This is a genomic window from Microbulbifer variabilis (assembly GCF_052468405.1).
Window position 1 is genome coordinate 4,846,325 of sequence record NZ_CP174343.1, and the last position, 57,081, is coordinate 4,903,405.

Sequence of the window (57,081 nt, forward strand, 5' to 3'; positions counted from 1 at the left end):
TCGGACTCTGGGAACTGGCAGAACGGGATACCGATGACAATCTGCTACATGGAGATATCCTGCTGGAAGAGAGTGAGGGTTGCCTGGTGCGATCAGAGAGCCGTTTGGTAAGCCTGTTGGGAGTGAAGGATCTGATAGTTGTAGACACTGATGATGCTTTGCTGATCGCTGAAAAACAGCGGGTTCAGGAGGTTAAGAAGCTGGTTAACAGTCTCAAGCGCTCTGGCCGCAGCGAGGCCCAGCGCCATCGCAAAGTCTATCGTCCCTGGGGCTATTACGACTCTATTGATGCCGGACCGCGCTTCCAGGTCAAGCGTATTGTAGTTAAGCCGGGACAGCAGTTGTCCTTGCAGATGCACCACCACCGCGCCGAGCATTGGATCGTAGTGCGGGGTACCGCCAAGGTAACTCGTGGTGAAGAAGAGCTGTTGATCACAGAAAATCAGTCCACTTATATCCCCTTGGGGGTGGTGCACAGATTGGAAAACCCTGGAACCATTCCCCTGGAATTAATTGAAGTCCAATCCGGCAGTTATCTTGGAGAAGACGATATAGTCCGCTTTGATGATGACTATGGTCGCGGTTAGAAAAGCCCGAAAGTTGTACGCCTTCCACTACAGCCTGGCGGCTGCTCGCTGTACAATGCGCGCCCAATTTAACGCTGTTCCGGGAACTGCATGAATTCCACTGAGCGCCGGGCCCTGGGCGGGCTGGCTTCCCTTTATGTCTTTCGCATGCTCGGCCTGTTTATGGTATTGCCGGTTCTCACAATTTACGGTGAGGGTTATCGCGATAGCACACCGATGCTATTGGGATTGGCGATGGGTGCCTATGGGCTGAGCCAGGCACTGTTACAGATTCCTTTGGGCCTTCTGTCCGACCGCTGGGGACGTAAGCCGGTTATTTATACTGGCCTCGCAGTTTTTGCCTTAGGCAGTGTTATTGCCGCGCAGACAGACTCTGTTTATGGCCTGATTGTGGGTAGGATTCTACAGGGATGTGGAGCGATTGCCGCAGCAGTGATGGCGCTGGTTGCTGATCTCACCCGGGATGAGAAGCGAGGCATTGCCATGGCTATCATAGGGGCCTCTATAGGGGTGGCATTTATGCTGGCGGTAATATTGGGCCCTGCTCTCGCGGGAGCAGGGGGACTCCCGGTTATCTTCTGGGTGACAGCAGGGCTGGCAATTCTGGGGATGTTGCTGGTCTGGCGAGTGGTGCCCACTCCCCAGGTGGCAAGGCGCCCAGCGGTTTTCAGCGGTGGTTTTCGTAAGGTTTTGGTTAGTGGCCTTACCTGGAGATTGGTTTCAGGAGCGTTTTTTTCTCATCTCTTATTAACAGCTATGTTTGTCGCCCTTCCATTGGTGTTGGTCGACAGGCTTGGCTGGCCGGCGGGAGAGCATTGGAAACTATATGGCCCGCTGATGCTGGGTACTTTTATCCTGATGCTGCCTCTGATGCGGGCGGCAGAGCGCAGCGATAGAGTGGGGCTCGCTTTGAATTTTGCCTGTGTTGCCCTGGTGGGGGGGAGCGCGGCATTGCTGCCTATAAATGGCCCCGTAGCTGTTGTGCTACTGCTAGGTATTTTCTTTACTGGTTTTAACCTGCTTGAAGCTCTGTTGCCAGCCCAGCTGACTCGCAAAGCACCTGAGAATGCCCGTGGCGCAGCTTCAGGGCTCTATGCCACACTGCAGTTTTTCGGCACTTTTGTAGGCGGTAGTCTGGGGGGATACCTTTTTGGCCTTGGGGGTGCCAGTGCCGTAGCATGGCTCGGTTTTTCCGTTCTGTCTGTTTGGATTCTGCTTTGGTGGTTGTTGCGGGAGCGGGAGGCAAAAGCTCGAGAGGGTAGTGCTTACTAACTGGTAGTGTCTGTTGTATGCTGCTGGATAAAAATACACTGGTCGCCAATCTGGGCGGTCGCGCATTGTTGGTGTGAGTCACCTCACATCTTAAATATTGAATGATTATTGCCTGGGTAGGACCTGGGTCGAAGAGAGGAGAGGGCCATGGCCAGGGGGATCAACAAAGTAATTCTGATTGGTAATTTGGGTAATGATCCAGAGACCAAATATATGCCGAGTGGCGGTGCGGTCACTAATGTGAGCTTGGCAACCAGTGAGAGCTGGAAGGACAAGCAGACCGGTCAGCAGCAGGAGCGCACTGAGTGGCACCGGGTGGTATTCTTTAACCGCCTGGCCGAGATTGCCGGTGAGTACCTGCGCAAAGGCTCTAAGGTGTACATTGAGGGCTCTCTGCGCACCCGCAAATGGCAAGATAAGAATACTGGTCAGGACCGTTACACTACCGAGATTGTTGCCAGTGAAATGCAGATGCTCGACGGCCGTGGGGAGCAAGGAGGTTTCGGACAGGGTATGGGTGGTGCCGGAATGGGTGCTGCTGGCATGAGCGGCCAATCTATGGGCGGTAGCCAGGGTGGCTACGAGCAACAACAGAGTGGTTTCCAGGGCGGTTATCAGCAGGGAGGTCAGGATTCCTTTGCTCAGGGGCGCACGGCGCCATCACCAATGGCACCGTCCAGCAAACCGCAGCCGCAGCCTAACCAGGGGCCAGCGGGTGGTTTCGATAACAGCTTTGACGACGATATTCCCTTCTAAGCCCATCCAGTGTCTGATCTACATACCGGTTATAAGCCGGACACGGTAGCGGTCATTACTGCTGGTAACGATATCGACAGCGCTCTGCAGAAACGCCTGCAGCGCGCTGGCTTTCGTGTTCAACAGCTTTTACCCGCAGAGCTCGACCAGCTGCGACCAAGCTCGATTGTTATCAATGCCTCGGCCTGCGCAGACAGCCAGGGCATGCCAGAGTCTCTGCAGGTGGCTAAGCAGCTCGCGAGAGGACTCTGTCAACATGTTATTCACCTTTCCTCTTATCAGGTATTCGCTGGAGGTGAACAGCGGAGATATGATGAGGATGAAGTGGCGGATCCACAGGCTCGAAGTGGTCGCCAGTGGTTGGCTTGTGAGCGTGCCCTGAGTGGATTAGAAAACCTGACTATCCTGCGATTTGGCTGGATGGTGGATAGCAACCTGGAAGCCCTGCTTGCGCGGGTATTACGGGGCTTTATAACTGGTGAACCGCTCGAACTGGATGGTATCAATAACGGTAATCCGGTTACTGTTCTCGATTTGTCTCGTGTGACGGTAGCGATAGCACAACAGCTAGCCAGTGGTGCCTTTGCTCCAGGGGTTTATCATTACGGAAGTTCAGACAGCTGCACCGCTATAGAGTTTGCGTTAGAGGTTGTGGAGCGGGCACAGTCATTTCACGATGAAGAGCGGTTTGTGCAACTCAGTGCATTAGAGGATTCTGGTCAAAAGGATCGCAGTGTTGTGCTGGCCTGTGGAAAATTGAGGGATGTGTTTGGCATTCAGCAGCACAGCTGGCGCCAGGGGCTCACCCGACAGGTAGAGCTTTGGTTAGAACGTTTGGGTGCAGAAAAGTCTGGTTAGGTTTCTATCAGCAAAGATAAAAAAGGCGCCTATATGGCGCCTTTTTTTGTTTAGATCTTGTCGAATACTAGGCAGGCGTTAGTACCACCAAATCCAAAACTATTAGACATGGCCCGCTTGATCTCACTGTCGCGAACTTCGGTCACCAGATCCATACCCACAGCTGCAGGGTCCAGATTCTCTACATTGGCAGATGCAGCGATAAAGTTGTTTTGCATCATCAGTAGACTGTAAATCGCCTCTTGTACGCCAGCGGCGCCGAGGGAGTGGCCTGTAAGGGACTTGGTAGAGGCAAATGCTGGAACTGTGTCACCAAAGACTTCACGCATAGCCTTCAATTCAGCCACGTCTCCAACTGGGGTTGAGGTGCCGTGGGTATTAATGTAATCCACGTTACCTCTCAGTCCTTTGCCGTCCATTCCCGCTAACGCTTGTTGCATACAGCGGGTTGCACCCTCACCACTGGGGGCGACCATATCGTAACCATCAGAGGTTGCGCCGTAGCCGGTCAGCTCGGCATAGATGGTGGCTCCACGGGCTACAGCGTGCTCCATTTCTTCCAATATCAGGCAGCCGCCGCCACCGGCGATAACGAAGCCATCCCGGTCGGCATCGTAGGGACGTGAGGCCTTCGTTGGGGTATCGTTATATTTGCTCGATAGGGCGCCCATTGCATCAAAAAGGTGAGTCAAACTCCAGGCTAGCTCCTCACCACCACCTGCAAAGACAATGTCCTGCTTACCCATCTGGATCAGCTCGGCTCCATTCCCTATACAGTGCGCACTGGTGGCACAAGCGGAAGAAATGCTGTAGTTCACTCCCTTGATCTTGAATGGGGTGGCTAAACAAGCGGAAACGGTACTGTTCATTACCTGAGGCACCCGGTAGGCGCCCACGCGCCTTACGCCCTTTTCCTTGAGGGTATGGGCCGCATCAATAATTTGCTGGGTGGATGTGCCGCCTGAGCCCATCACAATACCTGTGCGCGGGTTGGATATCTGATCCTCCTGCAGGCCTGACATATCAATGGCCTCTTGCATGGCTATATATGCGTAGGCGGCTGCATCACCCATAAAGCGGAGCTGCTTTCTATCGATATGTTCCTTGAAGTCGATATCGACCTGGCCCGCTACCTGGCTGCGCAGGCCGAGCTCCCGGTACTCCTCCTGAAAGCGGATTCCGCTGCGTCCTTCTCTCAACGAGGCGGTGACTTCTTTTGTATTGGTGCCGATACAGGATGTAATACCCATTCCGGTAATGACTACCCGACGCATAGTGGTCTCCAGCATAGCTTGTCGGTAGAGGACTACATGATTTCTACCGACAATGGTTTACGGTGTGTTTAAAAATTATCGGTACGGGTAAATAAGCCTACGCGAAGATCCTTAGCTGTGTAAATTTCACGGCCGTCTACAGCAACGGTACCATCGCCAATTCCCATAACAAGCCTGCGCTCAACAATACGGCTCATCTGGATGTGATAGGTGACTTTCTTGCTGGTGGGCAAAATCTGACCGGTAAATTTGACCTCGCCACAGCCGAGTGCGCGACCGCGCCCGGGGTTACCTTTCCAGGCCAAAAAGTAGCCGAGTAGCTGCCACATTGCATCTAACCCGAGACAACCGGGCATTACCGGATCGCCTGGAAAGTGACAATCGAAAAACCAAAGGTCGGGGTGAATGTCCAGTTCCGCAATCAGTTCTCCCTTACCGAAGGCTCCGCCTTCCTTTGAGATATGTGTGATGCGATCCAGCATCAGCATATTGGGAGCGGGCAGTTGTGCATTGCCAGGGCCAAACATCTCGCCCCGGGAGCAGGTCAGTAGCTCCTCTCTGCTATAGGTGCTTTTTTGAACAAAATTACTCATTTTTTCCCCGTTGGTGGGTGGTTACGCAATCCATACTGGGCGTTTTTGTAAGAGCGGGCATTCTAAGGGCTCTGTGTCGCTTGTCTAGTCGGTCAGGGCTGTTTTTGTGACTGGCGCTGGAATTGCTTTCACAATCTTAGAGCATTCAGTAGTAGATTTTATGGTCCAATAAGGGATTTTAGCGTCATTATCTGTAAGTGAATGACCCTAACAACTATGATAAGTTGCCGGCCAAGCACTGGGTGCGCTCGTTTCAAAATTATGGGGGAGCATAATGCTCAAGAAATGTTTATTCCCGGTTGCCGGTTACGGCACCCGCTTCTTACCTGCTACGAAAGCCATGCCCAAAGAGATGCTGCCTCTGGTGAATAAGCCACTGGTGCAGTATGGCGTAGAGGAAGCGATAGAAGCCGGGCTGACGGAAATCGGCTTTGTCACTGGTCGGGGCAAGCGCGCCATCGAAGATCATTTCGACACCAATTTTGAGTTGGAACACCAGATAGCGGGTACTGGTAAGGAACGATACCTTGATTCCGTTCGCAAAGTCATTGATAGCGCCAGTTTTTCCTATACGCGCCAGGGAGAAATGCGCGGTTTGGGGGACGCAATTCTTCAGGGGCGCCGCTTGGTAGGGGACGAACCATTCGCTGTAGTGCTGGCAGATGACCTGTGCCTGAATGAGGAGTTAGGCGTACTTGCGCAGATGGTGCAGTTATACAAGCAGTTTCGCTGCAGTATTGTTGCTGTCGAAGAGGTGCCTACTGAACATATCCACAAATTTGGTGTGATTGCGGGCAATGAGATCAAGCCCGGTTTGTACCAGGTTACCGATATGGTGGAAAAGCCGACGGCCGAAGAGGCGCCAAGCAATAATGCGATTATTGGTCGCTATATTCTGACTCCAGATATCTTTGACCTGATACGCGATACTCCTCCCGGCAAGAATGGAGAGGTACAGATTACCGATGCGCTGCTAGCCCAGGCCCGTCAGGGCTGCGTTTTGGCCTACGCATTTAAGGGGCGCCGATTTGATTGTGGTTCGGTTGAAGGCTTTATCGAAGCTACGAACCATGTCTATGAGAATGTTTACCTGCCCAAGCAGGCTGCCCAGGAGAAGAAGTAAGTGGCTGAGCTTACCTGTTTTAAGGCCTATGATTTACGCGGTCGTGTGCCGGAAGAGTTAAATCCAGATGTTGCGTATCGTGTGGGGCGTGCTTTTGCCCAATTCCTCGGAGCGCGACGGGTTGTAGTTGGGCATGATATTCGTTTGACCAGCCCTGAACTGACCGATGCTCTGGCGAATGGTTTACGCGATGCCGGTGCTGACGTATTTCATATTGGCGAGTGTGGCACTGAAGAAGTTTATTTTGCCACTTCCCATGGGGATTTTGATGGCGGCATCTGTGTAACCGCGAGTCATAACCCTATGGATTACAATGGTATGAAATTTGTCCGTGCAGGAAGTAGTCCAATTAGTGGCGATACTGGTCTGTTGGATATCAAGCGATTGGCAGAGCAAAATAACTTTGCCTCAGCACCAAGGCGAGGTGATCTATATCGCTTTGAACACCGTGTCGATTTTGTAAAACATTTGCTGTCTTATATCGATAGCACGGCTTTGAAGCCACTCAAGCTAGTGGTAAATGCTGGTAATGGCGGCGCTGGTGCAGTGGTTGATGCCTTGGCACCGCATCTGCCATTTGAATTTGTACGAGTACACCATCAGCCGGATGGTAACTTCCCCAATGGTATTCCCAATCCAATTTTGCCGGAAAACCGTGCAGCGACTGCGGAAGCTGTGAGAGAGTGTGGTGCCGATTTCGGGATTGCCTGGGATGGCGATTTCGACCGCTGTTTCTTCTTCGATGAAAAAGGTGAATTTATCGAAGGTTATTATGTGGTAGGCCTGCTTGCAGAGGCATTTTTGCTCAAAAATGATGGTGCGAAAATTGTTCATGATCCACGCCTGCTGTGGAATACCGAGGACATTGTCCATGCCGCTGGCGGGGAGCCCGTGCAGAGCAAGACCGGTCATGCATTTATCAAAGAGCGCATGCGTAAAGAAGACGCTATCTATGGCGGTGAAATGAGTGCGCACCACTATTTCCGTGACTTTGCTTACTGTGACAGCGGTATGATCCCCTGGCTTTTAGTGGCAGAGCTGGTAAGTCGCAGTGGTAAATCTTTGTCTCAGTTGGTGAGTGAGCGTATGGCTGCTTTCCCCTGTTCTGGGGAAATTAATTCTAAGGTGAAGGATGCCGCTGAATTACTAAAAATGGCCGAAGCAAAGTATGCTCCGGGAGCTGAGAGCGTTGAGCATGTAGATGGCTTGAGTGTGGCTTATCCCGATTGGCGCTTTAACTTGCGTATGTCCAATACCGAGCCCGTAGTACGCTTAAATGTTGAGTCCCGTGGGAATGAGGCGCTAATGCGTGAAAAAACTCAAGAGCTTCTTGATTTAATTCGCGCTTGAAAAAGATAGAGTAAATACAGTAGTTAAAATTTAAGAGACCTGTTTAAGGTCAGTCAAAAATTTGGCTGGCCTTCCCTGCCTAAATTAATAATATAATTACTAGTAAATAAAATTTCATATTTTAATCTGTTGTCCCGTAAGTCTAAAGCGGGCGGATATTTCTGGTAATAGAGTTTTGCATGGTATTTAAATATTGTGCATAAATTTTCCACCGTTCATGGACGCATGCAACAATTGCTGTCGCATAGACCAAATATTCATACTGATGCCTGTTCAATTTGAACCGTCCAAATGACCTTCTGACTTTACCAAAAAACCAAAGCTTCCTTTGTTGATTACAACTGTATCCAGTATTTTTTTGCAGCTATAGGGTCCTTAGTATACATAGAGGAATATTGTGTATTTGCAAAATTAAAAATTCCAGCTTATTGCTGCAAGGATTGTTGTCATGCAGGAATTTGTAATCCACTACGTATGATGAAGTTAATTCACCTCTAGTGATCACAAGGTTATTTTGTGGGAATATTTCAGGTGCTAATCTAAATTGATATAGGGCAGTGGATGGCCTCATAATTTTTCTTCTGGGTATTTTCCATTGGAGGAAACTTTGAAGCTGTTTTCCTTCAAACTGATGGTGCTAAAGTTTCGTTTGGTATTTATGGGCCAAAAATAATAAATGCCTAAATCTTTGATATGGCTAAGTTTTTGGTCCTGCTTATTTAATTTTTCGGATAAGTAGTGCAATAGCTTGGCTACAAATGGCGGTGTTGCATTTATAGGGAAGTAACCTGGCTCGATTTTTGTAAAACTGTGATTAAGAGTTATAGAGGCTGCAATTTGGAGGATGACTCTTTAATTCGCAACGTATTGTTACAAATATTGCCCACCTTGTAAGTGAGGGGAGTGCACTCAGGTATGGGGAGTACTTATGTTCCTGGAGGCGTATTTGAGTGATAGGGCCACTAACTAATATAGTTGGTGGCCCGGCTGCTGTGGCTAAAAGTGCTATACGCTTCTCTCTACGGCAAAGCTGGCCAGTTGTTGCAGAGCCAGCTTTTGTTCGCAGTTGGGTAGGAACTCCAGCTGCTCTTTAGCGTTGTTAACAGCGGCACGTGCACGCTCCATGGTGTAGTCCAGGGCGCCGCAGGCTTCAATCGCGTCGACTATCTCGGATAGTTTTTCCGCGCTGCGTTGCTCTATCGCTTCTTTTACCAATTGGGCCTGATCTTTGCTGCCATTGGCCATGGTGTAGATTAGTGGCAGGGTTGGTTTGCCCTCCGCCAGGTCGTCACCTACATTTTTCCCAAGTTCTTCTGGGTTGCCACGATAGTCGAGAGCATCATCCACAAGTTGGAAGGCAAGGCCCAAGTGGCGGCCATAGAGTTTCAGGGCCGTTTGTTCCCCGTTGGTGCAGTTAGCCATTACGGCGGCAGTTTCACAGGCGGCTTCAAACAGGGCGCCGGTCTTCTTGTGGATAACCGTAAAGTAATTGTCCTCGCCCACCGCGGGATCACCAGCATTTACCAGCTGCTGAACCTCACCCTCAGCAATAGTATTGGTGGTGTCGGAGAGGATTGCCATGATATCCATATCCCTGAGGGCTACCATCATCTGGAAGGCGCGGGAATAGAGGAAGTCCCCCACTAGCACGCTAGGAGCATTGCCCCATTTTGCGTTAGCTGTGAGGCGGCCACGACGCATGTCGGATGTGTCCACCACATCATCGTGCAGTAATGTGGCGGTATGGATGAACTCGATGATAGTCGCGAGGTCAATGTGGCTCTCCCCCTTATAACCACAGGCACGTGCACAGAGAAGCACCAGAAGAGGGCGCAAGCGCTTGCCGCCGGCTTCGACCAGATAGTGCCCTATGTTTTCCACCAGAGGAACGTCCGAGTGCAGTTGATCGAGAATGCGCTGGTTGACCGCGGCAAAGTCTTCGGCGGCGACCCGGTGAAAAGGCAGCATGTGAGAGTTCCTTATACGACTAGACTGGCGCCCCCCGGGGCCCGGGCAGCAAAGGGGCGCTATTGTATCAACCCGACGAATTGATTAGAATCTGCGCCCCGTCAATTGCGGGCTTCATGTGGCTATTCAGCTGCTTTGGGGTCGTTTGGCGAATATAGATGTTAAACAACACGGCGCAAGCTCCCGAAATGCGGAGCAGTGACTCAATAGTCCTCCCGCTGCTTCGTGTCGTCCATATCGGAGCATAGAAATATGTACGCTGTTTTTGAGAGCGGTGGTAAGCAACACCGTGTAGAAGAGGGCGAAGTTCTTCGCCTGGAAAAGCTGGAAGTAGCTACCGGCGAAACCATTGATTTCGACAAAGTGCTGATGGTCGTTAATGGCGACAAGATTAACATCGGCGCTCCCGTTGTAGATGGCGCTAAAGTATCGGCTGAAGTAGTGAGCCACGGCCGCGGCGAGAAGGTGAAAATCATCAAATTCCGTCGTCGCAAGCACTCCATGAAGCGCCAAGGCCACCGTCAGTGGTATACCGAAGTCAAAATCACTGGCATTAAGGCATAACAGAGGAGTAACGACTCATGGCACATAAGAAAGCTGGCGGTAGTACGCGAAATGGTCGCGATTCCGAGAGTAAACGCCTGGGCGTGAAGCGCTTTGGCGGCCAGTCTGTAGCAGCAGGCAATATCATCGTTCGTCAGCGTGGCACCAAATTCCACGCAGGTATTAACGTTGGTATGGGCAAAGACCACACCCTGTTCGCCACTGCGGACGGCGTTGTGAAGTTTGAAGTTAAGGGTCCCAACAACCGCAAGTTTGTTTCTATCGAAACTGCTTAAGCGGTCATTAGCCCAAGCTTCATAAAAAGCCCCGCTATTGCGGGGCTTTTTTGTTGGAAAAGTCGCAGAAAAGCGGCGACGGGAAGTTAGGGTGGCAGGTGCCCACAGGGGGCGGCTTGTCGGCTGGTATGATGATAGGGGTGCGCGGATGCGCGTACCGGATAAGGCAACCGCTATAGCGGTGGAGAGATTATGAAGTTTGTCGATGAGGCGCCCATCGTTGTCCAGGCAGGTAAAGGCGGTAACGGTTGCTTGAGCTTCCGTCGGGAGAAGTTTGTAGAAAAAGGAGGCCCGGATGGCGGCGATGGCGGCGATGGCGGTTCCGTTTACCTGGAAGCCGATGATTCCCTCAATACCCTGGTAGATTACCGCTATCAACCTCGCTATGCAGCTGAAAGTGGACAGCCGGGCCGCGGGCGCAACTGTACGGGGGCCAAGGGAGAAGACCTGGTGCTGAAAGTCCCCGTGGGAACCACTGTGATTGATGTGGATAGTGGCGAAGCGGTCGGCGACATGACTGAGGCCGGCGAGCGCCTTCTGGTTGCCCAGGGCGGCTTTCACGGTCTGGGTAATACTCGCTTTAAGTCCAGTACCAACCGCGCTCCCAGGCAGACAACAAATGGTACTGAGGGGGAGGTGCGCAGTCTCAAGCTGGAGCTGAAGGTTCTCGCCGATGTCGGCATGCTTGGACTCCCCAATGCGGGTAAATCCACCTTTATTCGTGCAGTTTCCGCAGCCAAGCCCAAAGTGGCCAACTATCCCTTTACTACCCTGGTACCTAACCTCGGTGTGGTACAGGTGCAGAAGCACCGAAGCTTCGTGATTGCCGATATTCCCGGCCTGATTGAGGGGGCAGCAGAGGGGGCGGGTCTTGGGATTCGCTTCCTCAAGCACTTGACCCGCTGTCGTGTGCTGTTGCACTTGGTGGATTTGGCACCATTTGATGGTTCTGATCCGGTGGAAAATGCCCGAGCTATTGAGCATGAGCTCTCCAGCTTCAGTAAGACACTGGCTGGACGTGAACGCTGGTTAGTACTGAACAAAACTGACTTGGTACCGACGATAGAACTGGAGGAGCGTTGCCAGGCAATTGTAGATGCGCTGGGTTGGACCGGTCCTGTTTTCCGTGTGGCAGCAATCCGCAAAGAGGGCACTGATATCCTCAGTGGTCGTCTAATGGATTACCTCGAGGAGCGTCAGGAAGATGAGGACCGTGACCCTGAGTTGGCGCAGGCAGAACTGGAGTCTCAGCGCCAGATGCAGCGTGAGGCCCGTGAGCGTATTGAGGAGTTGCGTGAGAGCCATAGGGCTAAGCGCAAGGCAGCCAGGGAGCATGTGGATGATGATGAGGATTGGGATGACGATGAACACGATGTCGATATTGAGTATCGCCCCTGAGTTATCTCATTTGGCAAAATCCCTCCTGAGCTGCCCCAGGTTCTAATTATTGTGGGCTTCTGAATAATTAAAATGGTTTAAATGACCCTTAGGGGCGATATCCAGGGGGGAGCATGGGCTCTAAATCAGATTCCCGTCGTGAGCTGGCGAATAGCCAGCGCTGGGTTGTCAAGATTGGTAGTGCCCTTTTGACCGATAACGGTCGAGGTGTCAATAGCGTGGCTATCTCTGCTTGGGTTGAGCAGATAGCCGAACTGCGACAGCGTGGTATTGAGGTGGTACTTGTATCTTCTGGCGCCGTCGCTGCAGGTATGGATCGTTTAGGTTGGGGGCGAAGACCGGAGTCTATTCATCAGTTGCAGGCCGCTGCGGCGGTGGGGCAAAGCCATTTGGTGCAGGTTTATGAGCAGGCTTTTGGGCGCTTTGATTTACGCAGTGCACAGATTCTGCTGGACCATGATGACCTTTCCAACCGTACCCGCTACCTCAATGCACGTAGCACCCTGAAAACCCTGCTTTCTTTGGGTGCCGTGCCCATTGTCAACGAAAACGATACGGTGGTCACCGATGAGATTCGTTTTGGTGATAACGATACGCTTGCTGCACTAGTCGCCAATCTAGTGGAGGCTGATACGCTGCTGATTCTGACGGATGCGGATGGGCTGTTTACTGAGGACCCCCGTGATAATCCCCAGGCGGAATTAATCGAGAAGGCCTCTGCCCTGGATCCTAGCTTGCTGGCTATGGCGGGGGGTTCGCGCAGTGGGCTTGGGCGCGGTGGCATGACTACCAAGGTGCGCGCTGCGCAATTGGCGGCTCGCTCCGGTGCCTGTACCGTGATAGCTGGTGGGGCACAGGAAAAAGTAATCATGCGTACATGGGCAGGGGAGTCTCTGGGTACCCTATTGTTGCCAGACGCTGATCCTTTAACAGCTCGCAAACGCTGGCTCGCCGGCCAACTGCAGGTGCGCGGTACCCTGGTGCTCGACAGCGGGGCGGAAAAAGCTCTTTGTGAGAGTGGCGGCAGCTTACTGGCGGTGGGGGTGACTGAAGTGGAAGGGCGTTTCCAGCGGGGGGATCTGGTTTCCTGTCGCAGTGGTGAAGGGCGGGAAGTTGCCCGCGGGCTGGTCAATTACGATAGCAGTGAGAGTGCCAGGATTCTTGGTCGCGCATCGGAGAAGTTTGTTGAGTTGCTCGGTTACCGCGATGATGATGAGTTAATTCACCGGGATAATCTGATCTTGCTTTAGAGTTAAATGACAGATACAAAAAAGCCCCACAATGCGGGGCTTTTTTGTATCTGTTGCCTAAAGAATTAGGCTGCCAGAGCTTTAACCTGTGCGTTCAGGCGGCTCTTATGGCGAGCGGCTTTATTCTTGTGAATAATGCCTTTGTCTGCCATGCGGTCGATAACAGGTACCGCTTCTGCATATGCAGTTTTTGCTTTTTCAGCGTCGCCTGCATCGATGGCCGCAACTACCTTCTTGATGTAGGTGCGCACCATGGAGCGCAGACTGGCGTTATGCATGCGGCGCTTGTCGTTTTGGCGCGCGCGTTTCTTCGCTTGAGGTGAGTTGGCCACCGGTTGCTCCTGTCTGGAATCTGTAAATCTGTAACTAACAGGCCCTGGGGCCCGATCGGGACGCGACATTATCCCCACAGTTGGTTGTTTGTCAACCATAGCCGGTTGCGTCTTGTGGATATGGCTAGAAACTCTGGTATGTGTCAGCGGTTTGGTAGCTTAAGGCTGAACTCTACGCCGCTGTTATCGGTGCGGTTGCGAGCCTGCAAGCGACCGCAATGATAGTCAGCGATTAGCTTGGCGATATGTAATCCGAGACCAAGGTGGCCTGCATTATCACCATCCTTGCGCACAGACACGAGGGAATCGAATAGTTTGTGCGCATAGCCGCTGGGTAGCAGTGGGCCATCATTGCTCACCGTGATCAGATAACTGTCATCATATGTGTGAGCGGACAAGTGGATATCACTGCCTTCCGGGGCGAAGCTACAGGCATTGTCTACCAGTTTGTCCAGTAGTTGCGCAAGTAACTCCGGGGCGCCGTGACAGTGTAACTCTCCCGGGGGCTTATCCAGCGTGAAGTGGTGTTTAGGGTGAGCATCGCCATAACACTGGACCATAACTTCAAGGAGGTCGGCGAGATCAAACGTTTCGCGCTCAGCTTGATGGATACTGGCCTCGAGGTTGCTCGCGGCAGAGAGGCTGTTGAGGATGCTGGAAAGGCGTTCACTGCCGTCTAATGCGCGCTCAGCGTAGCGGCGGCTGTGGGAATCCAGTTCGCCAGCAGTAAGGTTATCCAGGGAAGAGCGAACTACAGCCAGGGGTGTGCGCAGCTCATGTGAGAGCTTGCTGGCTAATGTGCGCAGGTACTGATGATATTGGTCCAGTTCACCGAGCAGGCTGGCAAAGGCGCGATTTAGGGCGCCCAGCTCATCGCTGGCCTTTGAATGAGGGAAGTTACCGCGCAACTTGCCGCTTGCGTCTACGGCGTGGCGTGCGGCGCGGTTCAGTTTGCGTATACGCCAGGATAGCCAGCTGGCATAGCCAAGTAGAAACATCAATGCAGTGGCTGCGGCAGCACAGCTAATCAGCCAAAGCCGGTGGGCAGCGCCCTCTGTCATGGACTGTATGGCTTCGCCGGATTGAAGCACCAATACCCGACCTAGCATTGGCCGCTCGATTACTTCGTCGGCTCGAGTGACAACCGGGACGCTGACAACACCAATGCGTGACTGTAGGGGACCGCCAAACCACTGCTCTTCGGTATCGCGGTTAGGTGCATGACTCAATGGCAACCTATCCACAGGTAGTGGCGGTAAAGTTTCCCGCGCCAATAACTTGCGGTAAATCCAGCTGCGCAACCAGGGAGTGGTGGTTACCTTCTCGGAGGGCTCTGGCTGCAGCTGCCCGCTGCTTGCGAGAAGGAATCCTTCGTTATCCACTACGGCTAGGCGCAGACTCGGGCGGGCAAAATGATCCAGCTCGGCCTGTAGTTGAGGCAGGGGGGCTGTCAGGCGACCGGGCTGTCCATCGGAGGGCAATGTGCTGGAACTGCGAACAGGCGCTACACCGTCACTGCGGTTGCGATCCAGGATGCGAATTGAAAGGCCTCCCTGAGTTAGATCGTAGGGAAGGGTTAATTCGAGCTGGTAGCCATCAGGAGAGGAGGTCCAGCGTCCGCGCAGGCGCAGCTCACGTTCGTATCGCCCCTCTCTTGGATTATGCCACATGGCGCTTGTGGTGCCCCGGCTTGCCACTGGCAATATGTAATGCCGGCCACCAGTGAATAGTTCGACAGTATCACCACCGGCCAGCAGGCCGGTTCGGGGGTCGCGGTAAGCCGGCGTGGAGTCACTGACAGTCAGAAGCATGAAAACCTGTTCGCTATATTGCCCGAAGGTTACCTGTGCCAGCGGGTTAAGCTTTTCGTCGAGTAGCTCTCTGGGTTTCAGGCCCAAGGGGCGCCAGTCATCGCCATAGCCATCGACCATAGGGGGCTGTGAAAGCGGGTTTAGGTAGAGTTGAGCGCCAGGAGGGCGAGCGTGGCGCAGGGGATCAGGGGCAATCAACTGCGGTGCACTGGCTAAACGGGCGGCAATTGCCGCGGCGGTCGCTTCTAGTGCCTGTAACTGTCCCTGCGCCAGGGCCGCATCCACTTGGCGCAGATACTGGCAGCCGGCCCATGGAAGGGCCAGGGCGACAAGGCTGACAAGCAGGAGTTGGCGGCGAAGCTTCATGGGCGGTGCTCTTTAAATCTTATGCGCCGAGGCCAAAATTATTAAAGTTGCCAGCGATAACCCATACCGTAGGCAGTGCCAATGGAGTTGAACTCTCCGTCCAGGGTCTGGAACTTGCGGCGAATACGCTTCACATGAGACGTGATGGTGTTGTCATCCAGAACCACTCGCGCAGCTTCCATAAGTTGGTTGCGCGACTTGACGTGCCCGGGTCTCTTAGCCAGTGCATGGACTATCCAGAATTCAGTAACGGTCAGGTCTACTGGCTGTCCATCCCAGTGGCAGTGAAGCCTGGATATATCCAGATCCAATTTACCTTGGGTCAGGCTCTCCCCTTGATCACCTTGGTCTCGCAGAACACTCACCCGGCGTAGCAGCGCGTTGATGCGTGCCTGCATGTGCGGCAGAGAAATATCCTTGGTCAGGTAATCGTCGGCCCCGAGGCGCAGGCCGGAGATAATATCCAGCTCCGAATCTCTGGCTGTAAGGAACAGGATTGGCAGGCTAGGTGCCATGGCTCGTAACTCGCGGCACAGTTCGAACCCACCCTCCACTTCGCTGCCTAGGCCGACATCGATCACAGCGAGGTCCGGCAAACGCTGGCGAAAGGCATCCATAGCCTCAGCTCTCGCACTATAGAGATCGACCCGATAACCGCTGCGGCGCAGAGCGTCGCGATAATTTTCGGCGATAACGCGTTCGTCTTCGACAATGGCGATAGTTGCACTCATGGCTGATTCCGGCTGCTTCCTTTTTATGGTTGAGAATCATGCACGAAATTGCGGGTTATTGGCAAAAAGGCGGGCGCAGATCGCCCGCAAGCACAACAGGGTTTCTTTGGAGGGGGGGCAGGTGAGCGTATTTGTAATCCGCCCACCTGATACCAGTGCATTTTATATCTTGACTTACGATAGCGGATTTACAGTCCGCCAGGGCCCGCCGATGCAGGTTCAGAAACTGCCGGCAACAGATTCCGGCATAGAGAAACGGATGTCTACCCGGCGTTCCATCGCATAGGCATCTACATCGCCGCGAGTCGCCTGGGAATAAGTGGAGCCCATAGCGCGGCGATTTATACGGGAGGCGTCGATACCCAGAGATACCAGAGCCTGTTCCACACTCAGGGCGCGCTGGTCTGACAGCACGTTGTTGTAGCCATCACTACCCCGAGGGTCGGCATGGCCCTCCAGTTGAATTTGCAGGTGCGGGTGGCGCTTGAGGAAATCGGCCATGGCACCCAATTGTTGGAGTTGGCCCTCCTGAAGCTCGTCTTCTCCGGTGGTAAACAGCATTTGGAATTGGAGGGAATCCAGTGCCAGTTGGCTGGCATCGTTCGCGGACAGTCGAGCCGCATCCAATTGCTGTGCCAGGTTGCTGAGCCCTGCACGGCTCTCTGTCAGTTGTGTTGCCAGCATATCTGCCTCGTCTGCTTGCTTGATCTGCTCGCCGAGCCAAGCCCCGCCGAGTGCTCCAGCGATAAATCCAATCGGTCCACCAACGGCTGCGCCGGCAACCGCTGCTGAAGTAAAGACCGTGGCCTGTTTGGCCGGGGTCAGATTTGATTCATTGTGTTCCTTTGCCTGGGCACCGGAAGCGATCAGGGAAGTCAGGGCTGCTACCAATAACGCTTTTTTCATTGCTTTTCTCCTTGGGGGCTTTTTTTCTTACTCGTTGGGGGCGGGGTGTTCCCGGCCCGTTTGAGTGTTATTAAAAAGCCTCATGAAGGCGCTGGCGTGGCGCTGCAGTGGCAAACTGCAGAGCAAATATGGCGAAATGTGGCAGGTGGCCAAGTGGCCAGTTACAGCAGGCGACGGTAGCGCCGGTCGCGAGGTGAATCCACTCGAACTCGGACTCGCCGGGGACGGGGACCGCGCATCACTGCTATATAGAGCACAATCGCCAGTGCCAGAGCAATAATTAAAGCGTTAATGGTCATCCTTTATCTCCCCGCGCCACCTGATCCGTGGGACGCGTGACTAGCTCATTGCTAGTATAGGCTCGCAGGCACTATGTCGTAGGGCCGCGGACTCCTCCTGATCTTCCAAAGTTACTGTTGAATTGCGGTAGACTTGCCGTCCAAATGATCCTACCTATTGCCAGGAGTTGAAGTTTTGTCCCAGCAGCCCCCTGTTCAGCAGCAACCCGTTGAAAAATCTGGCGCCTCGCGACTGCTGCGTGGTAGCTCAGTGGTTGGCGCTGCGACAATGCTGTCACGGATTGCCGGTCTGGCGCGGGATATGGCTCTGGCCCGCTTTGCTGGGGCGGGAGATGCCGCCGATGCCTTCTTTGTCGCTTTCAAAATTCCCAACTTCTTTCGTCGCCTGTTTGCTGAGGGGGCATTTGCCCAGGCGTTTGTGCCAGTACTAGCTGAATACCGCCAAAAAGGGGGAGTAGCGGCGGCAAGGGAGCTGAACGATAGGGTTGCCGGTGCTCTGGGTGGAGTGCTGCTGCTAGTGACCCTGTTTGGGGTGCTGTTCGCGCCAATAGTGACGGGTATTTTTGCTTTTGGTTGGTGGTGGGACGGCAGTGAACGGGAGAAGTTCGATCTAGCTGCAGATATGTTACAGATTACTTTTCCCTACCTGATGCTGATTTCCCTCGCCGGATTTACCGGCGCAATCCTGAATACCTTTGACCGTTTTGCGATTCCAGCACTGACTCCGGTAATGTTGAATTTGGTATTGATCGGGGCTGCGACGGTGGCCACTTCCTGGTTTGATCCGCAAATCTTGGCGCTTGCCTGGGGGGTGTTTGTGGCTGGAGTTGTGCAACTACTGTTCCAGTTGCCTTTCTTGGCCCGAGAGGGTTTGCTGCCAAGACCCAAATGGGATTGGAGTCATCCCGGGGTGCGCAAGGTCCTGCGTCTAATGGCTCCGGCCATATTTGGGGTTTCGGTTACCCAGATCAGTTTGGTTTTGGATACACTGCTCGCGTCATTCCTTCCCAGCGGCAGTGTATCCTGGTTGTACTTTTCTGACCGCCTTACAGAATTGCCTCTGGGAGTATTTGGGGTTGCCGTGGCCACGGTGATACTGCCGAATCTCTCGCGTCAGCACAGTGATGGGGACCCTCGCCGTTTTCGACACACCCTCGACTGGGCATTACGCAGCGTCACTCTGATCTCCCTGCCTGCGGCAGTGGCCCTGATTGTACTGGCTGAGCCCTTGCTGACCACGCTGTTCCAATACGGAGAGATGCAACCGCGAGATATGCAGATGGCGGCTTGGTCCCTGCGCGCCTATGCCATGGGGCTCTTGGCCTTTATGTTGATCAAAGTTTTGGCACCCGGCTACTTTGCACGCCAGGATACTTATACTCCAGTTCGTTTTGGGTTAATTGCGATTTCGGCCAAGATGGTTTTGAGCCTCTTATTTGTCATTCCGCTGAATCACTATTTCAAGCTGGGTCATATGGGGCTGGCCCTTGCCACTGCCTGCCAGGCGGCTATTAATGCTTGGCTATTGTACAAGGGGCTGCGCAGGGATGACGTCTATACCCCTGAAGCCGGTTGGGTGGGTTATTTGTTGCGCCTTGTAGTAGCGAATCTGCTCATGGTGGCAGTATTGCTCGGGGTGCTGCATTTCTGGAGCGGTTGGAGTGAGTGGGGTTGGTTTACTAGGGCTTGGCGTATGGGCCTGTTGGTTGCGGCTGGAGGCCTGACTTACCTCCTGGTGCTGCTTGCATCGGGCTTGCGCCCGCGCCATTTCCGCGCGACGAGTTAAGGTCTTCAGGCGTAGATGTCTTTGTCCGGCGGTAAATATGAGCGACCACTGGCCGCCCAGTGGGAATCCGCTATACTGTGCGGCTCGATTTTGTGAGGATGGGAAGATCGTTTTGGCCCAGGAGCGCGAACTAATCCGCGGGTTGCACAACCTGCGCCCCCGCCACCGGGGAAGCGTGGCGACGATCGGCTCGTTCGACGGTGTGCATCTCGGTCACCAGGCAATAATTTCGCAGTTAGGGCAGCGTGCGCTGGAACAAGGTCTGCCCTCAGTGGCGATTATTTTCGAGCCTCAACCCCACGAATTTTTTTCTAGCGATAAAGCCCCCGCGCGACTGATGCGTTTCAAGGAAAAAGTGCTGGCGCTATTCGAGGCTGGTGTCGACCGAGTTCTGTGTCTTCAGTTTAATGAAACCCTGCGCAACCTCAGCGCCGAGGCATTTGTCCGGCGTATACTGCTCGACGGACTGGACATTCGCCACCTGGTAGTTGGCGATGATTTCCGTTTTGGCTGCGATCGCAGTGGCGATTATGTTCTGTTACAAAAAATGGGGGAGCAGCACGGGTTTACCGTTGAAGATACGGCAACCTTGGAAATACGTGGGGCCCGGGTTAGCAGCACCCGCATCCGTGAGGCCCTGCAGCGGGGGGATTTTGAGCTGGCACAGGCACTACTGGGCAAACCCTACCGGATTACCGGCCGGGTTGCCCCAGGTCGCGCCCTGGGACGTCAGTTGGGCGCGCCTACAGCCAATGTCCGCTTGCGCCGCTACCGCTCCCCATTGGTGGGAGTTTATACGGTTCGTACCACTGCCACTGACGGTAGAGATATGGCTTGTGGATATGCGGAACTGGATGGCGTAGCGAACGTAGGCTTCCGCCCGACAGTCGAAGGTGAAGGTGCCAGGCCGCTACTGGAGGTTAACCTGTTCGACTTTAGTGGCGATCTATATGGTCGTGAATTGGCGGTAGAGTTCTGCCATAAATTGCGCGATGAGGAAAAATTTGCCTCTCTGGATATCCTCAAGGCCCGCATTGCCGAGGATATTGATAATGCCAAGTGTTGGTTCGAGCAAAACCCCCGAAAAACTGACAAGAAATAATTTATTTTCTACTAGAGCTGAAGTAGACACCCAATGACTGATTATAAAGCGACCCTGAATTTGCCTGAGACCGACTTTCCCATGCGTGGCAACCTGCCGCAGCGTGAGCCGGCAATTCTGAAAAAATGGCAGGACAATAAGCTCTATGAAAAAATTCGCGAGGCACGTGCCGGGCGTGAACAGTTTATTCTGCACGATGGCCCTCCCTATGCGAATGGTGACATCCATATTGGTCACTCAGTCAACAAAATTCTCAAAGACATTATTATCAAGTCGAAAACCTTGAGTGGTTTTGATGCTCCCTATGTTCCGGGGTGGGATTGTCACGGCCTGCCGATCGAGCACAGGGTAGAGAAAAAAATTGGTAAGGCCGGCACCAAGGTAGACTTTAAGACTTTCCGCCAAAAGTGCCGCGAGTACGCTGCCAAACAGGTGGAAGGGCAGAGGAAAGATTTCATTCGCCTGGGGGTGTTCGGCGAGTGGGATAACCCCTACCGCACTATGGATTTTCAATTTGAGGGCGATATTATCCGCGCCCTCGGACGTGTGGTGAAGAACGGCCATCTGGCACGCGGCTTCAAACCTGTCTACTGGAGTGTTGTGGGTGGCTCAGCCCTGGCAGAAGCGGAAGTGGAATACCAGGATAAAACTTCCTACTCCATTGATGTTTGCTACCCAGTGAGTGAAGAGGCCGCCCTGGCTATTGCGGACGCCGCCGGTGGCCATGCCGGTGACGGTCCATTATCTGTGGTTATCTGGACAACGACACCTTGGACCCTGCCTTCGAGCCAGGCTGTTTCTGTGAATGGTGAGCTGGAATACGTGGTTGTTCAGACTGGCGATCGCCGTCTGCTGGTTGCTGAAGCCCTTCAGGAAACTGTACTGAGCCGTGCCGGTTTGAAGGGTGAGGTGGTTGGTCGTATCCGCGGTGCGGCTCTGGAGCACTTGAAAGTACATCACCCCTTTTACGATAAGTTACTGCCGATCGTCCTTGGTGATCATGTTACAACGGATGCCGGTACCGGCTGTGTACACACGGCACCGGATCACGGGCCGGACGACTTCCAGGTGGGTAAGCGCTATGGTATCGAGACTCTCAATTACATCGATAATAACGGTGTATATCGCGATAGTGTGCCGTTGTTTGCCGGTGAGCATGTCTACAAGGTTGACGATAAAATTGTCGCCCTTCTAAAGGAGCGTGGTGTACTACTACACCAGGATAAATTGGAGCACAGCTATCCGCACTGTTGGCGTACCAAGACCCCACTGATCTACCGCGCGACGCCCCAGTGGTTTATCAGTATGCAGCAAAACGATCTACTGGAGCAGGCACAAAAAGCGGCTGATGACGTGCAGTGGATACCCGGTTGGGGTAAAGCCCGTATAGACGCCATGCTGGACGGTAGCCCGGATTGGTGTATTTCCCGCCAGCGCACCTGGGGTGTGCCGATCGCGTTGTTTGTGAATAAAGAAACCCATGAGCTGCACCCAGATACCCCAGCACTAATGGACAAAGTCGCTGAGAAGGTAGATGTGGCAGGTATGGATGTCTGGTTTGACCTGGATCCCAGTGAACTGCTGGGTGATGACGCCGATCAATATGAGAAAGTGACAGACACTCTCGATGTGTGGTTCGATTCAGGTGTAACTCACTACGCTGTTTTGGAGCGCCGTGAAGGACTGCGTTTCCCTGCTGATCTGTATCTGGAGGGCTCTGACCAGCATCGCGGATGGTTCCAGTCCTCCCTCAAGACCTCTATCGCGATCAACGATTGCGCCCCCTACAAGCAGGTGTTGACTCATGGTTTCACCGTGGATGCCCAGGGACGCAAAATGTCAAAATCTATTGGCAATACCGTTGCGCCCCTGGATGTGATTAACAAGCTGGGTGCTGATGTTCTACGACTGTGGGTGTCGGCCACGGATTTTAGTGGTGAAATGGCTGTCTCCGATGAGATTTTAAAACGCACAGCTGATTCCTATCGCCGTTTGCGCAATACGGCGCGCTTTTTCCTATCCAATCTGGCAGGTTTTGATCCGGCAAAAGATTTACTCCCTGAGGATGAGCTATTGGCTCTGGACCGCTGGGCTCTCGACAAGGCAGCGCGCCTGCAGGATGAGATCCTGGTTGCCTATGACAACTACCAGTTCCACCAGATTTATCAGAAGTTGCATAACTTCTGCGTAGTGGATATGGGCGGTTTCTATCTGGATATCATCAAGGATCGCCAGTACACCACCAAGGAAGACAGTGCCGCGCGCCGCTCTGCTCAAACAGCCCTTTATCATATTGTGCAGGCTTTTGTACGTTGGATAGCCCCTATCCTTAGCTTTACTGCAGAAGAGCTTTGGCAATTCATTCCTGGTGCCAATGCCGATAGCGTATTTATCGAAGAGTGGTACCCATTGCCTAAACTGCCGGCTGAGGCAGGTAAGGGGGCGGATTATTGGGCTGCTATTGCCGAGGTAAAAACAGCGGTTAACAAGGTGCTGGAGGAACAGCGTGGGGCTGGCGCCATAGGTGGGTCCCTGCAGGCAGCGGTGACCCTCTATGCGAGTGATGACCTGCGCGAGAAATTACTGGAGTTGGAGAATGAGCTGCGTTTTGTGCTGATTTGTTCCTCTACTTCGGTTCAGCCTCTCAGTGATGCGGCCGGTGCTGAAGCCACCGAAATGGAGGGTTTAAAGGTTAGCGTAAGTAAGGTTGATCACCCCAAGTGTGCGCGCTGCTGGCATTACCGTGCTGATGTGGGCGGAAACAGTGATTACCCGGATATTTGTGGGCGCTGCGTGGAAAACGTAGCTGGCGAAGGTGAGGTGAGGCACTATGCCTAAGTCCAATCTTCTTCTAGGGCACCCCTGGCGTTGGTATTGGCTGGCGCTGGTGGTGGTGGCTCTGGATGTGGTTACTAAAGTATGGGCTGTGGATATGTTTATGCACGGCCCGGCGATGCAGATAATCCCGGGCTTACTGCAATTTACCTATGCAGAAAACTACGGTGCAGCTTTCAGTTTATTGGCTGACGCTGGAGGTTGGCAACGCTGGTTCTTTGGCATTATCGCTTTGGGCTTTAGTGTTGTGGTTACTATCTGGTTATGGCGACTGCCCTCTAGGAAACGTTGGGAACCCTGTGCCCTGGCGCTGATCCTTGGCGGTGCTCTGGGTAATTTGTGGGACCGTATTTTATTGGGCTATGTGCGAGACTTTATTTCCGTTTATTACGGCAACTGGCACTTCCCAGTATTTAATGTAGCGGATATGGGTATCAGTATCGGCGCGGCCATGCTGGTTATCGAGCTGCTTTTTTTTGCGGAAAAAGACAGCGATAAAGCAAAAAATAATGCGGAAATTTAATAAACTATGAGCAATAGCGTTATCGGCGAACATAGCCGGGTAACCCTACATTTCAGCCTGAAGCTGGATGATGGCACCGAAGTGGACTCTACGTTTAAAGGCGATCCTGCTTCCTTTAGCGTTGGGGATGGCAGTCTTCTACCGGGTTTTGAGAAAGCCCTATTTGGCCTCAAGGAAGGCGATGAAGCTGAAATTGAGATTCCACCCGAGTTAGGGTTTGGCCAGCGTAACCCCGCGAATATGCAAAAGGTGCGTCGTGATAGCTTTTCCCCAGATATTGAGCTTGAAGCGGGTTTGGTTGTGTCTTTTGACAATGGCAGTGGTGAACTCCCCGGCGTTATTCGTGAGATTGGTGAAGACGAAGTGACAGTTGATTTTAATCATCCACTGGCAGGACAGACCCTTAATTTCCACGTGAAAATTATTGCGGTGGACTCAATCCAATAAATATTGGGCCGGGTTTCACGCTGAGCTGATTATCTAGAGAGTATTGAAGTAAAGATGCAAATCCGACTGGCTAATCCCCGCGGTTTCTGTGCCGGAGTCGATCGTGCGATAGATATCGTCAATCGAGCCCTGGATGTTTTTGGTGCGCCCATTTATGTTCGCCATGAAGTCGTACATAACAAGTTTGTGGTTGAAAGCCTGCGCGAGCGCGGTGCCGTGTTTGTGGATGAGCTGTCGGAAGTACCGGACGATGTTATCGTTATCTTCAGTGCCCATGGAGTATCCAAAGCGGTGCAGGGGGAAGCGGAAAGCCGTGGACTTCGCGTCTTTGACGCCACCTGCCCACTGGTTACTAAGGTGCATATTGAAGTCAGCAAGTTCAGCAGTGACGGTGCTGAGTGCATATTGATTGGCCATGCCGGACACCCGGAAGTTGAGGGCACCATGGGCCAGTATGATAATACGACCGGGGGTGCAATTTATTTGGTCGAAGATGAAGAGGATGTGGCCAGATTGCAGGTTAAAGATGAAAACAATCTTACCTATGTTACCCAAACAACACTCTCGATGGACGATACCGCAAGAGTAATTAACGCCCTGAGACTACGCTTCCCCAACATTCGTGGCCCACGTAAAGACGATATTTGCTATGCAACACAGAACCGCCAGGATGCAGTCAAACAACTGGCTCTGGAAAGTGACTTGGTGCTGGTGGTAGGAAGTCCCAACAGTTCTAATTCTAATCGCTTGCGTGAATTGGCTGAGCGATGTGGTGCTACTGCTAAGTTGATTGATGGAGCGGCAGATGTCGATGCCAATTGGCTTGTTGGTAAGCAATCCATTGGTATTACTGCCGGCGCCTCCGCTCCAGAGGTATTGGTACAAGAAGTGATCACGAGGCTGCAAGAACTTGGGGCTAATCTGCCCGAAGAGATGGATGGGTGCGAAGAGAACATCCGTTTTTCCCTTCCCAAAGAGCTGCGTTAATACGCAGCTCTTCCATTTCTCAGCCCTCTTGTTTTTAACTGCCCGCCCGTCGCTTTAGTGAAGCCGCCTGTCGGCAACTGACCAAACCCTCGACCCCATCGCTCAAAGCATAATGATAAATTGATATACATACGTTATAGATAGCGTTTAGCGATATTGATATCTGGCCGTCTAGCTTCTAAGCACCCCGTAAGGTAATACATGCCTAGAGTGGTGTAGCCGTGTGTAGTCGATGCGGTTTGTCTTTATTAATTGAAGCGAGCTACTGGTATTGAAATTATCGATTCTACTGGGCCACAAGCCTGTTTTTAAAGGTAAAGCAGCATGAATAATTCTGAAGGAATGCAGGGTTTCACCCTGATTGAGCTGATGGTTGTAGTTACTGTGCTAGGCATAATTGTCGCCGTTGGAGTTCCGTCCTTTAGCACGCTTATAGATAACAATCGTATGTCAACAATGACAAATGACTTGAGCAGCACTTTGCAATATGCACGTTCTGAAGCTGTGCGGCATAGAGGTGCAGTTCAGGTATCGGCAATTGATGGTGATGTAAAAGGTGGCCTCAGAGTCTGGATTGATGTTGATGGGAATGGTGCTTTTGGCAGCGGTGACACGGAGTTGCGGGTTTTGGAAGTTGATCCAGCAATGATAACGCTTGCCGCAGAGTTAAATAGCGGTGCGTTGAAAAATGTAGCTTTTTCATTTAATGCCCGAGGTGAGAGTAGCTTGGTAAGCCCATTAATGCTTAGTCTTTGTGATGATCGAAAAGGAGATTATGGTCGCCAATTGGAGCTATTAGCTTCTGGGGCATTACGACTAATAAAGTCTGCTGACTGCAGCGGAGGGTCTGCCAATGCATAAACAAAGCGGCGCGACATTAATTGAAGTTCTGGTATCTGTTTTAGTTCTCGCAATTGGTTTGTTGGGATTAGCCTCGACCCAAATGATGAGTCTAAAAAATGGTAATGGTTCGCATCATCGTTATATGGCAGCTCTGGCAGCACAGGAAATTATTGAGCGGATGAGAGCTAATCCCACCGGCTTTAAGTCGGGGGATTATGATAGTTCCGATATAGGTTCGAGTGTTGGTAGTTCCCCAGATTGCAGTAGTGGCTGTCAACCCTCACAGCTGGCAGGCTTGGATTTATATGAGTGGGGACTATTACTTTCCAATAACCTACCCAGCGCGACAGGGGAAATTGTAAGTAACGGGGGGCAAGTTACGGTAACTATCAATTGGAAGGAACAGCATACAGGGGAAGATTATGCTGGTAGTAAAGCTGATTTAGATGATGCGATTTTTGAAATGAGCGTGGAGCTGTAAATTATGAATTTATTTATATCGCAGCGAGGTCTTTCATTGATTGAGCTGATGATTGGTATTTTATTAGGCTCTTTATTACTACTTGGTGTCCTGCAGATCTTCCAGAGCAACAGCGATACATTGCGTATGCAGAATGGCTTTTCAAGAGTGCAGGAAAGTGGGCGTTTTGCAGTTGATATGCTCAGCAAAGAAATTCGCCAAGCCGGTTTTTGGGGGTGTGCCGAAAATAAAAATATAGAAAATTTGTCTGCTTCTGCAGATAAATTTTATTCAAGTATTGGTGGGGATGATATTGGCGTGGCTGGTCAGGACAATGTTGCCACTAATACTAAGGTTGAAAAGATCGAAGTTATCGAGGGAACGGACATTTTGACCCTTAGTGGCGCTGAAGATGCATGTGCTGGAAAAGGGCGAATGCTAAATGGTACAGATAAAGGGGATATTGTTGTTAGTGATAGTTGCCCAATTAAAAATAACGATATCGTCATAGTGTCAAACTGTAAATCTGGAAGTGTATTTACTGTTTTGAGTACTACTGAAACAGCTGGCCATAAAAAACTGAATTATCCAGCTGGAATAGTTTTCAAAGAAGAGTATGGGGTTGATTCAAAAATTCTTACCCCTTATGAAAAAGTGTTTTTTATCGCCTCAGGTGCTCAGAATACTAATTCTTTGAATACTAATTCTTTATTTATGAAGGATGAGGCTGGAAATGTTCAGGAACTCGTCCCCGGAATAGATGATATGCAGGTTTCATATGGTGTAGATACTAATGGTAACGGTATCGTTAATCAGTGGCAGGCTGCTGATGATGTCATAGGTATGGCTGGAGTGACTGCAATAAAAATAGAGTTATTGGTATCCAGTGATAGTGTCGCTGGGGTCGATAAGCAGACTATTACACGCCTGGATGGTAGTAAAAAAGAATACGATGATGGTCTGCTGCGCAAATTATATGTTGCTACGGTCAAGGTGCGTAATAGAGGAAGCATGTAATGGGAATAATAAAGAATCAGCAAGGTGCAGTGCTGATGGTCAGCCTGATTATTCTTTTGGTTTTAACATTAATTGGTATTTCTGGGGCTCGTGGGGTTCTGATGGGGGAGCGAATGACCTCGGCTTCACGAGATGCGAAAGTCGCTCTGGAAGTTGCCGAATCCATGGCTCGTTTTGGCGAGCAAGAAATAAAAGCGCTTGGTAAAAGTAGCGATTTTGGGGCAGCCGCCTGGCAACATAATGAGGGTGAGGGCCCTGAAGATATATTTGCAGAGGAAACCTGGGAAAACAGTAACTCCATTGCCAGAGAAGTTTACATGCTTGATTCCAATGGAAAAAAAATGAAAGGGCGGATGTATATCGAAAGATTCGGGTTGGCCTCAAGTGATAACGTTGGTGATATTAATATTGGTGTGGGGCAAACCGGTGGTGAGGAAACCATTGTCGAAGTATTTAAGATCGTCAGTCGCGGGGTAGGTAACAGCGGTACCGAGAGGATTATTGTTACTTTATATGGAAAAGAGTTTTGAGGACTTTGCTGTGAAAATAAAAAATCAAAAAAAACAATATTTCCCATTGCGTTCATTAAGTGCCGCCTTTTTTATGATATTGGCAACACATTCATCTGCTGCGCCAGGGGAGCTATCTGATGTGCCTTTGTACTCGCGGGGGTCGGCTGAGCCCAATATTATGTTTGTGCTGGATTCCTCGGGATCTATGGAAGAAATGGTTCTTCCTGCAGATGGTTACAGTGCCAGTAACCCTTCAAGTTTTAATTGTAATAATCCTGTCTCAACAGAATATACATATCGGCATAGTAATGGAAGTTATTCCACTCGACATTATGATGAGGTTGAATATCGTGTAAATGTAAGCAGTGGTAATGTTCAGTTTCGATTAGTAGAGCGATATAACGGTTCTGTAATCGCAACGGGTGATTGGCGTACGTGGGATACTAATGGCGATTGCTTTGATGAAGATGAGCAGTATACCGCATGGCTATATGCAGCTGGAGGAGGAAATAATAGTACTTATTTCAGTGTTGGTGTAGATGCTGCTGACTATAAGATTCCAAATGGGTTTAATAAAGATTATGCGAGTGGCCATTTTTTAAACTGGTTTTTTTCTGAAGACAGAGAAACTGGCGGTTTTACAGCTGCAAAATTTATCACTGATGATGGTGAGGCTAGACGGTCTAAATTAGATATACGCCGTACTGACATAATGAAGACTGCTGCTCAGAATCTAATTTCTGGGTTGGAAGGCGTGCGTATAGGTTTAATGCAGTTTAATGGAAACCATGGTGGAAAATTATTAATGGGGCTGACAAGCCTCACCGACGATAATAGCCAAGATATTCTTGATGTTGTGGCAGATGTTGGGGCGAGTGGGAATACACCTCTTGCCGAGACTTTTACGGGTGTGGGGCGATATTTTATATCTGGTTACGAAGGATCTGAATTATCTTATGAAGCTTCACCTGGTAATGCGAAGACAGCGTCGGCCTCAGATATTTTTTCTGGATCAACAAGTAATAATGGGAACACGAGTACGATTATAAACTGGAATGGAGTGGATAAACCTACTAATCAAGTAGAGAGTTCTGCTATCCAATACTATTGTCAAAAAAGTTTTATGGTCGCCCTTACTGATGGGGCACCGACTTCAGACAATAGTATTAGCTCTCATTTAAAAGATTATGATACAACTTGTACAGCTGAGACTTGTACAACATCGCAGCAAATGGATGACGTGGTCAAAGCCCTCTATGATATTGATCTGCGTCCGGATTTGATAAAGCCTGATGGCAAACCAGAGATAAATAATATCACAAGTTACTTGATAGGGTTTGCTAACCAAGGCTTGGATGACTCCAAAGAAATGATTAATTCAGGAAAATTAGGGAAAGGAGGGAAAGGAAAAGTCTACTCTGCAGATAATGCCGCCGAATTGCAACTTACATTTAACCAAATATTTAAAGATGTCCGCTCTATAGTTGGTAGCTCAAGTGCAGTAGCTTTGAATTCCACAGTTATTGAAAGTGGGTCCGCAGTATTTGGGGCTAAATATAATAGTGGAAAATGGAATGGAGAACTATCAGCCTGGGATATAGATACTTCTGGTAACTTATCAGATGATCCTATTTGGGAAGCCAGTTCCATTCTCGATTCGATTTCAGATATTAATACTAGAGTAATACTGACATACCGAGACAACAAGGGTGTGCCTTTTACTGCTGCGGGAGTTGGCACCTCTGGTACAGATCACGCACTGGATCTAACCCTCAATAGTTACATTAGTGATGCTGTGGATGATGGCAGAGTCTCAGATAGAATTGATTACCTGCGTGGAGACCGTTCTAAGGAAGGTGTTGGGGAAGGAGACTTTAGAGAGCGTGATAGCCGCCTGGGGGATATTGTGAATTCCACCCCGGTTTATGTAGGGGCTCCTGATGGAAAGTGGTCCTATGCATCCTTCCCCGGAAAATCGGCTTATTCAGCATTTATTGCGGCCCATAAAAATCGTACACCAGTGGTATATGTAGGCGCTAATGATGGCTTTCTCCATGGCTTCAATGCTAGTGTGGATACTGTGAATATACCGGATGCAGGCAAGGAACTTATTGCATATTCTCCGTCAATTTTATTGAGTACAGATGATAATGAGGGCCTTCATCCGCTGACCTCTCAATATTATAACCACCGGTTTTATGTAGATGGCACTCCGACTGTTTCGGATGTATATATCAGTGACGGCGCTAGTGAGAGTTGGCAGACGGTCCTAGTAGGGGGCCTAGGCGCCGGTGGCAAAGGTTATTATGCGCTAAATGTAACTGACCCAAGTGCTTTCACAGAGCAAAATGCTGAGAAAATAGTGATGTGGGAGTTCTCAGATGAGGATGATAGTAATCTTGGCTATACCTATAGCCGTGCTCAAATAGGCAGGATGCCTAACGGTGAGTGGGCAGCTATATTTGGTAATGGTTACAATAGTGCGACAGGAGATGCGGGAATCTTTATTGTTTACCTTGATGGCCTAGATGGCCCTGGTAGCACAACCAGTAAATATGCTTACCTTTCTACGGGCTCAGGCTCAGTATCCGATATAAATGGTATGTCTACTCCAGCAATAATAGACACAAATTTGGACGGTACTGTAGACCGAATTTATGCCGGTGATCTACATGGGAATCTGTGGGCTTTTGACGTTTCAAGTTCAAATGAAAATTCGTGGTCAGTAGAAAAGGAGGGGGGAACACCAAAGCCACTATTTAGTGTAGCCCCTAGTACTAATGATCAACGAGAGGCGATAACCACTACACCGGTTGTGGCTAGAAACATCAAAGATGAGACAGGACCGGGATTACTGGTGGCATTCGGCACAGGACAATATTTGGTGGATACCGATACTGCTGACATTAATCCGGGTGGTTTTTATGCGGTGTCGGACAATGGTAAATATGGTCTTACCAAGTCAAATTTAATTGATCGTACTCTAAAAGAAGAGACTTTTGGTGGTATTCGTCAGCGTAAGATAGTTGGCGATGAAATTGACTGGGATAAAACATCAGGCTGGTACATTTCACTTGAGACTGGAAATAGTTTAGAAGGCGGGGAGCGAGTAATTGCCCAGCCCGCATTGCTGGGGCATGTAATCTTTTTCAATACGATGATTCCCAGCGGCCAAGTTTGTGCGGCGGGTGGTAGTGGCTGGTTGATGTCGGTTGACCTCTGGGGAGGCTTGGTCCCCCCTGAGGCGGTTTACGATGCTAATAATGATGGCGTTATTGACAAGAATGATTATGGGTACGCTGGTGAGTTCAGATCTAATGCGGCTCCTAATACATCTAGCTACATCCCAACTGGCGATGGGGTCCTTGAAATTACTCCGGATAGTAATGGTGACAATTATGTCCGACCAGTTGTGGCCTTGGGTGGTGGCCGCATTGGACGCTTGTCCTGGGAAGAAGTTACTCCCTTTTAAGGCTAATGACCAATTATGAGTGCGCCCCAGTACTGCCGGGAAAATTTAAATTATTATGGTAACTTGAAACTATGAAGAGACAGTCAGGGTTTACTCTTATTGAGTTGATGATTGTAGTGGCGATAATCGCGATATTAGCTGGAATTGCCTGGCCTTCTTATGTCGACCATGTTCGCACGGCCAGCAGGGCAGATGCGCAGGGTGCATTGATGGGGTTGGCACAGGCGATGGAGAAACACTATACCCAGAATGGAAGTTATGCCGGAGCTGCAAATGGTGGAGGAGACGATGGTATTCCAGGGATATTTCCCGCACAGGTACCTTTGGATGGGGGGAGCCCAAAGTATAACCTGACAATTACAGTTGGGACTGATCCGAGTACTTATATCCTTACGGCCACTCCCATATCTGGTCAAGCCGATGATGGAGTTCTATTGCTTAGCTCAAGTGGTCAAAGGACTTGGGATCGAGATAATGATGGGATTGACTCGAAAGATTCATGCTGGAGCAAAACCTGCTGATCAGTTTTGAGGGCAGGTCAGATTTTTCCTACTGCCATTTTCCACTATGCCATCGCCGTCCCTATCTTTTGCAAAATAGGGGCGGCCGATAGTATTGAGGATAATGATCCATCCATATTCTGCTCCACCGATGGCGGGGCAATAGGAGAAGTTTCCACTTTGAGAGGGTGTTTCGCCATTTGGTTTAAAGATTAGGTAGCCTTTATTGTTAAAGGCATTCCAGTTGAGCGAAGCTCCATTTTCTATAGGCTCATATCTCCTTTCAATGCTTTCCCCCTGATCTATGGAGCCATTGCCATTATGATCAGGAAACAATAACGCACCATTAGACCAATTATCGCCACATTCTTTACTTTGCCCAAGTGGGCAGAGCGTGTAGCTGATTTTCTCATAGTAGGCTTTAGAGCGCATTAATATCAATAGTTCAAATAATTCAAATTGTTTGGTTTTACTTTTATAGCGTTTTATAAAATCAGTAAATGAGGGGAGCGCCATTGTGGTAACAATAGCTAATATAGTCAGGGTAATGAGTAACTCTGAGAGGGTAAATCCCGCGGCCTTTTTCATGGTGCAAGCTTCTCGCTCTTGAGCTTGCATTAGAATACCGCGGAATAGATAAAAACCAATTACATTTGATTACAGCACGGCCATTTAACTATTGAGAATTTAACTTTCAAGTCCGAGCTTTTTTAAACGATAGCGTAGGGATCTAAAGCTAATACCGAGTTTTTTTGCAGCAGCAGTCCGGTTCCAGCGAGTTTTCATCAAAGCTGTTTCAATAGCCTCTTTTTCAATGTTTTGAAGAAACTCATCTAGAGATGAGTAAAGACTAGGATTAAAGAATCCTGCGTTTTGAGGGGGGGCTGAGTTTTTAGGCGTCTCTAAATTGGCAGTGAAACCTTCATCTTTAGAGGCTTTTTTATCGTGTTCTAGGAATAAGTCACGGCTACAGATTTCCTGTTCATCACATAGTGCAAAAGCCCGCTCCAAGATATTTTCCAGTTGACGAACATTCCCAGGGAAGGTGTAACTCTGTAATAAAGCTATTGCTTCAGGGGCTACTTTTGGTTGGCGGATTCCAGAATCACTAGCAATGCGCTGCATTGTTACGTCTACTAGTAGCGGGATATCTTCTAAATGTTCTCTCAGGGGTGGTGTTGAGATTTCAATTACATTGATGCGATAGTATAAGTCGTTACGAAATCTTCCTTCATTGACTTCTTTGCCAAGGTCTTTATGAGTTGCACTGAGAATACGTACATCAATGGGAACTTCCTGGTTTGCACCAATAGGTCGAATGCGCTTTTCTTGTATCGCGCGCAATAGTTTGACCTGCATTTCAAGTGGTAAGTCTGCAACCTCATCTAAAAACAAAGTACCACCTTGAGCACTTTGTAGTAGACCTAATTTATCTTTATGGGCTCCGGTGAAGCTGCCCTTCTTATGACCGAAAAACTCGCTCTCCATCAATTCTTTAGGTACAGCGCCACAGTTGATGGGTACAAACGGCTTATCTGCTCGAGCTCCTTGGGCATGAATTGCACGAGCAACCAGCTCTTTACCAGAACCAGATTCGCCACTGATGTAGACCGGTGCATCGCTACGAGCTACTTTAGCGATTTGCTCTCGTAGTCTACGCATATTCTCAGCTTCACCCAAAAGCAAGTGCTCGCTGACGTTATTTTGATTGGTGTTTCGTACCTGGTCCTGATTCAGTCGTAGGGCCAGTTGGGCGAGGTTACGCAGTCGTTCAAGGTCTACGGGCTTACTGACAAAGTCGAATGCCCCGAGTTTTAGTGCCTTGATTGCAGTATCCATGTTGCCATGTGCGGTGATAACGGCTACGGGCAATTCGCAGTGTATCCCAGTTTGAATATGCTCAACCAACTGTAGACCGTCACCGTCAGGTAGGCGAAGGTCTGTAAGGCAAAAATCGTAACGATTTTCTGTAAGTAATTTCTTTGCTTGCACGAGATTGGCTGCGGTATGGCAGTCCACGTTCATGCGCTGCAAAGTGAGGGTGAGCAGCTTGCAAATATCCGGTTCGTCATCGACAACCAGGGCCAGAGGTAGCATCAATTCCCTGTCTTTTCTTGTTTTGTTGATATTAGAGGCAAGGGCGCCGGTTCTGATTATGGCAGAAATTCTTTGCGAATAATCGTCGAAACTTTGGGAAAAAATTCTGAGTAAGATCAAGTCACACTTATTTAGTGAGCAAATTCAACTCTAAAGCAGCTCTTGTCGTCATCGCTGCGGCAATGATACAAGCTCGCCTTATTTGTCTCACACAGTTCTTTCGCAATATATAGTCCTAGTCCACTACCACCACTACCGTTGGTGAAGAATGGCTCGTAAATCTTTGATTTATGTTCTTCGGGCACACCTGGGCCACTGTCCTTAACATCTATTTGGGTACAGGCACGTTCTTGGTTGTATTGAGCACTGACTACTGCGAATCGCTTGCCGGTGGCTATTTGGGAGTGGTGAAGGGCATTATCTGTGAGGTTGGTCATCACCTGAGTAAGTTGAGCCGCGTCAAACCGCGCTGAAAGTGCTTGCTCAGGAAGCTCCAGCTGTACTTGGTCTCCACTTTTGGTACCGGCACTAAAGTCCTGGATAAACTGTTGCAACCAGGTAGCCAAGTTATGTTCTTGCGGTGCCCCTGCTTGCCTGCGTGATAGCTGCATTACATTTTCGATGATTTGGTTTACTCGCTGACTTTGCCGGCAAATGATGTCGGTCAGGTAATGATCCTCTTCGCGCAATTGTGGGGACTCTGATAGCAACTGTGCTGCATGGCTGATGGCGGAGAGAGGGTTGCGCACCTCGTGAGCGATAGAAGCTGTAAGGTGTCCTAGAGAAGCGAGTTTGAGTTTTTGGGCAGCCTCGGCCAATTTGCGATTGTCTTCAACGAATACCAGCGTACTGCAACCGCTGTCATGCTGAAGGTTGGTAAAATTGAGTTGTACTTCATTACCAGTTTCTGACTGCAGTAAAGTGCTACTGGTACTGCCATTGTTACGCCAGTCTCGGATCGCTTGGCGTAATGCATCAGATTTTTCCTTCTCTGAATGTAGGTGGCAGCCCAAAAGTTGACGTGCAGCCCTGTTAATAAGTTCGGGTTGGCTGGTGGGGCCCATCACCAGTACCCCTGTCCCCATGCGTTCGATAATCTGTTGTGCCAGCCGTTGCAGGTGTGCTGCTTGTCGGCTTTGCTGATCAGCGCGCAGATTCGCACTGCGTATACGCGCGGAGAGATATTGGAGTGCGCTAACAGTCGCAAAAAGCAGTATGCCGAGGCCTCCCGCGGCGACAATATCTTTGGTTGTGCCTTGCCCGGACATTAGGTTGTAGAGTTGTAAACCCAATACCCCTAGGCTGGCGATTGCGGCGAAGAAGGCGCTCATTCGACGGTCGAGAAGAATAGAACCGATGGAGCAATTAACGAGTAGTAGATAACCGAGACCGGAGCTGAGACCGCCACTGGCCTCGATGAGCAACAAAAATACCAGGATATCGCAGCCAAGGATCATCTCAATCTGACCGACCCCTACTTGATAGGCTTTCTGACGTAAGAAGACCAGCCAGCTGAAGTTGAGAAGGGTGTAGATCGCTATTGTGTAAAGAAATAGGCCTGGCAGATGAGCACCCAGCGCTCCGGCGCCAATATCAGAGTAGAAAACCCCCAGCAGCACAAGTGCAATTGCCAGGCGATAAATAGCGCAGATACGCAATAGCTCATGGTGCTGGAGGGTGAGAGTATTGCTGACGGAGGAGGGACTACTCAAAGTGATTTCCCGGTATTGTTGTTGTGTTGAGCCGCTGCTGTTGCTCCGCTACAGAGGTTACAATGGCGGCCTGTATTGTCCGAGGTTTAATAATGTCTACTTTGCAGCTAGTGCTGGCACAAATCAATTCTCTCGTAGGGGATATTCCCGGCAACACCGCAAATGTGATTGAGGTGGCACGTAAGGCTCATCGAGAGCTTGGGGCCGATCTGGTCCTATTTCCGGAGCTGACCTTATGCGGCTATTCACCAGAGGATTTACTTCTGCGCCCCAGCATGCAGATACGCATTGAGGCTGCGCTGGAACAACTGAAAACGGCCCAGCTGCCCTGTGCCATCTTGGTAGGTTATCCGCGATACCGGGATGGAAAGATATTTAATATGGCGGGCCTGGTTAGTCAGGGCGAAATTGTTGCGGAATATGCCAAGCAAAAGTTACCCAACTACCAAGTATTTGATGAGAAACGCTATTTCACCAAGGGCGATAAGCCATGTGTCGTTGAAATTGAGGGTATACCTGTTGGGGTCAGTATCTGTGAGGATATTTGGCACCCTGAACCGATTCAGCAGGCTGTTGAGGCAGGTGCAAAAGTGATGCTGAATATCAATGCGTCTCCTTTTCATCGTGGCAAAGCCCAGCAACGCTTGGAGTTGCTTTCCAAACAGGCGCGTGTGGCGCAGGTCCCAATCGTATACGTGAACTGGTGCGGTGGCCAGGATGAACTGGTGTTTGATGGTGGCTCAATAGCTATAGATTGTCGGGGAGAAGTCTGCGCCAGGGCTGAGGAGTTTGCGGAGCAGCTATTGCCGGTGTCGGTCTCCGAACAAAGTGGAAGGGTTACATTACTACCAGGAGATAATGCCCCCCCCCTGGATGATCTGGCAGCAGTCTATCAGGCCTTGGTACTTGGAGTGCGGGATTACGTCAATAAAAATGGCTTTAATGGCGTGGTACTGGGGCTCTCGGGGGGGATTGATTCAGCGCTGACTCTGGCGGTGGCAGTGGATGCCTTAGGTAAAGAGCGAGTGGAAGCGGTTATGATGCCTTTCCATTACACTTCTGATCTCAGTAAGAATGATGCTGCCGATCAGGCCCAGCGCCTTGGGGTGCATTACCGAGAGATCGGTATTGAGCTTATTTTTGACGCGTTTATGGGGGCTTTATCGGAAGAGTTTGCCGGTAGTGAGAGAGATACCACGGAGGAAAACCTGCAGGCTCGCTCCCGCGGTGTGCTGCTGATGGCCATTTCCAATAAGAAGGGGGCCATGGTGCTGACTACCGGCAATAAGAGTGAGATGGCCGTTGGGTATGCGACGCTGTATGGCGATATGGTTGGGGGCTTTAATGCCCTTAAAGACGTGCCCAAGGTGCTGGTATTTGAGCTTTCTCGCTATCGAAATACGGTATCAGAGGTGATACCAGAGACAGTGATCACGCGCCCACCCAGTGCAGAGCTGGCACCAGATCAGATAGACTCAGACAGCCTACCTCCTTATGAAGTCCTGGATCAGATTCTCAATCTGTATGTCGATCAGGATTTGAGTGCTGAGGAAATCATCCGTCGTGGTTTCCAACGGAGTGAAGTTGAGCGGGTTGTGCGCCTTGTAGCACGCAATGAGTACAAGCGCCGTCAGGCTGCTGTGGGGGTACGGATCTCGGAGCGAGGCTTTGGGCGGGATCGTCGCTATCCAATCACGAATGGCTGGAAGGCCGGCGAATAACTTGTTTTAGAAAGTAAAACGGCGCCGATTGGCGCCGTTCTTAGTTGTGGAGCATACCTACAGCAGCTCTGGAGGTAGGGGGGCCTCTCCACGATTGTATTCGGGGTTGTACATTTCGCGGCTATCAAAGCCCTCTGGGTCTGATTTCTCGAAAAGGCCCAGGGTTACCCGATGCACCAAGCTACGGCCACTAGCACCCTTGTAGAAGTTGTAGTTAAAGGAGCCATCTTCATTAAAGGCTGGGTGATCTGGGTAGTTGTTGCGCATAACGCTCAAGGCGTTGGCCTCTAACTCCGGCATCTCCATGAGGTTATACCCCTGTACCATCACCGCAAGGGCGTCCGGTACCGCAGGGGTCTGCTGGAAGTTTTCCACTACATAGCGGCCGCGGTTGGCGGCTGCGAGGTAGGCTCCACGCTTGAAATAATAGTTGGCTACATGGATTTCATAGCGAGCCAGCAGATTGCGCAGATGGATCATGCGTTTTTGCGCATCTGCGGCGTAGCGGCTCTCCGGATAACGGGCCATCAGCTGTGAGAAATAGGCGAAGGACTCACGTGCAGAGCCGGGGTCGCGATTGGTCAGGTCTGTCGGCATAAAGCGCTCGAACAGTCCGGTGCCCTCGGTAAAGGAAGATAGCCCCTTCATATAGTAGGCGTAATCGACATTGCGATGCTGGGGATGAAGGCGGATAAAGCGATCTGCGGCGGCGATAGCCGCATCGTTCTCATAATTGCGGTAGTAGGCGTAGATTAGCTCCAACTGGGCCTGTTCCGCATAGTTGCCGAAAGGGAAGTTATCTTCCAGGGCGCGCAGGTTCTTGATCGCCAGGTCCCACTGGCTGGTGCGCAGCTGCCGCTGCGCTGCCTCGTAGAAGGCCTGCTCTGTACGGTTGCCGCTAGGCAAGCCCTCTTCTGAGTCGTCAGTGCTGGCGCAGGCAACCAATATTGCGGACACCAAGGCCAGCCACAGCATTTTCCAGGTCTGCATAGCCCTTCGCTCTATCATTCTTACACTCTACCTTATTAAACTACCCGCCAAGATTAATCTGGCGCGTCGGACATTTAACCACAGTCGCGGTGCTGCCCAAAGTATTTGCAATTGTTTAATGAATGACCACCTAAACCTCGATATTGAAGTTCCGGCCAATTTGGCTGGTCGAAGATTAGACCAGATAGCAGCCGAATTAATTCCCGATTACTCCCGTGCGCGTTTGCAATCTTGGATTAAGGGCGGTCAACTCACCGTAAATGGTGCCCCTGCCAAGCCCAAGGATAAGCTATTTGGCGGTGAGCGGCTTAGTCTTCACGCTGAACTTGAGGTTCAAGGCGCCTGGAGCGCCGAACCCATGGATCTGAGCATTGTTTATGAAGATGACAGCCTTATGGTCATCAATAAGCCTGCAGGGATGGTAGTACATCCGGCTGCCGGAAATCCCGATGGCACCCTGTTAAACGGTCTTTTGCATCACTGTCCCTCTCAGGAGAGGATTCCCCGGGCGGGGATCGTGCATCGTCTCGACAAGGACACTAGTGGCTTGATGGTCGTGGCCAAGACCCTGTTGGCGCAAGCTAGCCTTGTAGACCAGCTAAAACAAAGAACGGTCAGTCGTCAATATGATGCTTTGGTGCAAGGAATAATTACCGGTGCGGGGCGTGTCGATGCTGCAATAGGACGCCACCGGCAAAACCGCCTGAAAATGGCTGTGCTGGACTTTGGTGGCAAGGAGGCCATTACCCATTACCAAATTCAGCAACGTTTCCGGGTGCATACACTATTGCGTTGCAAGCTGGAAACTGGACGCACCCATCAAATCCGGGTGCATATGGCTCATATTCGTCACCCACTGGTGGGTGACCCGCTATATGGGGGTAGGCCAAAGTTGCCACCAGAGGCGCCCACTGAGCTGATTGGCGCCTTACAGGGCTTTCCCCGACAGGCCCTGCACGCGGCGGAGCTCGCACTCATCCATCCCCAGTCGGGTGAGGAAATGCACTGGCGCGCCTCTATGCCTGAGGATATGCTGGCCCTACTCGACCTACTTGAACAGAATACTTACTAGGTCAGTAGCAGCACAAACTTCCACTAGAACAGGAGTCGGGGCCTTAGAGTTCGGCTCCTATTGCCCAGGCAGAGCAGATATACCATGTCCAGTGATCATTACCTGAGTCCAGTATGGCCGGCCCCTGCCAGGGTGAGAGCATTCTCTACCTTGCGATCAGGTGGGTATAGTTCGGGGCCCCATACCTCTTTTAATCTTGCAGCGCATGTTGGTGACAGTGAGTCAGCAGTTTTGGCTAACCGCGGGCTACTGTGTGATCAGCTGGAGTTGCCGGGTGAACCACAATGGCTTGAACAAATCCACAGCGACAGGGTGGTAGATGCTCAGGGGGATGGGCTTGTGCGGACTGCCGATGCCAGCTTTAGCCTGAAAAGTGAAATTGTTTGTGCGGTGCTCACCGCCGACTGCCTTCCCGTACTTATCTGTGACAAAGCAGGCACCCGAGTGGCAGCGGCCCATGCAGGTTGGCGCGGGCTGGCTGGAGGCATTTTACGCAATACGATAACTGCCTTGGATTGCGACCCCGCAGAGCTATTGGTGTGGCTGGGGCCTGCGATTGGTCCTGAGGCCTTTGAGACTGGGGTGGATGTCCTGGAGGCCTTTTTTGAAAATGCCCAGGGTGGTGAGCATACCGAGGCTATTGCCCGCTGCTTTCAACCTCATGTAAAAAAGCCATTACATTTTCTTGCGGATATTTATGGTTTGGCTCGGGCTGAGCTAAAGGGGCTTGGTGTCGGGCATATCTACGGTGGTGAGCGCTGCACGGTGAAAGAACCTGAATACTTCTATTCCTATCGTAGGGAGAAGACTACCGGGCGTATGGCCTCACTAATCTGGCTGGCGGATAATTAATGCTGCTCATAACCTAAGGTGCAGCTAATTATTGGGCTGGCTAATATGAGGGTGCGCTTGGTTCTTTTCAAGGGATACCGACTGACAAATGCCGAGCTTACAAAGAAATAATTACTCCCCCTTAGGAAATGAATCGAAACTTCTTGCTGTTTGATTTAAATCATTGAAAACCTTTCCCTCGCCCCTATTTTAATAGCCAACACTACACTGAATGCGTAACGCCAACCTGGCGTTATTGACGCAAAGCTATATAAGATCCCTAAGTAGGAGAGGTTGTATTCATGCGAATTGATCGGATGACAAACCCACTGCAAGCAGCTTTTGCTGATGCACAATCCATGGCTGTGGGACGGGACCACAACCAGATTTATCCGGAACATTTAATTCTTGCACTACTCAACCAGAATAATGGCAGTGTCCCGGCATTTTTATCCCAGGCCGGTTTTAACTTAAATGGCCTGCGCAATGACTTGGCCAAGAGACTGGATAATCTGCCAACTATCAGCTCCCCAACTGGGGATGTGGGCATGTCTCAGGAACTGATGCGCCTGATGAACCTAACCGATAAAAAGGCGCAACAAAATGGCGATACATTTATATCCAGTGAAACGGTCTTACTTGCAGCTTTCGACTCCGCTGCAGGGGAAATTTCTAAAATTCTCAATGCTAATGGCGACAAGAAACAGTTAGAGGCGGCGATTCAGAAAGTGCGCGGCGATGAAAAAGTGGATGATCCCAATGCGGAGGAGGCGCGCCAAGCGCTGGATAAATATACTCTCGACCTGACGGAGCGTGCACTGGCTGGCAAGCTTGATCCAGTAATTGGGCGCGATGATGAAATTCGTCGAACTATCCAGGTGTTACAGCGCCGCACCAAGAACAACCCGGTATTGATTGGTGAGCCTGGAGTAGGGAAAACGGCCATTGTGGAGGGGCTTGCACAGCGTATTGTAAATGGCGAAGTACCGGAGGGCCTGAAGGACAAGCGCCTGCTTTCCCTGGACTTGGGTGCACTGCTTGCGGGAGCCAAATTTCGCGGGGAGTTTGAGGAACGCCTCAAGGCCGTCCTGAATGAGCTATCCAAGCAGGAAGGGCGTATTATTTTATTTATTGATGAGTTGCACACCATGGTTGGCGCTGGAAAGGCAGAGGGCGCCATGGATGCCGGTAATATGCTCAAGCCGGCACTGGCTCGTGGTGAGCTGCATTGTGTCGGCGCCACCACCCTGGATGAATACCGTCAATACATTGAAAAAGATGCGGCGCTTGAGCGCCGTTTCCAGAAAGTATTGGTGGATGAGCCTACAGAGGAAGATACCATTGCAATTCTTCGTGGCCTGAAAGAACGCTATGAGGTGCATCATGGTGTCGATATTACTGACTCTGCAATTATTGCCGCGACCAAATTATCCCAGCGCTATATCACCGATCGCCAGTTACCAGACAAGGCGATCGATTTAATAGATGAAGCGGCAAGTCGTATACGTATGGAAATTGATTCCAAGCCGGAGGCGATGGATAAGCTTGAGCGCCGTCTGATCCAGCTTAAGATTGAGCGTGAGGCGGTCAAAAAAGACAAGGGCGATGAGGCCACTAAAAAGCGCCTGGCAAAGCTGGAGGAAGAAATTCTTCAACTGGAGAAAGAATACTCCGACTTGGAGGAGGTGTGGAAAGCGGAAAAAGCCCAGCTCGCAGGTAGTCACGACCTTAAAGAAAAGCTAGAGCAGGCCAAGCTGGATATGGAGTCTGCACGACGTGCCGGTGATTTAACGCGTATGTCGGAATTGCAGTACGGCGTGATTCCACAACTTGAACAACAGCTAAAGTCTGCTGCTACCCATGAGGCAGCAGAAGAGCCGCGCCTGCTACGCAACCGGGTTACCGATGAAGAAGTGGCTGAAGTGGTTTCACGCTGGACAGGTATTCCAGTTTCGAAAATGCTGGAGGGCGAACGGGAAAAACTGTTGCGCATGGAGGATGCGCTGCATAAACGGGTTATTGGACAAGCTGAAGCGGTAGATGCTGTCGCCAATGCGGTTCGCCGATCCCGCGCGGGCTTGGCGGATCCCAATCGCCCGAATGGTTCCTTCTTGTTCTTAGGGCCTACCGGGGTGGGTAAAACCGAACTCTGTAAAGCGCTGGCGCAATTTCTATTCGATACAGAGGATGCGATGGTGCGGATTGATATGTCGGAGTTTATGGAGAAACACTCCGTCGCACGCTTGATTGGTGCGCCTCCAGGTTATGTTGGCTATGAAGAGGGCGGTTATTTAACCGAGGCGGTGCGTCGCAAGCCTTATTCGGTGGTTCTGCTAGACGAGGTGGAGAAGGCTCATCCGGATGTATTTAATATTCTTCTTCAGGTCCTTGATGATGGTCGCCTGACCGATGGTCAGGGCCGCACTGTGGATTTTCGCAACACTGTGGTGGTGATGACCTCCAACCTGGGTTCTGACCTAATACAGAAGTATGCAACGGCTGAAAATGGCGACGACCTAGATGCGGAGATTCGCTATCGCCAGATGAAAAATGCAGTGATGGAGGTGGTTAGCAATCATTTCCGTCCAGAGTTCATCAACCGTATCGATGAGGTTGTGGTTTTCCACCCTCTCGACAAAGGGGAAGTACGTTCTATTGCGGAGATTCAGCTGAGGCAACTATGTCGCCGCCTCAGCGAGCGTGACTTGAAGCTGGAGGTATCCGAGGCGCTACTGGATAAACTGGCGGAAGTTGGTTTTGACCCGGTTTACGGTGCGCGTCCACTCAAGCGAGCTATCCAGATGTGGCTGGAAAATCCCCTGGCACAGGATGTATTGGCTGGAAAATTTGCGCCCGGTGCTACCATTCACGCTGATGTTGAGGGTGATAAGGCCGTCTTTCATTAGTTATTTGATCGCGATGGCGCCAGCGATAGCTGGCGCCACATACTTACCGTGCAGCCTGACGTCTTTTCTCCTCTTTAAATTCTCTTAGGCTGTTTTCGCGTGCCATGAGGCGAGGGCCTAGCGGCACTTATCGTATTTTCTTTATAAACTAAACTTTGTGGTCCGATAAAGATCGGGGTTGTTCTCGCCTGAATTCTCCTGACTCATCGATCTATGGCATTTTCTGTTGAGTGATCGGGGGTACATTATCAGTAAACGCATGGTATTAATGCTGCTGGGATGCTTACTATTGTTTGGCGGTATTTTTGCTTATAAGTTTTTTGGCCGCTACATGATGAATCAGTTTCTCGACACCATGTCTCTACCGGTGGCTACCGTCACCTCCGCCACTGCACAAATCCAGAACTGGCGTGAGGATCTGAGTGGAGTTGGAACAGTTCGCGCGGTAAATGGCGTCGAAGTCACTACTGAGGCTGAGGGTGTCGTCAGCGCCATTCATTTTAAGTCAGGACAATTTGTGCATGGTGGAGATCTTCTGGTAGAAATTTTTGCTGAACCGGAAAAAGCTCAGTTACAGGTGCTGGATGCAGAGTTACGTCTTGCACGGCGCAATTATGTCCGTATTAAAACCTTAACCAAGCGTGGAGTTACTACTGAAGCAGATCTGGATAGTGCTCAGAGTACTTTGGATCAGGTAATTGCCAATATTCAAGTACAGCGAGCTAGGGTTGATCAGCGCCGTGTGGTGGCACCTTTCAGTGGTGTGCTCGGTATTCGCCGTATCGACTTGGGTGAAAATGTCAGTCCCGGTGAGGCGGTAGTTTCCCTGCAACAGCTGAATCCTATCTTTGTGGACTTTTCTCTGCCAGAGCAAAAATATTCAATGGTTAAGGCGGGGTTGCCGATTTACCTGACTACAGATGCATTCCCCGGTAATACCTATCGTGGGAAAATCACCGCTGTTGACCCTCGCGTAGATAATGCCAGTCGCAATTTCCTTATTCAGGCAACCCTAGACAATCCAAAAAAACACTTGCGCCCGGGCATGTTTGCCCAAGTCTCAGTAGAAATTGATGCGAGTCGACGGGTTTTGGCCGTACCCCGAACATCTTTGGTTTTTGCACCTTATGGGGTGTCAGTTTTTGTTTTGGAAAAAGATGATGCAAGCGGAGAGTTAATCGCGAATAAGCGCTTTGTGAAGACGGGTGAGGAGCGCGGAGATATGGTGGAAATTGTGCAGGGACTTCAAGAGGGAGATATTATCGCTAGTAGTGGTTTGCTAAAACTTCGCAATGGTAAACGGGCCAATATTAACAACGAAAATAAACCGCCGGAAAATTTACATCCAAAACCTGGCAACAGTTGATTCCCTCCGAGAGCAGCGGTGAATTTTACTGAGATTTTTATTCGTAAACCGGTACTGGCTTGTGTGGTCAGTCTATTTATTTTTCTGTTGGGGTTGCGTTCAATTGCCGAGTTGAATGTGCGCCAATACCCCAAACTGGAAAATGCGGTCATCACAGTGACTACCGTATATGTGGGTGCTGATTCCGACCTAGTCCAGGGGTTTATCACCACGCCCTTGGAGCAGGAAATTGCCACTGCAGATGGCATTGACTATATGGTGTCTACCAGTGTGCAGGGGCTTTCTACCATCAATGCCTATGTGCGCTTTGATTTTGACCCTAATGAGGTTTTGACCCAGATAGTTGCCAAGGTGAACAAACTGCGTAGCGATCTCCCTGATGAGTCGGAAGACTCCAGTGTGGAGATGCAGCAGGGGGAAACTACGGCGGCAATGTATCTGTCATTTTCTTCAAATATTCTTGCCAATAACCAGATCACCGATTATTTGACTCGGGTAGTGCAGCCAAAGCTGGCCACTATTGCCGGGGTGCAGCGTGCTAGATTACTCGGTGATAGCACCTTTGCCATGCGCGCCTGGCTAAAACCCAGGGAAATGGCAGCACTTGAGGTAACCCCGGCAGATATTGCCAATGCCTTGCGGGATAACAATGTTCTCTCTGCAGTGGGTGCGACTAAGGGTTCGCGGGTTGCCATGGAAATTCGAGCGGATACGGATATAGCCAAACAAATAGACTTTCGTCAGTTGGTGGTACGTGCATCCGGTGACCAGCTGGTGCGCCTTGGGGACGTGGCAGAAATAGAATTAGGTGCAGAATCCTATGACAGTTCGGTGACCTTTAACGGGCAGTCGGCCACCTTTATTGCAGTGGAGGTTGCGCCCAATGCAAACACTCTTGATGTTATTAAGCGAGTTAGAAAGAAGCTTGAAGGTGAGATTTTTCCGCAACTGCCGGAGGGGATGCTAGGAGAAATTCCCTATGACAGCACGGAGTATATTCAGGATTCGATTACTGAAGTGGTGGAGACCATCATTGAGGCTGTCATCATTGTTATCGTGGTGATCTATTTGTTTCTTGGTTCCTTACGCAGTGTTTTGATTCCAGCTGTGGCTCTGCCCCTATCCTTGGTAGGAGCAATGTTTCTCATGTTGTTGATGGGTTTTTCCATCAACTTATTGACGCTTCTCAGTATGGTTCTGGCTATAGGAATAGTGGTGGATGATGCCATTATCGTTCTAGAAAATGTCCACCGGCATATAGAGGAGGGATTATCGCCAAGGGAGGCGGCTATCGTTGGCGCACGTGAACTGGCCTGGCCAGTAGTTGCTATGACCACCACGCTGATTGCTGTTTATATCCCTATAGGTTTTCTTGGAGGGCTGACTGGCACTCTATTTATTGAATTTGCTTTTTCCCTTGCCGGTGCCGTGCTTTTGTCTGGAGTTGTGGCACTCACACTATCACCAATGATGGCTTCGAGAATATTAAAGCCCAGGGATGGAGGTGGGACTCGCTTGGAAGCTTGGTTAGAGCGACAATTTGGGCATTTACAAAAAGGATTTGAAAAGCGTTTGCATAACTCTCTGGAAGAACGCGGAGTGATTTTGGTATTTGGCTTAATTGTTTTGGCAAGCTGTTACTTTCTATTCGTTACTTCACCGCGAGAATTGGAGCCAACAGAGGATCGTGGTCTTGTGCTCACTATTTCCACTGCCGATGCCTATGCAACTCTGGATTATGTAGAGCAATTCAGTGGGGAATTGGTGGATATTGCCGAGAGTTACAGTGAGGTCGAGAATATTTTTCTGCTTAATGGGGCCGGCACTTTTAGTAGCGGAGTCAATAATGCCACTGCGGGGTTTGTACTTGGTTCATGGGAAAAGCGCGATAAAGATACTGAGCAGATGCAGGAACTGATTAGTAAGGATGTAGCGCAAATTGCGGGCTTGAAAGTTGCTGTTGTAGTGCCGCCGAGCTTGCCCACTGCGGGGGGGCAATTACCGGTGGAATTCGTGATTGGTGCCACTGAGCCAATGGAAAACCTTGCGTCTGTTGCCAGCGAGATAATGACGCAAGCTCTCGAAAGCAGAAAATTTATTTTTCTCGATTCAGACCTGAAGATAGATAAACCAAAGATTGTGGTTGAAATAGACAGGGATAAGGCTGCCACTATGGGTGTAGAAATGGTGGACCTTGGGCGCGATCTGGGGGCCATGTTATCAGGTGCCTATATCAATCGCTTTTCCTTGGATAATCGCAGTTATAAAGTAATTCCTCAGGTGGAGCGGATTGATCGTCTCACTGCAGAACAGCTGGGGCAGTATTATATCCGGGCGGTTAATGGTGACCTGGTTCCGGTTAGTACACTGGTCCGCCTTAAGGAAACAGTAGAGCCACAGCAGCTAAAACGTTTTCAGCAGCTCAATGCTGTGACTATTTCCGGAGTGCCACGCCCGGGGGTCACCCTGGGGGAGGCTTTATCGGTTTTGGATAACGCTGCTCAGGAAATATTACCAGAGGAGTATTCGGTGGATTACTCGGGCCAGTCCCGTCAATTTAAGACAGAGGGCTCGGACTTAGTAGTGACTTTTTTCTTTGCACTCGTTGTTATTTATCTGGTATTGGCAGCACAATTTGAGTCCTGGCGTGACCCACTGATTATGTTGGTTACTGTGCCTATGAGTGTTTGTGGGGCAATGATCTTTGTCAGCCTGGGACTTACTACATTGAATATTTATACTCAGGTGGGCTTGGTCACTTTGATCGGGGTTATTTCCAAGCACGGTATATTAATTGTGGAATTTGCCAATAAATTACAGATGGGGGGGATGGACAAGCGTACGGCTATTGAAGAGGCTACCTCTATTCGACTGCGGCCGGTATTGATGACTACGGCATCATTGGTTCTAGCTATGGTTCCCCTATTAATTGCTTCAGGCCCAGGTGGAGGAGCCCGCTTTGCAATGGGGTTAGTAGTCGCGACCGGAATGACTATCGGTACTCTATTTACCCTATTTGTGGTACCAGCCATGTACCTTTATCTGGGGCGGGATTATCGAGCAAAGGCGGAGGCTGTTGGAGTTATTAAAGGGTAGCTCGATAAATGGTTTCACGCATTAAGCGTGTCCCCTGAAGTATTACTGCGCCTGAACTCGCTGGGAGTAACACCTTCGTGCTTTTTAAAAAACCGGGTAAATACTGCACGTTCGGCAAAGTGCAGTTTAACTGCAATGCTCTCTACTGATTCGCTGCTGGATAACAACAGGCGCTTGGTGAGAGCTAGAGTGACACTATCTTTTAGCTGTTGAAAAGTTACCCCCTGTTCACGCAATCTCCGCTGCAGGGTACGACCGCTGGTACGGAAATGGGCGGCGGCTTGCTTGATCGTGATCTCTTCGCTCAGCAGGTGTTTTTCCAGCCAGGAACGCAGGCTCGCAGCTAGGTTGTAGCTCGACAAAGTACTGTGTAATACGGTTTTCAAAATATTGCGGCTCTGGCTGCGTAGTAGCTTGTGGTAGCTGGGAATAGGAAAGTCCAGGGTTTGAGGTCCCAGGATAATGGAGTTTTCACTGCTGCCGAATTCGACCGGGCATTGGAAAATACGGGTATAGATAGTGTCGTCTTCTGGTTTTGTCCTGCGCAGTTTTACACCGCGAACTTCAGCGAACTGGGGGTTCAAGGTGCGTAATAACTCCACAGCGCGGGTCATCAACATTTCTGCGATAAATGCATTTACAGAATCACTGAATAACTCTTGGCGCCAGTTCAGGGTAAGAATTTCTGAATCTGTTTCTGTTCGTGTTTCAAAACGCAGTAGGGGGGCCAGGGTTTGTGACAGCACAATTTCGGCGGGACGCAGAATTTCCCGCGGGCGCCGTAGAGATGGCTGTGCCTCAATGATGGTTTCTTCAAGCCACAGAATGATTGGAAATCGGCTAAAGCTGAGTCCCGGTGAGGAGACTGGAGAAAGCGCTACCAGGTTATTCACTAGGGCATTGAATTCGCTATAGCTGAGCCGCTCGCTTTCGCGAGGATTCCAACTGAATGCAAATGGCAGGCGCTTGATCAGGGTCTCGGTTGGAATTCCGAGCCTGGCGGCAGCGACTACAAAGTAGGGGGCAAATATTTTGGGCACGCCGGCATGGCCGGACTTATTTTTATTTTGGTCTCTCATGACTCTTTGCCGTCCGGGTGGCGTTGGCAGGATCATAGCAAAGGCGTCCTAAACAACGAAAATAAAAATGCGGAATATGACGAGTCGGTCGCGTCAGGTGGCGTGCTTGGTCATCTTCTGGCGCCATTAATCCTATTACCAGCCCAGCGTCTGCGGCTAACGTGCAGGGGTCTGCAGCGAAAAGTAGAGAAAAATTCACGAAACCCTGCAGTCATAAATTTCTACTTATAAAATTATAAAGGCTAATAACAATGACACTGTCTAAACGACTGGGCGCAGGCCTGTCTGTTTTTTTCGCTGCGATGATGGGCGCTTCTTCAGCGGTAGCTGAGAACTGCTATATCCTGGTCCACGGACATGGAGTTGAAGGGCACACAACCAGCGTCAAAGCTGATGGGAGTTTAGTGCAGCCAGCACTGGACTATTGGAGTGAAACCTACTTTGACGAGTATAAAAACAGCAGTTTTATAGACCAGCTGGTAGCGAATGGCGGTAATTACGGTGTGGTAGGCTACAATTCCACCGATGAAGGTGAATTGCCTTATTGGCACGATCAGACTTCCGGGGAAATTGCCCGGCAAATTATTCAGATACGTAATGGGGAAGGTGATCGCTTCGAGCACGGTAACCAATGTGCTGCCAATGATACTTTCTGGATTGTTTCCCATAGCCAGGGCGCTGCACAAATGATGTATATAGCCGGGAATGCTGTGGTGGGCTCTCCTTACTACAACCGTGCTTATAAGCAGTACGATACCAACACTGAGATGCAAGAGGTTAAAAAATGCTCGACCACCTGGTATGGCAGCACCAGCTGTAAAAAGGTGACTGAAGAAGTACGAGTGGCCGGACTCAGTGATAGTAATGCGATTGAAGTTGATTTCGACACTGCGATTAGTGGTGTAGCGGCGATTTTCACCACCGGAGGTGCGATCACCGGCACTGAGGGTGTGGATCGTATTTGTAATGGCTCCTGGTATGACGATGTTATCAATGATCTTTTCCTAGGCAGGGAGTGTTCTGCAGTACGCTATATGCAGACCAATGACGTCTATACAGTGCGTAACTACGTGGGTACTAATCTGGGAGCACCTGTTTATACGATTGGTGGCTACGCCACTTTCCCAGGCGTAGAGAGTGCTTCCTCAGCCCTGCTAAATGGTGAAGATGATGGTTATATTAACCTTGCTTCGCAGATGAACTGCGCTGGCTCTGGTAAACGTAATCTCTGGTCCAACCTGAAGCAATACGACACCTTTATGGGTATTGCCTATGGTAGTGCGACTTTCTCATGCAATAACGACAACAAAGGTACTGCGCGCTCCTATAACCTCGCCAGCATTCATGTTGACCATGACGCCCAGCGCAATGGCGGTATCATGTCTCCAGGCTACGATGGTATCCCCGATGGCCTGGATTGTGGTGTGGGTAAAAATAGTGCCGGTCGTATCGCAGCTTGTACTCAATAAATATTTGTCAGGAGCGAGTAGATGTCCGTCAGCAGTAAACAACGTAACAAGAGGCGTACAGCCTTAGTTGTCAGTGTCCTATTTATTGCCGCTGCCATTTTTTTCTGGCGAGTGGGGAATAGTGGGGACCTGCCCACCGCGGTTGCTGCTGAAGCTAAAACAGTTTTTCCGTCCCTTCCTAAACAGGTGGAGATAAAAGAGTCTCAGGTGGAAAAGGAAGAGCTGGTTGATGATGAGTCCATCAAAGTTTGGCAAGAAATTCAGGCGCGTCCAGTAAAAACTGAATTACATCAGTCCCTGCTATCTGATCTAGCAAAGTTCCACCGTTACCCACCGGAGAACCGCGCTATCAAGAACCCCTCTCAGGATCCAATCACCCAGACCCATGCGCCAGATCAGCGCACCACTCATAGTGACAATGGTGATGCATTAACACTGTGGACTGAAAGAAAATTCTATTCCTATGGTGAAGTGCTGAGAGCTTATGCCTTTCAGACTGACAGCGACGGGGCTAAGGTGCCCGCAGATCTGACCGCGCTAATGGTTCTGGACGATCAGCAGGTAGTGGGAACCCTGACATTTAGCGATACAAATGGTGATTTAATTTACGAGGTGGAAATGGAGGCTGGCTCCTATCAGGGGCAGCCTCTGCCAGCTGGCATCTACAAAATCATTGTGGATACGGATATTGATGGTCTGCGTGATGCAGCCGCTTTTACCCTGTCGGAGGATACCGGGAGCTATACCGGGAACCTAAGGGATTCATTGACCTCCGAGGGCAATCTGCTTATCGAGGCTGAGGTGGAAATCCTTGAGCAGGGCCGCTTTTATTTCCGCGCCTCCCTTTATAATGATGAGCAGTCATCTATTGGCACAACCCAGAACGCCCTGCAGCTTCCTCCAGGACGCCACTGGATACCCTTCGACTTTTATGGCCTCATGATCCGCGATGCCGATCAGGATGGCCCCTACCTCGTGAAGCAGTTAAGTATTTCCAGAGTCACAGTGCCTCGAACGGAAAGGCTTTTCGAGCCAGGATACTACACCGAACGTTACAGCCTGGAGCAGTTCAACGATACTCCCTATAAAGAGCTGTAGCGGCAATTATTCGCGGGAATTAGCAGTTCTCGCGAATGCTCTTTTGTTCTTGGTTAATACGTTGCTGCCTCTCATCCTCACCGAGCACGCGGTGATTGCCGTTCTCGTCGACTTCCCTAACGCGTGCATGGCTGGTCAGCGCCTTTAAGTTATCCTGCGAATTTTGACAGCGTTGCGCGCGTGCGGCTGCTTGGGCACGGGCAACCTGTTCGTCTACTTCTGAAGGTTGTTGAGGAGTGGGCTGGCCTTGAGGCTGAGTTTCAATTGCAGGTTTGGTGGTTTTTGCTTCTTTCGCAGCTCGGGTCGCTTGTTGCTCCGCTTCCCACTGCTTGTAACGCTCTGATTTAGGTTTCTTGATTACCTCTACTTCGGTACTGCTAGGTGGCTGCTCGCCGAAATGCACGACCCCATTTTCGTCCACCCATTTGTAGATGCCGCTGGCCTGTGCTGTTAGCGCCAGGCTGGAAATTAGCATTGCGAGAGCGATGCGCATTGGAGTACCCCTCTTGGTCTTATCTTTCCTTACTGGCCACATTGTAACTGCGTCAGGGGTTTTTCCTGCAACCCTCTTAACACTTTCAGTCACGCCTATTGACAGCAAGGGAGCAGTTGGCACAATCGAAAGTTTCCTCGGCGAGTAGTAGTCACCGCAGACTCGCGGTCCAGACGCTGATTTTCAGGTGGATTACCCTTCCATCACATTTCCGTCGAGAGGCTCTCCCTACCCCTGGAGGCCTGCTAGCCTGCAACTTGGACACGGTTGTGTCTGGTTTCGGCTGGGTGTTTTGCTGTGCGCGATGATTTCATCCTAAAAATCGGCATGCAAACACGCAACAGGCTGATATTTGTCACCATTTTCTTTTATAATCGCCATTTAGCATTCTCGTTATATGGTGGATTCATGGCTTCTTGGTGATGTCTGTCCTACCAAGCAAGAAAACTGAGGAGACTCAAGTGGAATTACTTTCCGGCGGCGATATGTTGGTTCGCGCGCTGCAGGATGAAGGGGTAGATCTGATTTTCGGCTACCCAGGCGGCTCGGCACTGCATATATATGATGCTATTTTCAGGCAGAAGTCGATAAAGCACATTCTGGTGCGCCACGAGCAGGGTGCGACTCATGCCGCGGATGGCTACGCCCGCTCGACAGGCAAGGTGGGTGTGGTACTTGTGACTTCTGGTCCGGGTGCAACCAATGCGATCACCGGGATTGCGACCGCCTATATGGATTCAATTCCCATGGTGGTGATTTCAGGTCAGGTAACATCTGACAAGATCGGCGAAGATGCGTTTCAGGAGACTGATATGGTCGGCTGTTCGCGTCCGATTGTGAAACATAGTTTCCTGGTTAAGAACGCTGAAAACATTCCCGAAATTATCAAGAAGGCCTTTTATATTGCCAATACAGGTCGCCCTGGCCCCGTCGTGGTTGATGTGCCCAAGGATGTGACTAATCCGGCAGAACGATACCCTTATCAGTATCCTGAAAAGTTGCGCATGCGCTCCTATACCCCGGCAGGCAAAGGACATGGTGGGCAGATACGCAAAGCGGTGGCGCTGCTGTTGTCGGCGCGTCGACCGGTGATCTATGCCGGTGGTGGCGTAGTTCAGGGCGGGGGTTCGGAGCTGCTTACTGAATTGGCCCGTCGATTGAATTTTCCCGTGACCAACACATTGATGGGGCTGGGAGCTTACCCAGGTAGTGATAAGCGCTTCCTGGGCATGCTGGGAATGCACGGCACTTTTGAAGCCAATACCGCTATGCACCATGCAGATGTGATCCTGGCGGTGGGAGCGCGCTTCGATGATCGCGTCACCAATACCCCGAGTAAATTCTGCCCCGGTGCCAAGATTATTCATATCGATGTTGATCCGGCCTCCATTTCAAAGACCATCGTTGCCGATATTCCTATTGTTGGCACTGTGCAATCGGTGCTGTCCGAGATGCTGGACACCCTTAAATCTGGCGATGAGCAACCGGACCAGTCGGCAATAGTGGACTGGTGGCGCCAGATCGACGATTGGCGTGAGCGTCACGGTCTCTACACGGCGCCGCGTTACCAAACCGACGGTGCACTGATTATGCCGCAAGACGTAATTCGCGCGGTATACGATATTACCGAGGGCGATGCTTACGTTACCTCGGATGTAGGCCAGCACCAGATGTTTGCTGCCCAGTATTATCACTTCGATAAGCCGCGCCGATGGATTAATTCCGGTGGTCTCGGCACCATGGGTTTTGGTTTGCCCGCAGCTCTGGGGGTGAAAATTGCCCACCCGGATAAAGAGGTAGTGTGCGTAACAGGGGAGGGCAGTATCCAGATGTGTATCCAGGAGCTGTCCACCGCTACTCAATACCATTTACCGGTCAAAATCCTCTGCCTTAACAACCAGGCCCTCGGCATGGTGAAGCAGTGGCAGGAAATGCAGTACGAGGGACGCCTCTCCAACAGCGTCTACGAGGAATCTCTTCCGGACTTTGTAAAGCTTGCCGAAGCTTACGGTCACCTCGGGGTCAAGATTGAGCACCGAGATGAACTGCATGGAAAACTGCAGGAAGCTTTTGCAGAAAAAAATCGCACGGTATTTATCGATGTCTATGTCGACCCATCTGAGCACGTGTACCCGATGCAGGTCATGCCAAACGGCTCTATGCGTGACATGTGGCTGAGCAAAACCGAGCGGACCTAGGGGGCAGGGAAATGCGAAGAATTATTTCGGTACTGATGGAAAATGAACCGGGCGCCTTGTCTCGTGTAGTAGGGCTGTTTTCCCAACGTGGCTACAACATTGAAAGCCTAACGGTGGCACCGACAGAAGATGCCACCCTATCGCGCCTTACCATGGTGACCATTGGTGATGATCACAAGATTGAGCAGATAACCAAAAACCTGAACAAGTTGATTGATGTGGTGAAACTGGTGGACCTGACGGAGGGGTCTCACATTGAGCGTGAATTACTGATGGTGAAGGTGCGTGCGAATGGCGCCCAGCGCGATGAGGTAAAGCGCAGTGTGGATATCTTCCGCGGCCAGATTGTGGACGTCACCAGCAATATGTACACCGTACAGGTGGCCGGTACCAGTGAAAAGCTCGATGCATTTCTTCAGGCACTTGGCGAGCACACGATTATGGAAGTTGTCCGCTCAGGAGTATCCGGAATCGCCCGGGGTGAAAAAGTTTTAAGTGTATAGATGGCAGGAAACAGGAATTTAGCAATGCATGTTTATTACGATAAAGATTGTGATCTCTCTTTAATTCGCGAAAAAAATGTAGCGATTATCGGTTATGGTTCCCAGGGCCACGCTCACGCCAATAATCTTCAGGATTCCGGCGTGACCAATGTAGTTGTAGGTCTGCGTGCGGGTTCCGGTTCTTGGGCTAAGGCAGAAAGTGCCGGGCTGCGTGTAGCTGAAGTGGCAGATGCGGTTAGAGATGCAGACGTGGTTATGATTCTGGCACCGGATGAGTACCAGGCCAACATCTATAAAGAGCAAGTGGCTCCAAACCTTAAGTCGGGTGCCGCTCTCGCTTTTGCGCACGGTTTTAATGTGCATTTTGAACTCATTGAACCGCCGGCGGATGTCGATGTAATTATGGTTGCCCCCAAGGGCCCGGGCCACACCGTGCGTTCTACCTATCTTGAAGGCGGCGGCGTTCCGACCTTAATTGCTGTATATCAGGATGCATCGGGTAAAGCCAAAGAGCTCGCCCTTTCCTATGCGTCTGCAAATGGTGGTGGCCGCTCAGGGATTATTGAAACCAACTTCCGCGAGGAGACCGAAACGGATCTGTTTGGTGAACAGGCTGTGCTCTGTGGAGGTGTTTCTGCTTTGGTAACTGCAGGTTTTGAAACTCTGGTTGAAGCGGGTTATGCGCCTGAAATGGCCTATTTTGAATGCCTGCATGAACTCAAGTTGATCGTTGACCTGATGTATCAGGGCGGAATAGCGGACATGCGCTATTCTATTTCGAATACCGCTGAGTATGGTGATTATGTAACTGGTCCACGCATCGTAACTGACGAAACCAAGGCTGAAATGAAGCGTGTGCTGAAAGATATTCAGACCGGCAAGTTTGCTAAAGACTTTATGCTTGAATCTCTAGCTGGGCAGCCACGACTGAAAGCTGAGCGCCGAATTGGTTCTGAACATGAAATTGAACAGGTAGGTGCCAAATTGCGTGCAATGATGCCCTGGATTAAGGCAAACAAGATTATCGATCGGACTGAAGGCAATAACTGATCGATACATCACAGAAAAAACGGCGGGGATACCCGCCGTTTTTTTTTGCCCTGTGCGCGCACTTGGCAATGGCGTACACTCGCTGGCTGCAAAATGCATTAACGGAGAATCTATGAGCCTTCAAGGGGATGAAAAGAAACCCGCGGACTCAATGAATGCAGCGGGCGAAGAAATTCGTCTACCTGTCGATGAGCATATTGAGGAAGAGGTTGCGGCAAACGGTAAAAAAGTTCGTGCCCGTGGCGTTTATCTGCTACCTAACCTGATTACCACCGGTGCACTTTTTAGTGGCTTTTACGCAATTGTCGCTGGAATGGATGGTAATTTTGAAGCTGCGGCCATCGCCATTTTTGTCGCTATGGTACTTGACGGCCTGGATGGGCGTGTAGCGCGCCTAACTGATACCCAGAGCGCCTTTGGTGTGCAATACGACTCCCTTTCCGACATGGTGTCTTTTGGTTTGGCGCCGGCACTGGTTGCGTTTAGCTGGGCGTTGAAAACCCTGGGGAAGTTTGGCTGGGCAATTGCTTTTTTATACGCGGCTTGTGCCGCCCTGCGTCTGGCCCGCTTTAATACCCAGGTGGATACCGTAGATAAAGGGGTATTTATTGGCCTTGCCAGCCCCACCGCCGCAGCTATCGTAGCCAGTATGGTCTGGTCTGGTCACGATGTTGAGGTCGGCCCTGCGCTGGCAATTATTGCGGCGCTTGTGACTGCAGCTGCCGGTTTGTTGATGGTTTCCAATTTCCACTACACGAGCTTTAAGGGGCTCGATTTCAAGGGCAGGGTGCCTTTTGTAATGATGTTGGCTGTAATTCTTATTTTCAGCCTGGTGACTATTGACCCTGCTGGAGTATTGCTGACCCTGGCTGTGCTCTACACCTTATCGGGTCCGTCTATGTGGTTATGGGGCCTTCTTCATCCCAAGCCGGCAAGTGGGGCGGTAGAAAGTGACAGCGTGAAAGCGAAAGATAAGGAGCAGCGCTAGTCTCAAATAATTCCGCTTGGGATTCTCCTCGCTGACCTTAGTATTGTTATGCGGGAGTGCGAACTAACACGGAGTGTGATCGTCGGGAGGTCGGATGCGGCCTCATAACTCCCCCAAAAAAAGAGGGCTGTGCAACAGCCGAAAAAAAGTCTTGCACAGAAGCACAGTAATCCGTATAGTTCGCGCCCTCGCTGCTTGAGACAGCAGTGAGGGGT

Annotated in this window: 48 protein-coding genes (1 of these 48 running past the window's edge); 34 read left to right on the forward strand and 14 right to left on the reverse strand. The window is 50.6% G+C overall.

The genetic code is table 11. From position 1 onward, the window contains the following. The 4 genes from ACJJJB_RS21910 to ACJJJB_RS21925 all read left to right on the forward strand — a co-directional run. Window positions 1-587, forward strand: partial view of a mannose-1-phosphate guanylyltransferase/mannose-6-phosphate isomerase gene (locus ACJJJB_RS21910; protein WP_353056942.1) — the 3' end only. 820 nt of this gene lie to the left of the window's left edge; only the last 587 of its 1,407 coding nucleotides appear in the window; its start codon lies beyond the left edge, outside the window; the stop codon is at window positions 585-587. A 90-nt stretch (window positions 588-677) separates the two neighbouring features. Continuing rightward, entirely contained in the window at window positions 678-1,859 is a 1,182-nt protein-coding gene (locus tag ACJJJB_RS21915; RefSeq protein ID WP_444902275.1) for an MFS transporter, read from the forward strand. A 147-nt stretch (window positions 1,860-2,006) separates the two neighbouring features. Then, window positions 2,007-2,615 (forward strand): single-stranded DNA-binding protein, encoded by a 609-nt coding sequence (gene ssb / locus ACJJJB_RS21920; protein WP_020411420.1) that lies wholly within the window; start codon window positions 2,007-2,009, stop codon window positions 2,613-2,615. A 9-nt stretch (window positions 2,616-2,624) separates the two neighbouring features. Then, window positions 2,625-3,473 (forward strand): sugar nucleotide-binding protein, encoded by an 849-nt coding sequence (locus tag ACJJJB_RS21925; RefSeq protein WP_282951732.1) that lies wholly within the window; start codon window positions 2,625-2,627, stop codon window positions 3,471-3,473. A gap of 50 nt (window positions 3,474-3,523) precedes the next feature. On the opposite strand, the gene fabB is transcribed toward ACJJJB_RS21925, so the two are convergent. Further along, on the reverse strand, window positions 3,524-4,747 hold the full coding sequence (gene fabB / locus ACJJJB_RS21930; RefSeq protein WP_020411422.1) for a beta-ketoacyl-ACP synthase I: 1,224 nt from the start codon (window positions 4,745-4,747) through the stop codon (window positions 3,524-3,526). A 68-nt stretch (window positions 4,748-4,815) separates the two neighbouring features. After that, window positions 4,816-5,340 (reverse strand): 3-hydroxyacyl-[acyl-carrier-protein] dehydratase FabA, encoded by a 525-nt coding sequence (gene fabA / locus ACJJJB_RS21935; protein WP_020411423.1) that lies wholly within the window; start codon window positions 5,338-5,340, stop codon window positions 4,816-4,818. A gap of 274 nt (window positions 5,341-5,614) precedes the next feature. On the opposite strand from fabA, the gene galU reads away from it, so the two are divergent. Both galU and ACJJJB_RS21945 read left to right on the forward strand, forming a co-directional pair. Then, window positions 5,615-6,463 carry a UTP--glucose-1-phosphate uridylyltransferase GalU gene (gene galU, locus ACJJJB_RS21940; protein ID WP_020411424.1) on the forward strand — a complete coding sequence of 283 codons (849 nt, stop codon included), beginning with the start codon at window positions 5,615-5,617 and terminating at the stop codon, window positions 6,461-6,463. Continuing rightward, window positions 6,464-7,813, forward strand: a complete 1,350-nt coding sequence (locus tag ACJJJB_RS21945) for a phosphohexomutase domain-containing protein (RefSeq protein WP_020411425.1) — start codon at window positions 6,464-6,466, stop codon at window positions 7,811-7,813. A gap of 1,005 nt (window positions 7,814-8,818) precedes the next feature. On the opposite strand, the gene ACJJJB_RS21950 is transcribed toward ACJJJB_RS21945, so the two are convergent. After that, the gene (locus ACJJJB_RS21950) at window positions 8,819-9,781 is read right to left on the reverse strand and encodes a polyprenyl synthetase family protein (RefSeq protein ID WP_020411426.1); all 963 of its coding nucleotides are present in this window, start codon (window positions 9,779-9,781) and stop codon (window positions 8,819-8,821) included. A 252-nt stretch (window positions 9,782-10,033) separates the two neighbouring features. Between ACJJJB_RS21950 and rplU the strand changes: the two genes are divergently transcribed. The 4 genes from rplU to proB all read left to right on the forward strand — a co-directional run bounded on the left by rplU (window position 10,034) and on the right by proB (window position 13,268). After that, window positions 10,034-10,345 carry a 50S ribosomal protein L21 gene (gene rplU / locus ACJJJB_RS21955; RefSeq protein ID WP_444902273.1) on the forward strand — a complete coding sequence of 104 codons (312 nt, stop codon included), beginning with the start codon at window positions 10,034-10,036 and terminating at the stop codon, window positions 10,343-10,345. A 17-nt stretch (window positions 10,346-10,362) separates the two neighbouring features. Further along, window positions 10,363-10,620 carry a 50S ribosomal protein L27 gene (gene rpmA / locus ACJJJB_RS21960; protein WP_020411428.1) on the forward strand — a complete coding sequence of 86 codons (258 nt, stop codon included), beginning with the start codon at window positions 10,363-10,365 and terminating at the stop codon, window positions 10,618-10,620. Between the two features lie 192 nt (window positions 10,621-10,812). Then, a complete protein-coding gene (cgtA, locus tag ACJJJB_RS21965) occupies window positions 10,813-12,018 on the forward strand; it encodes an Obg family GTPase CgtA (protein ID WP_445365483.1) in 1,206 nt (401 codons plus the stop codon). Between the two features lie 113 nt (window positions 12,019-12,131). Next, a complete protein-coding gene (gene proB, locus ACJJJB_RS21970) occupies window positions 12,132-13,268 on the forward strand; it encodes a glutamate 5-kinase (RefSeq protein ID WP_445365484.1) in 1,137 nt (378 codons plus the stop codon). 65 nt (window positions 13,269-13,333) lie between these two features. Here the strand turns inward: proB and rpsT are convergent, their stop codons facing one another. From rpsT to ACJJJB_RS21995, 5 genes are all read right to left on the reverse strand, one after another. Beyond that, the gene (gene rpsT, locus ACJJJB_RS21975; protein WP_020411431.1) at window positions 13,334-13,600 is read right to left on the reverse strand and encodes a 30S ribosomal protein S20; all 267 of its coding nucleotides are present in this window, start codon (window positions 13,598-13,600) and stop codon (window positions 13,334-13,336) included. Window positions 13,601-13,743: 143 nt separating this feature from the next. Continuing rightward, complete coding sequence (locus ACJJJB_RS21980) at window positions 13,744-15,777, reverse strand: ATP-binding protein (protein ID WP_445365485.1); 2,034 nt, start codon at window positions 15,775-15,777, stop codon at window positions 13,744-13,746. Window positions 15,778-15,818: 41 nt separating this feature from the next. After that, complete coding sequence (pdsR, locus tag ACJJJB_RS21985) at window positions 15,819-16,508, reverse strand: proteobacterial dedicated sortase system response regulator (RefSeq protein ID WP_020411433.1); 690 nt, start codon at window positions 16,506-16,508, stop codon at window positions 15,819-15,821. A gap of 219 nt (window positions 16,509-16,727) precedes the next feature. Then, on the reverse strand, window positions 16,728-17,414 hold the full coding sequence (locus ACJJJB_RS21990; RefSeq protein WP_445365486.1) for an OmpA family protein: 687 nt from the start codon (window positions 17,412-17,414) through the stop codon (window positions 16,728-16,730). Window positions 17,415-17,575: 161 nt separating this feature from the next. Then, a complete protein-coding gene (locus ACJJJB_RS21995; RefSeq protein ID WP_157533299.1) occupies window positions 17,576-17,713 on the reverse strand; it encodes a hypothetical protein in 138 nt (45 codons plus the stop codon). 175 nt (window positions 17,714-17,888) lie between these two features. Here ACJJJB_RS21995 and murJ point away from each other — a divergent pair, with 175 nt between their 5' ends. From murJ to ACJJJB_RS22055, 12 genes are all read left to right on the forward strand, one after another. Continuing rightward, window positions 17,889-19,499 carry a murein biosynthesis integral membrane protein MurJ gene (gene murJ / locus ACJJJB_RS22000; protein WP_020411437.1) on the forward strand — a complete coding sequence of 537 codons (1,611 nt, stop codon included), beginning with the start codon at window positions 17,889-17,891 and terminating at the stop codon, window positions 19,497-19,499. 37 nt (window positions 19,500-19,536) lie between these two features. Continuing rightward, a complete protein-coding gene (ribF, locus tag ACJJJB_RS22005) occupies window positions 19,537-20,601 on the forward strand; it encodes a bifunctional riboflavin kinase/FAD synthetase (protein WP_282951725.1) in 1,065 nt (354 codons plus the stop codon). Window positions 20,602-20,634: 33 nt separating this feature from the next. Beyond that, a complete protein-coding gene (gene ileS, locus ACJJJB_RS22010; protein ID WP_282951724.1) occupies window positions 20,635-23,439 on the forward strand; it encodes an isoleucine--tRNA ligase in 2,805 nt (934 codons plus the stop codon). Further along, the gene (gene lspA / locus ACJJJB_RS22015; RefSeq protein WP_020411440.1) at window positions 23,432-23,959 is read left to right on the forward strand and encodes a signal peptidase II; all 528 of its coding nucleotides are present in this window, start codon (window positions 23,432-23,434) and stop codon (window positions 23,957-23,959) included. The genes ileS and lspA overlap by 8 nt, the downstream gene beginning before the upstream one ends. Before the next feature lie 6 nt (window positions 23,960-23,965). Next, window positions 23,966-24,406 carry an FKBP-type peptidyl-prolyl cis-trans isomerase gene (gene fkpB / locus ACJJJB_RS22020; RefSeq protein WP_020411441.1) on the forward strand — a complete coding sequence of 147 codons (441 nt, stop codon included), beginning with the start codon at window positions 23,966-23,968 and terminating at the stop codon, window positions 24,404-24,406. Between the two features lie 54 nt (window positions 24,407-24,460). Further along, complete coding sequence (gene ispH / locus ACJJJB_RS22025; protein ID WP_353377132.1) at window positions 24,461-25,393, forward strand: 4-hydroxy-3-methylbut-2-enyl diphosphate reductase; 933 nt, start codon at window positions 24,461-24,463, stop codon at window positions 25,391-25,393. A gap of 324 nt (window positions 25,394-25,717) precedes the next feature. Then, a complete protein-coding gene (locus ACJJJB_RS22030; RefSeq protein ID WP_445365487.1) occupies window positions 25,718-26,254 on the forward strand; it encodes a GspH/FimT family pseudopilin in 537 nt (178 codons plus the stop codon). Continuing rightward, window positions 26,247-26,717 carry a type IV pilus modification protein PilV gene (pilV, locus tag ACJJJB_RS22035; RefSeq protein WP_282951720.1) on the forward strand — a complete coding sequence of 157 codons (471 nt, stop codon included), beginning with the start codon at window positions 26,247-26,249 and terminating at the stop codon, window positions 26,715-26,717. The genes ACJJJB_RS22030 and pilV overlap by 8 nt, the downstream gene beginning before the upstream one ends. Window positions 26,718-26,720: 3 nt before the next feature. Beyond that, window positions 26,721-27,713, forward strand: a complete 993-nt coding sequence (locus ACJJJB_RS22040) for a PilW family protein (protein WP_445365488.1) — start codon at window positions 26,721-26,723, stop codon at window positions 27,711-27,713. Then, window positions 27,713-28,243 (forward strand): pilus assembly PilX family protein, encoded by a 531-nt coding sequence (locus ACJJJB_RS22045; RefSeq protein WP_445365489.1) that lies wholly within the window; start codon window positions 27,713-27,715, stop codon window positions 28,241-28,243. Before ACJJJB_RS22040 ends, ACJJJB_RS22045 begins: the two co-directional genes overlap by 1 nt. Next, the gene (locus ACJJJB_RS22050) at window positions 28,227-31,697 is read left to right on the forward strand and encodes a pilus assembly protein (protein ID WP_445365490.1); all 3,471 of its coding nucleotides are present in this window, start codon (window positions 28,227-28,229) and stop codon (window positions 31,695-31,697) included. Before ACJJJB_RS22045 ends, ACJJJB_RS22050 begins: the two co-directional genes overlap by 17 nt. A gap of 71 nt (window positions 31,698-31,768) precedes the next feature. Continuing rightward, window positions 31,769-32,218: a type IV pilin protein gene (locus tag ACJJJB_RS22055; RefSeq protein ID WP_445365491.1), complete on the forward strand. Its 450-nt coding sequence runs from the start codon at window positions 31,769-31,771 to the stop codon at window positions 32,216-32,218. Here ACJJJB_RS22055 and ACJJJB_RS22060 read toward each other — a convergent pair whose 3' ends face one another. From ACJJJB_RS22060 to ACJJJB_RS22070, 3 genes are all read right to left on the reverse strand, one after another. After that, the gene (locus ACJJJB_RS22060; protein ID WP_020411449.1) at window positions 32,219-32,815 is read right to left on the reverse strand and encodes a GspH/FimT family pseudopilin; all 597 of its coding nucleotides are present in this window, start codon (window positions 32,813-32,815) and stop codon (window positions 32,219-32,221) included. Between the two features lie 69 nt (window positions 32,816-32,884). After that, window positions 32,885-34,294: a sigma-54-dependent transcriptional regulator gene (locus ACJJJB_RS22065; protein WP_445366297.1), complete on the reverse strand. Its 1,410-nt coding sequence runs from the start codon at window positions 34,292-34,294 to the stop codon at window positions 32,885-32,887. 131 nt (window positions 34,295-34,425) lie between these two features. Beyond that, entirely contained in the window at window positions 34,426-36,006 is a 1,581-nt protein-coding gene (locus tag ACJJJB_RS22070) for a two-component system sensor histidine kinase NtrB (protein ID WP_020411451.1), read from the reverse strand. Between the two features lie 92 nt (window positions 36,007-36,098). Between ACJJJB_RS22070 and ACJJJB_RS22075 the strand changes: the two genes are divergently transcribed. Continuing rightward, window positions 36,099-37,727 carry an NAD+ synthase gene (locus ACJJJB_RS22075; protein ID WP_445365492.1) on the forward strand — a complete coding sequence of 543 codons (1,629 nt, stop codon included), beginning with the start codon at window positions 36,099-36,101 and terminating at the stop codon, window positions 37,725-37,727. A gap of 57 nt (window positions 37,728-37,784) precedes the next feature. Here the strand turns inward: ACJJJB_RS22075 and ACJJJB_RS22080 are convergent, their stop codons facing one another. Further along, window positions 37,785-38,735 carry an outer membrane protein assembly factor BamD gene (locus ACJJJB_RS22080; RefSeq protein WP_051089458.1) on the reverse strand — a complete coding sequence of 317 codons (951 nt, stop codon included), beginning with the start codon at window positions 38,733-38,735 and terminating at the stop codon, window positions 37,785-37,787. A 100-nt stretch (window positions 38,736-38,835) separates the two neighbouring features. On the opposite strand from ACJJJB_RS22080, the gene rluD reads away from it, so the two are divergent. The 5 genes from rluD (at window position 38,836) to ACJJJB_RS22105 (ending at window position 47,988) form a co-directional block, all read left to right on the forward strand. Further along, complete coding sequence (rluD, locus tag ACJJJB_RS22085) at window positions 38,836-39,789, forward strand: 23S rRNA pseudouridine(1911/1915/1917) synthase RluD (RefSeq protein WP_020411454.1); 954 nt, start codon at window positions 38,836-38,838, stop codon at window positions 39,787-39,789. 84 nt (window positions 39,790-39,873) lie between these two features. Then, window positions 39,874-40,641, forward strand: coding sequence for a peptidoglycan editing factor PgeF (gene pgeF / locus ACJJJB_RS22090; protein ID WP_020411455.1), 768 nt, complete (start codon window positions 39,874-39,876; stop codon window positions 40,639-40,641). Window positions 40,642-40,922: 281 nt separating this feature from the next. Beyond that, window positions 40,923-43,526 carry an ATP-dependent chaperone ClpB gene (clpB, locus tag ACJJJB_RS22095; RefSeq protein WP_020411456.1) on the forward strand — a complete coding sequence of 868 codons (2,604 nt, stop codon included), beginning with the start codon at window positions 40,923-40,925 and terminating at the stop codon, window positions 43,524-43,526. Window positions 43,527-43,752: 226 nt separating this feature from the next. Further along, window positions 43,753-44,892, forward strand: a complete 1,140-nt coding sequence (locus tag ACJJJB_RS22100) for an efflux RND transporter periplasmic adaptor subunit (protein ID WP_245556641.1) — start codon at window positions 43,753-43,755, stop codon at window positions 44,890-44,892. 18 nt (window positions 44,893-44,910) lie between these two features. Continuing rightward, window positions 44,911-47,988 (forward strand): efflux RND transporter permease subunit, encoded by a 3,078-nt coding sequence (locus ACJJJB_RS22105; protein WP_020411458.1) that lies wholly within the window; start codon window positions 44,911-44,913, stop codon window positions 47,986-47,988. Between the two features lie 14 nt (window positions 47,989-48,002). On the opposite strand, the gene ACJJJB_RS22110 is transcribed toward ACJJJB_RS22105, so the two are convergent. Then, on the reverse strand, window positions 48,003-49,067 hold the full coding sequence (locus ACJJJB_RS22110; protein ID WP_444902267.1) for an AraC family transcriptional regulator: 1,065 nt from the start codon (window positions 49,065-49,067) through the stop codon (window positions 48,003-48,005). 251 nt (window positions 49,068-49,318) lie between these two features. Here ACJJJB_RS22110 and ACJJJB_RS22115 point away from each other — a divergent pair, with 251 nt between their 5' ends. Then, window positions 49,319-50,536 (forward strand): hypothetical protein, encoded by a 1,218-nt coding sequence (locus ACJJJB_RS22115; protein ID WP_020411460.1) that lies wholly within the window; start codon window positions 49,319-49,321, stop codon window positions 50,534-50,536. Between the two features lie 21 nt (window positions 50,537-50,557). After that, window positions 50,558-51,634 carry a hypothetical protein gene (locus ACJJJB_RS22120; protein WP_282951709.1) on the forward strand — a complete coding sequence of 359 codons (1,077 nt, stop codon included), beginning with the start codon at window positions 50,558-50,560 and terminating at the stop codon, window positions 51,632-51,634. A 19-nt stretch (window positions 51,635-51,653) separates the two neighbouring features. Here ACJJJB_RS22120 and ACJJJB_RS22125 read toward each other — a convergent pair whose 3' ends face one another. Further along, complete coding sequence (locus ACJJJB_RS22125; RefSeq protein ID WP_282951708.1) at window positions 51,654-52,250, reverse strand: DUF4124 domain-containing protein; 597 nt, start codon at window positions 52,248-52,250, stop codon at window positions 51,654-51,656. A 338-nt stretch (window positions 52,251-52,588) separates the two neighbouring features. On the opposite strand from ACJJJB_RS22125, the gene ACJJJB_RS22130 reads away from it, so the two are divergent. From ACJJJB_RS22130 to pssA, 4 genes are all read left to right on the forward strand, one after another. After that, window positions 52,589-54,325: an acetolactate synthase 3 large subunit gene (locus tag ACJJJB_RS22130; RefSeq protein WP_282951707.1), complete on the forward strand. Its 1,737-nt coding sequence runs from the start codon at window positions 52,589-52,591 to the stop codon at window positions 54,323-54,325. Window positions 54,326-54,336: 11 nt separating this feature from the next. Then, window positions 54,337-54,828: an acetolactate synthase small subunit gene (gene ilvN / locus ACJJJB_RS22135; protein WP_020411464.1), complete on the forward strand. Its 492-nt coding sequence runs from the start codon at window positions 54,337-54,339 to the stop codon at window positions 54,826-54,828. A gap of 24 nt (window positions 54,829-54,852) precedes the next feature. Continuing rightward, window positions 54,853-55,878 (forward strand): ketol-acid reductoisomerase, encoded by a 1,026-nt coding sequence (gene ilvC / locus ACJJJB_RS22140; protein ID WP_282951706.1) that lies wholly within the window; start codon window positions 54,853-54,855, stop codon window positions 55,876-55,878. A 112-nt stretch (window positions 55,879-55,990) separates the two neighbouring features. After that, window positions 55,991-56,866, forward strand: coding sequence for a CDP-diacylglycerol--serine O-phosphatidyltransferase (pssA, locus tag ACJJJB_RS22145; RefSeq protein WP_020411466.1), 876 nt, complete (start codon window positions 55,991-55,993; stop codon window positions 56,864-56,866). Window positions 56,867-57,081 lie beyond the last annotated feature (215 nt).

Coding starts and splice junctions, on each gene's coding strand:
- pdsR (WP_020411433.1), bottom strand. CDS start 16,508: ATGAGTGCAACTATCGCCATTGTCGAAGACGAACGCGTTATCGCCGAA.
- fabB (WP_020411422.1), bottom strand. CDS start 4,747: ATGCGTCGGGTAGTCATTACCGGAATGGGTATTACATCCTGTATCGGC.
- ACJJJB_RS21915 (WP_444902275.1), top strand. CDS start 678: ATGAATTCCACTGAGCGCCGGGCCCTGGGCGGGCTGGCTTCCCTTTAT.
- fkpB (WP_020411441.1), top strand. CDS start 23,966: ATGAGCAATAGCGTTATCGGCGAACATAGCCGGGTAACCCTACATTTC.
- ACJJJB_RS22120 (WP_282951709.1), top strand. CDS start 50,558: ATGTCCGTCAGCAGTAAACAACGTAACAAGAGGCGTACAGCCTTAGTT.
- ACJJJB_RS22060 (WP_020411449.1), bottom strand. CDS start 32,815: ATGCAAGCTCAAGAGCGAGAAGCTTGCACCATGAAAAAGGCCGCGGGA.
- proB (WP_445365484.1), top strand. CDS start 12,132: ATGGGCTCTAAATCAGATTCCCGTCGTGAGCTGGCGAATAGCCAGCGC.
- ACJJJB_RS22110 (WP_444902267.1), bottom strand. CDS start 49,067: ATGAGAGACCAAAATAAAAATAAGTCCGGCCATGCCGGCGTGCCCAAA.
- fabA (WP_020411423.1), bottom strand. CDS start 5,340: ATGAGTAATTTTGTTCAAAAAAGCACCTATAGCAGAGAGGAGCTACTG.
- ACJJJB_RS22075 (WP_445365492.1), top strand. CDS start 36,099: ATGTCTACTTTGCAGCTAGTGCTGGCACAAATCAATTCTCTCGTAGGG.
- ilvC (WP_282951706.1), top strand. CDS start 54,853: ATGCATGTTTATTACGATAAAGATTGTGATCTCTCTTTAATTCGCGAA.
- ACJJJB_RS22050 (WP_445365490.1), top strand. CDS start 28,227: ATGGAAAAGAGTTTTGAGGACTTTGCTGTGAAAATAAAAAATCAAAAA.
- ACJJJB_RS22055 (WP_445365491.1), top strand. CDS start 31,769: ATGAAGAGACAGTCAGGGTTTACTCTTATTGAGTTGATGATTGTAGTG.
- ACJJJB_RS22030 (WP_445365487.1), top strand. CDS start 25,718: ATGAATAATTCTGAAGGAATGCAGGGTTTCACCCTGATTGAGCTGATG.
- ribF (WP_282951725.1), top strand. CDS start 19,537: ATGAGCGACCACTGGCCGCCCAGTGGGAATCCGCTATACTGTGCGGCT.
- ACJJJB_RS21995 (WP_157533299.1), bottom strand. CDS start 17,713: ATGACCATTAACGCTTTAATTATTGCTCTGGCACTGGCGATTGTGCTC.
- ACJJJB_RS22115 (WP_020411460.1), top strand. CDS start 49,319: ATGACACTGTCTAAACGACTGGGCGCAGGCCTGTCTGTTTTTTTCGCT.
- cgtA (WP_445365483.1), top strand. CDS start 10,813: ATGAAGTTTGTCGATGAGGCGCCCATCGTTGTCCAGGCAGGTAAAGGC.
- pgeF (WP_020411455.1), top strand. CDS start 39,874: ATGTCCAGTGATCATTACCTGAGTCCAGTATGGCCGGCCCCTGCCAGG.
- ACJJJB_RS22080 (WP_051089458.1), bottom strand. CDS start 38,735: ATGATAGAGCGAAGGGCTATGCAGACCTGGAAAATGCTGTGGCTGGCC.
- ACJJJB_RS21980 (WP_445365485.1), bottom strand. CDS start 15,777: ATGAAGCTTCGCCGCCAACTCCTGCTTGTCAGCCTTGTCGCCCTGGCC.
- rpmA (WP_020411428.1), top strand. CDS start 10,363: ATGGCACATAAGAAAGCTGGCGGTAGTACGCGAAATGGTCGCGATTCC.
- rplU (WP_444902273.1), top strand. CDS start 10,034: ATGTACGCTGTTTTTGAGAGCGGTGGTAAGCAACACCGTGTAGAAGAG.
- lspA (WP_020411440.1), top strand. CDS start 23,432: ATGCCTAAGTCCAATCTTCTTCTAGGGCACCCCTGGCGTTGGTATTGG.
- ssb (WP_020411420.1), top strand. CDS start 2,007: ATGGCCAGGGGGATCAACAAAGTAATTCTGATTGGTAATTTGGGTAAT.
- clpB (WP_020411456.1), top strand. CDS start 40,923: ATGCGAATTGATCGGATGACAAACCCACTGCAAGCAGCTTTTGCTGAT.
- pilV (WP_282951720.1), top strand. CDS start 26,247: ATGCATAAACAAAGCGGCGCGACATTAATTGAAGTTCTGGTATCTGTT.
- pssA (WP_020411466.1), top strand. CDS start 55,991: ATGAGCCTTCAAGGGGATGAAAAGAAACCCGCGGACTCAATGAATGCA.
- galU (WP_020411424.1), top strand. CDS start 5,615: ATGCTCAAGAAATGTTTATTCCCGGTTGCCGGTTACGGCACCCGCTTC.
- ileS (WP_282951724.1), top strand. CDS start 20,635: ATGACTGATTATAAAGCGACCCTGAATTTGCCTGAGACCGACTTTCCC.
- ispH (WP_353377132.1), top strand. CDS start 24,461: ATGCAAATCCGACTGGCTAATCCCCGCGGTTTCTGTGCCGGAGTCGAT.
- ACJJJB_RS21990 (WP_445365486.1), bottom strand. CDS start 17,414: ATGAAAAAAGCGTTATTGGTAGCAGCCCTGACTTCCCTGATCGCTTCC.
- ilvN (WP_020411464.1), top strand. CDS start 54,337: ATGCGAAGAATTATTTCGGTACTGATGGAAAATGAACCGGGCGCCTTG.
- ACJJJB_RS22040 (WP_445365488.1), top strand. CDS start 26,721: ATGAATTTATTTATATCGCAGCGAGGTCTTTCATTGATTGAGCTGATG.
- ACJJJB_RS22065 (WP_445366297.1), bottom strand. CDS start 34,294: ATGCTACCTCTGGCCCTGGTTGTCGATGACGAACCGGATATTTGCAAG.
- ACJJJB_RS22045 (WP_445365489.1), top strand. CDS start 27,713: ATGGGAATAATAAAGAATCAGCAAGGTGCAGTGCTGATGGTCAGCCTG.
- rluD (WP_020411454.1), top strand. CDS start 38,836: ATGAATGACCACCTAAACCTCGATATTGAAGTTCCGGCCAATTTGGCT.
- ACJJJB_RS21950 (WP_020411426.1), bottom strand. CDS start 9,781: ATGCTGCCTTTTCACCGGGTCGCCGCCGAAGACTTTGCCGCGGTCAAC.